Raw genomic sequence first — 57,466 nt, 5'->3', positions numbered from 1 at the left:
CCGCAGGTGAGCGGAAACATGGTGCTGAGAAACGTGTCGGAGCTATCGGGCCAGTCCCCCTTTATTGCGTCGGTCCAACAGGCACTGCTGGGTAAGCCGCAACAGCTGCAACGCCTGGACTACATCAGCAAGTCCGGTGAAGACTTCAGTTTCTTTCTGACACCTATTGCGGGCACACCATGGCTATTAGCCGCGGCACTGCCCACAGCGCAGCTTGAAGCACGAAGCGACGCCATGCTCAAGACCCTCGCTTCGCTACAGATCCCCATGGTAATGATTCTGCTCGCGCTGATGATCTTTGCCCTCAACCAGTTGATGAAGCGACTCGGCGTGCTGCGCTCCAATATCGATGCGTTGTCCGCAGGCGATGCCGACCTGACCAAGCGAATCGATATCAAAGGCGAGGACGAAGTCGATCAGGTTGCGCGTTCGGTAAACGGGTTCATCGTCTATCTGCAAAAGATGATGATCGATGTAAGCGACGCCACTACCCAGATCCATAGCGAAATTGGCCAACTCAAGCAGCTATCGCGCACAACCAATGAAGCCCTCGCCCGACATGCGTCAGAGACCGATCAGGCGGTCACGGCGATCAACGAAATGAGCTCGACCGCCGAGTCCGTGGCACAGAGCGCCAGCGAAACGGCCACATTCACCCAAACCGCCAATCACAACGCCGCATCCTCGAAGCGAGTGGTTGACGACGCCTCCAGCAGTGTTCGGGCACTGGTAGGCGAAGTTGAAAGTGCCACCGCCAAGGTGCAGGCCATGGAGGCCGACGCTCAACGCATCAATGACGTACTAGGCGTAATAGGTGATATCGCCGGCCAGACCAACCTGCTAGCGCTGAACGCGGCGATCGAAGCAGCGCGCGCAGGCGAGCAAGGACGAGGTTTCGCGGTTGTCGCCGACGAGGTCAGAGCCTTGGCAGCACGTACCCAGCAGAGCACCTCGGAAATCAACGAGACACTCCAGCGGCTGCAGCAGGGTGTGGGGCTGGCGGTTCAGGCCATGGAGCAAACCAAAGTCAGCTGCCAGACAACCGCAGACAAAACCGCCCAGGTCACTGTCGGGCTGGACGAGATGGCCAGCTCGGTAGTTCATATCAACGACCTGAGTACGCAGATCGCCACTGCCGCGGAAGAGCAAAGCGCAGTGGCCGAGGAGATCAACCGAAACATGGTTGCCGTGCGGCATGTTGTCGACGAATTGGTGGAAAGCGGAGTGAGCGTGGACCGAAGCACGGAGTCGCTGCTCAACACGAACGGGCGACTTACGGCCGTGGTAAGCCGATTCAAGGTTCGCTGACACTGACATCAGCTCGATGTCGACTGAGCTAGACCTCGCGCTCCGGAACATCACAGCAGCCATGACCGGAACGCGGGTCATGGTACGGGGCCACCTTCCCCAACCGTGATGCGCAAGACGGCGCGCCTGGAACCAGTCCGGTCATTCCGGCTGATCGTTTGGGCCGTTAGGTGTCGGAGCGCTCGGACTTGGCTGTCAGCCAGTGTTCGAACCGCGTGCTTTGTACCTGGCCTTCCTTCGCGGCATAGCAGACCAGACGCAAATCACGGTCGACATCGATCACCAGTGAAGTGTGATCGAACACTACAGCGCCGACTTCCTTGATCTGCAAGTACCGGACACCCTGGCAAGGCCCATGGATATCCTGCTGTTTCCACCACGTTTTGAAATCCGGATCGAGCTTTTCCAGGTCCTTGACCAATGTTCCGATTTCCGGATCCAGGGGCGCCCTGACGAAGTCACGCCGAAAGCTCGACAGGATTTGTGACGCCTGATCGCCCCATGGATCGAGCAACGTCCGGAACGAAGACTCAGTGAACAACAGCCAGAGCAGGTTGCGTCGTTCAATCGGGAAACTCGAAAAACCGAACACCTTATCGGCGGCCGCGTTCCAGGCCAGCACGTCCCATCTCAGGTTCAACACATAGGCTGGGCGCAAATGCAGATCGTCCATCAGGCGATGGACCAAAGGCGGCACCACGCACCAAGTTCTTCCTGGTTCCGGAGGCAGCCGCTGGTGGGCTAACAGGAACAGGTGACGACGTTCGGTTGCATCGAGCTTTAGCGTTCTGGAAAGGTTTTCGAGAAACGCCGCTGAAACCCCGATATCCCGCCCCTGCTCGAGCCACGTGTACCAAGACAGTCCGACTCCTGCCAGCGCTGCAACTTCCTCGCGCCGCAAGCCAGGTGTGCGGCGCCGTCCACCCGATGGAAGCCCGACATCCTCTGGCGCAATGCGCTCGCGGCGGCTACGCAAAAACACCGCAAGTTCTGCCCTGTTTCGTTCATGGCTACGGGGCGCACTCATCCAATCACTCCTAGTAACAGCATAAGCGCTCAAATTGTAACTGTATGAGGCCGGTACTAAGAATAGCCTCTCGCCCGCCGAAGCTACGCTAGAACGAGGGCCAAGCTGATGCGGGTTTTGCTCATCCAGGAGAACATCGATGGTCCACGCATCAATTTGCGAGCTGCTGACGTGGCAGAAATCAGGCTGCCAGACTAACCGCTTCAAGCCGGCTGTCCGGTCATCCCAACACGCGCATATGGATGGAACACAAACTGGCAGAGTCGGCATCTGGCGTAGGTCACGACTCGAGTTGCCACCCCTGCCCCGACAGGATGGGGCCTGGACGGGATCGCGCACCTCCTCGTTGCGCTGGGGTGTCGCCCTATGAGCTCGCCCTCCTCCAACTCTCATCCGGTCTATCTCATAGCTATCGGCGCATTTGCACTTGGGATGGCCTCCTACGTCACGGCCGGGCTGATTCCCATGATCGAGGCTTCGTTCTCAGTCTCCGTTGCGATCGCAGCACAGCTGGTAACGGCCTTCACCCTGGCCTACGGCCTCGGCTCGCCGCTGTTAGTCGCGCTGACGCCACCTGATCGGCAACGCACTGGGCTCCTGGCTGCGCTGGGTCTATTCGTGATTGCTAATGCAGCAAGTGCTCTAGCGCGTGATTTCAATACCTTGATGATCTGGCGCGCGGTCGCCGGGGCTGGCGCAGGCGTCTACCTGGCCATGGGGATCGGAGCATCAGCAGCGTTATCGACTGCAGAGCGGCGAGGCAAGTCTATTGCCATCATTATGGGCGGGATGGCCAGTGGCGTGGTTTTAGGTGTCCCGCTGAGCCTTGTCATCGCGGAACAGATGGGCTGGCAGGCCGCATTGTGGCTGGTCGCACTGTTGGGCCTGCTCGCCTTTGTGGGGTTATCAGTCTTGCTCCCCTCGCTGCCCTGCGCGGCGACCAGTTCGCTTCGCGAAAAGCTCGCCATTCTCTCTGACGGCCACGTGCTAACCATCTTGCTCGTATCGTTGCTCGCGGCGATTGCCAGCCTCGGGATGTACACCTTCATTGCGCCGCTGCTCACCGACACCGATCACGGTTCCGTTCGCTCGATAAAGCCGTATCTCTGGATCTGGGGCATCGGTGGTGTGATGGGCAGCCTTCTGATCGGGCCGGTGGTTGATCGCATACGAGGACCGGTGATAGTCCTTACGATCATGCTGATCCTGAGTGCTTCGCTTTTTCTATTGCCCATTTCTGCTTCGCTCAATGTGTGGTTCGCAGCGCTACCCATCGCGATATGGGGAGCCGCTGGATGGGCATTGCAGGTGCCCCAGAACAATGAACTCATCCTGGCTCGTCAGGTACAGGGCGACGGCAACCTTGCGATTGCCTTGAACGAGTCAGCGCTGTACCTGGGTAGTGCCATCGGCGCAGCAGCTGGAGGCTTTGTCCTGCTTCTGCAGATGCAGACCTGGACACTTTCCGTCAGTGCCGCCACGGTTGCGCTGGCTGGTGCGCTGCTTCAGATCGCCAATCTGCGGCGGCAGACCGGTTGTGCGGGCGCTACCCACGCCAGGCCCTGTCGCTGATCAGAGCCGAGCCTCCCGTCCTTCATATTGGGGTACCCCGTCGTAATTATCGGCGGCGGCACACCGGCGTTCCGACCAAACGCTATATGAAACGTCAGTGGGCCGGAGCCGTTTAGCAAACCTGCCAAAGGCGATCAGCAACGGCTCCGCACTTCGTACACGATCATCCGACAGGTTTGGCTAGGCCCTGATGCAAGTGGCTTGTTCGTTAAAGCGAGCATAGCGCTCGCACCTCAAGCTAAAGCCCGGACCGGCTTGGGGCCCTCCGCTGGCAAAGCTTGGTATCCTGACGCGTCCAACTGTCATCGGGGGTTCCGTGTTCTCACTCAAGCGCAAGGGCGATTTCCGCCTGCAGCTGACCCGTACGCTGAAGCAGCCTGGACGGCACAAGATCGAGCTGTATCTGTTCACCCCGCATGAAAGCAATCTGTCGGCCTGGACCCTGTCGGAGGAGCACTTCTTCTTTACCACCCTGAAGCACAGCTTCGGGTTGCTCGGCATGCCGTCGAAGGATCGCATCAGCAAGGCTGATCAATCCTTCGTGCTGCTCTCACCGCATTACGAAATCATGTACGGCTCCTGGTTCTTCCAATACCAGGCCTCAATGGAGCGGTTGCGTCAGCAAATGCTCGCTTCCGGGGCCGTTGCTGAGCCAATTGCGCGCGGCCTGCGGCTCAGTCAGAACTTTGCGCAGCGCCTGCGCAAATCCAGCCCGAACCAGAGCAATCAGCAGCGCTACTTCCGTCAGATGGACATCTATTTCTCATGGCACGCCGAGCAGTTTCTGCTGGAAGGCATGACCCTCGAGGGTTTTGCCACTCTTGATGATGAGCTCAAGCAGGCCGTAGCCGAATTCCTGCGCCAGGAACACAAATACCGCAAGGAGCGCGAGTACCTGAGCGATTTCCACGGTACGCCGACACGCATATGGAACCGCATGGCGTTGTATCACCGGTTGCTGGAGTACCCAGTGCTGTTGCGTTCGAAGGTCACGGAACTGGGGGCTGGCACCCACAAGCTGGTCAAAGCAGCATCGACGATGCTGATCATGTCGCTATTCACCTACTTCCTGTTCAACGCGCGGGACGCCAGCGAAAAGCTCTCCCTGGCCCTACTGCTGGTGATCGCCCTGGTTTACGCCATCCGTGACTTGCTGCGTGACGACATGATCACCGCTCTCACCCGCAGGCTCCGCAAGGGCAAGCCGCGCTGGAAGATTCGCCTGCTCATGCCTTATACCCGCAAGCTGCTTGCTCAGCAGTGGGTCTGGCTCGACTACCGCAAGCTGCCCAATTTGCCGCCGCTGGTACGTGAACACTCCGGCAAATGGGCCACCAACGAGGAGCGGCAGGTCATTTGCTATCGCGCGCTGCTCAATTTGGACAAGGCTGCGCTGGAACATGACGAAATTCGGGAGAGGCTTACGCTGGACTGCGAACAGCTATGCGCAATGATCCAGGCCAGCCACAACAAGCTGTTCGTTCGCACGGACGACGACTCCTCTGGCGATAACGCCTCTGCCCCGGTCCAGGCCCACGCGATCGAGAAGCAGCACGACTACAACCTGCTGCTGCTGCACACCATGCCCGGTGAGCACTTTCCGTCAGCCCAACGCTGGCGTCTGAGGCTCGGCACCAACGGCATCGTGCAATGCGAGAACAAGAAGGCGCATTGGCCTGAGCAGCCGGAGTCAAGACGTTCCGTGTGGGATCGCCTGATTCGCCCGTGGCGACGAGGATAAAACTTCGCCACATCGCCTGCGGCCTCACGCTAGCGTGTGCATCACTGCAGCTGCAGTTGATGCGGCGCCCAAGCCAGAGCATCACCGGCAACTTTTGGCACGCACAGGGTCGCAACTGCGCCGTGGAACCCAAGCCATAAAGGACGATTGCCGGCTACTCGCTCCGCTCAGAGAAGTGGCAGTGCGCGACGCGCATGCCATCTTTGCGGCTTCGCGAATAGCCAAGACCTGCAATAACAGAGCCTGCTGCAGATCCAGGTGCGCGCGTTCGTACACCGCATAGAAAATCGCAAGGCACAAAAAAGCCCCTATTACGGGGCTTTCAGAGATTTCGATTCTCCATAAGAAGTCTCGAGAATCATGTAATGGTGCGGACGGAGAGACTCGAACTCTCACACCTTGCGGCGCCAGAACCTAAATCTGGTGTGTCTACCAATTTCACCACGTCCGCTAAACAGGGCTTAAACGAAAACGCCAGGCAGCGCCTGGCGTTCTCTGGAATATGGGGTGGACGAAGGGGATCGAACCCTCGACACCAGGAGCCACAATCCTGTGCTCTACCAACTGAGCTACGCCCACCATATTGCATTTGCTTGTGCCAGAGCCCGAAATGGCGCACCCGGCAGGACTCGAACCTGCGACCATCCGCTTAGAAGGCGGATGCTCTATCCAACTGAGCTACGGGCGCTTTATCTGCATTCTGTTCGGAGCGCAGACTTTAAAGCTCCGGCCCTAGAAGAAGCTACCCTCTTCGAAAGCCATCTCACCCAGCAGCAGGCTGTGCTCGACAAGCGGGGCGAATGTTATAGAGGCTCCAAACAGTCGTCAACAGCAAATTCAAAAAAATTTCAGTTAGATAAAGGAGTTACAGGTGCCGGTAGCTGCTTCGCCTTTGCCGCATCGCCATGGCATGCGAGAATACGCACCCTTTCCAAGTCCTCTCCAATGGTTAACCACGCGTCATGACCGCAAAACTGATCGACGGTAAAACGATTGCTGCCAACATTCGCCAACAGATCTCCGGTCGTGTTGCCGAACGGCGCGCCCAAGGGCTCCGAGCGCCCGGCCTCGCCGTGATTCTGGTGGGCAGCGACCCAGCCTCCCAGGTTTACGTGGCGCACAAGCGCAAGGATTGCGAGGAGGTAGGTTTCAACTCCGTGGCCCATGACCTGCCGAGCGATACTCGACAGGAAGATCTGTTGGCTCTGATCGATCAACTTAACAACGACACGTCCATCGACGGCATCCTTGTGCAGCTGCCACTTCCCAAGCACCTCGATGCCTCGCAGCTGCTCGAACGCATCCGCCCTGACAAGGATGTGGATGGCTTCCATCCCTATAACGTCGGTCGTCTCGCTCAACGCATGCCGCTACTGCGACCCTGTACGCCAAAAGGGATCATTACGCTGCTGGAGAGCACCGGTGTCGATCTGCACGGACTGGATGCAGTCGTGGTGGGCGCATCCAACATCGTCGGCCGTCCGATGGCTCTGGAGTTGCTGCTGGCTGGCTGCACCACCACCGTGACTCATCGCTTCACGCGCAACCTTGAAGAGCACGTTCGCCGTGCCGACCTGGTGGTCGTAGCGACTGGCATTACCGGCTTGGTCAAGGGTGATTGGATCAAGCCTGGCGCGATCGTCATCGATGTCGGTATCAACCGCCAGGCAGACGGTCGCCTGCTGGGTGATGTGGAGTTCGGGCCAGCCAGCGAGCGAGCTGCCTGGATTACCCCGGTCCCCGGTGGCGTAGGCCCGATGACTCGCGCGTGCCTACTGGAAAATACGCTGCATGCAGCGGAGCATCTGCATGGGTAACTGCCAGGACTGAAAACAAAAACGGCACCTTTCGGTGCCGTTTTTTTTGCCTTACTCAGCCAGGCGCCAGGTCGTCCCGCCTTTGCCATCCTCAAGCACCACACCCATTGCGGTGAGCTGGTCGCGGATGCGATCGGATTCGCCCCAGTTCTTCTCCGCCCGCGCAGTGAGGCGTGCAGCGATCAACGCTTCGACCTCGGCGGCATCGACCTTTCCAGCCGCACCGGCCTGCAGGAAGGCGTCGGGATCGAGCTGGAGCACACCTAAAACGTCAGCCAACTGCTTGAGGCGTGCTGCCAACGCTGCGGCGGCATTGATATCGGACTCGCGCAGGCGGTTGACCTCGCGGACCATCTCGAACAGTACCGCGCAGGCTTCCGGCGAGTTGAAGTCATCGTCCATCGCGGTACCGAAGCGCGCGGCGAATTCGTCACCACCAGCAGGCGCCGCGTTCGGTAGACCCTTGAGGCCGTTATAGAAGCGCTCCAGGGCGCCCTTTGCCTCGCGCAGACTGTCCTCGGAGTAGTTGATCGGGCTGCGGTAGTGGCTTGAGACCAGCAGGTAACGCACCACCTCGGGCTGGTATTTCTCCAGCACTTCGCGAATGGTGAAGAAGTTGCCCAGGCTTTTGGACATCTTCTCGCCATCGACTCGCACTGCGCCAGCGTGCATCCAGGCATTGGCGTACTGCTTGCCGGTGGCAGCCTCGCTCTGCGCGATCTCGTTCTCGTGGTGCGGGAATACCAGATCCGGTCCACCGCCATGAATGTCGAAGGTCTCACCCAGGCAGCAGGTGGACATTACCGAGCACTCGATATGCCAACCGGGACGCCCAGCGCCCCACGGCGAATCCCAGCTCGGCTCTCCGGGTTTGGCGCCCTTCCACAGCACGAAATCCAGCGGATCTTCCTTGGCCTCATCGACCTCAATGCGCGCGCCGATCTTCAGGTCCTGGATCTTGCGCCGCGACAGCTTGCCGTAACCGACGAACTTGCCGACGCGGTAGTAGACGTCACCGTTGCCTGGTGCATAGGCGAAGCCCTTGTCGATCAGCGTCTGGATCATCTGGTGCATGCCAGCGATGTGATCAGTGGCGCGCGGCTCGATATCAGGACGCAACACGTTGAGGCGCGTCTCGTCCTCGTGCATGGCGGCGATCATGCGCTCGACCAGGGCCTGGAACGGCTCGCCGTTCTCACCGGCACGGCGAATGATCTTGTCGTCGATGTCGGTGATATTGCGCACGTAGGTCACGTCATAACCTCGGTGGCGCAGCCAGCGAGTGACCACATCGAAAGCGACCATCACCCGGGCATGGCCGATGTGGCAGAAGTCATAAACCGTCATGCCGCAGACGTACATGCGCACCTTGTTGCCTTCCAATGGGCGGAAGGCTTCCTTGGTCTTGGTCAGGGTGTTGTAGATTGACAACGCCATCATTGGCCCCAGGAGTCACGCAGTGTGACGGTGCGGTTGAACACAGGTGCGCCCGGCTTGCTGTCCTTCATGTCGGCGCAAAAATATCCTTCGCGCTCGAACTGGAAGCGCTCTTCCGGTTCGGCATTGGCAAGTGAAGGCTCGGCACGGCAGCCCTTGAGCACCACCAGCGACTCGGGGTTGATATTGTCGAGGAAGCTGCCCCCCTCCTCGTCCTTCTCCGGATTAGCCGAACGAAACAGCCGGTCGTACAGACGCACTTCGCACTCGACGCTCTCGGCTGCCGGAACCCAATGGATCACACCCTTGACCTTGCGCCCCTCCGGATTCTTGCCGAGGGTGTTCTCGTCATAGGAACAGCGCAGCTCGACGATATTGCCCTGATCATCCTTCACGGCTTCATCGGCACGGATGACGTAGCTGCCGCGCAGGCGCACTTCGCCGCCCGGAATCAAGCGTTTGAACCCAGCCGGAGGGACTTCCTCGAAGTCGCCGGCGTCGATGTAGAGTTCCCGGCTGAATGGCAGCACCCGCACGCCCATATCCTGCTTGGGATGGCGCGGTAGCTCGAGGTTCTCGACCTGGCCTTCCGGGTAGTTGGTAATCACCACCTTGAGCGGCTTGAGCACGCACATCGCACGGGCTGCATTGGCATCAAGATCTTCGCGGATGGCGAACTCCAGCATGCCGATGTCGACGACGCCACCGGCGCGATTCACACCGATCATGTCGCAGAAATTGCGGATCGACGCCGGGGTGTAACCGCGACGACGAAAGCCAGAAAGCGTCGACATCCTCGGATCGTCCCAGCCGTTCACGTGCTTCTCATCGACCAGCTGCTTGAGCTTGCGCTTGCTGGTGATGGTGTAGTTCAGGTTGAGGCGGGCGAATTCGTACTGACGCGGCTGCGCCGGCACCGGCAAGTTGGCCAGGAACCACTCGTACAGCGGCCGGTGATCCTCGAATTCCAATGTACAGATCGAATGCGTGATGCCCTCGATGGCATCCGACTGACCATGGGTGAAATCGTAGCTGGGGTAGATGCACCACTTGTCGCCGGTCTGGTGATGGTGCGCATGGCGAATGCGATAGAGGATCGGGTCGCGCAGGTTCATGTTGGGCGAAGCCATGTCGATCTTCGCCCGCAGCGCACGGGCGCCATCCGGGAATTCACCGGCTTTCATGCGCGCAAAGAGATCGAGGTTTTCCTCCACCGATCGCTCGCGGAACGGACTGTTCTTGCCGGGCTCGGTCAGGCTGCCGCGATACTCACGCGCTTGCTCAGGCGTCAGATCACAGACATAGGCCTTGCCCGCCTTGATCAGATGGACGGCCCACTCGTGCAGCTGATCGAAATAGTTGGAGGCATAGCGCTCCTCGCCCGCCCACTGAAAGCCCAGCCATTCGACATCACTCTTGATGGCGTCGATGTACTCCTGGTCTTCCTTGGCCGGGTTGGTGTCATCGAAGCGCAGGTTGCACTCGCCACCGAACTCCTTCGCCAGGCCGAAATTCAGGCAGATCGATTTGGCGTGGCCGATATGCAGATAGCCATTGGGCTCAGGCGGGAAGCGGGTGACGATCTTGGCGTGCTTGCCGGAGTCCAGGTCGGCCTGGACGATCGGACGGAGAAAGTTGCTAGCGGCGGGAGTCTCGGGCTTGCTCATGATGTCCTTAACGATCAGCGAGTGCGGCTCAGGGTAGGCCGACCAAATCAAAGCGCTTATCATAGCGGACCCGTCAACCCCCTGACAGAGCAATGCGTCCAGGTGGCACTGCCATCAGCGGTTGACGACACTCGGTAACGACGACCCTTGCAGCGGCCTGTCCCGCACCATCAAAAACGGAACCTCACCCGATGATCAAACTGCACACCAACTACGGCGTCATCACCGTCAATCTATTCGAAGACAAGGCTCCGGAAACCACTGCCAACTTCAAGGAATACGTGAAGAGCGGCCACTACGACGGCACCATCTTCCATCGCGTGATCAGCAACTTCATGATTCAGGGCGGCGGTTTCGAATCCGGCATGAAGCAGAAGCCCACCCGTGCGCCGATCAAGAACGAGGCCAACAATGGCCTTTCCAACAAAATCGGCACCCTGGCAATGGCCCGTACCATGGAGCCGCACTCTGCCTCCGCGCAGTTCTTTATCAACGTGAAGGACAACGACTTCCTCGACCACAGCGCGCCGACCGTACAAGGTTGGGGTTACACCGTGTTCGGCGAAGTGACCGAAGGCATGGACGTGGTCGAGAAGATCAAAGCCGTGGCGACCACCATGAAGTCCGGTCATCAGGACGTTCCGGTGGAAGACGTGGTGATCGAGAAGGCTGAGATCGTCGAGTAAAGCGAGTGATCCTGCTGATCTCGGATCTGCATCTGGAAGAGAAGCGCCCGGACATTACCCGGGCGTTTCTGCATTTCCTCGAAACACGCGCCTGCCAGGCTGAAGCGCTGTACATCCTCGGTGATTTCTTCGAAGTTTGGATTGGCGACGATGCGATGACACCCTTTCAATGCTCGATCGCAGAGGCCTTGCGCGGCCTGAGCGGTCGTGGCGTGCGCATCTACCTGATGCACGGCAATCGTGACTTCATGCTGGGCAAGGGCTTTTGCCGGGCAGCGGGCTGCACGCTGCTGGCCGACCCGAGTGTCGTCGAGCTTAACGGTGAACGCGTCCTGCTGATGCATGGCGACAGCCTGTGCACCCGTGATGAAGGCTACATGCGTCTGCGGCGGGTGCTACGCAATCCGCTCAGCCTATTCATCCTGCGCAATCTACCGCTGCCCACTCGCCGAAAACTGGCGCGCAAGCTGCGTAACGAGAGCCGCACCCAGACGCGCATGAAAGCCACCGACATCATTGATGTCACTCCGGAGCTGATTCCTCGCGTGCTCATCGAGCATGGCGTGCAGACGCTGATTCACGGCCACACCCATCGTCCGGCGATACATGAACTGGAAGTGCACGGCCTTCGGGCACGACGGATCGTACTCGGTGATTGGGACCGTCAAGGCTGGGCGTTGCAGGTCGATCAAAACGGCTTCCACCAGACGCCCTTCGATTTGAATTAAGCCGCCAGCGGCACACCGCTGTGAAAGCGAAACTCGGCGTCCGGGCTTTCGATCAGATCACGCTCACGCTCGCGCACTCGGATGATCGTTGCATCCACATCCGCCGCTTCACCGTATTGGTAAGCCAGCTTCAGGTAGTCCTGAAAGTGCCGTGCTTCGGATTTCAGCAGGCCGTGATAGAACTTGCCCAGCTCTTCATCAAGGTGCGGGACCAGCATGGCGAAGCGCTCGCAGGAACGCGCTTCGATAAAGGCGCCAATCACCAACGTATCGGTCAGGCGATACGGCTCATGGTTACGCACCAGTTCGCGCAGGCCAGCGGCATAGCGAGACGAACCGACGTTACGCAGTGCAATCTCACGTCGGCGGATGATGGCTAGCACCTGCTCAAAATGGCGGAGCTCTTCGCGCGCCAGACGCGACATCTTGTTCTGCAGATCCGGTTTGTCGATGTAGCGAAACATCAACTGAAACGCCGCTCCCGCGGCTTTCTTCTCACAGTTGCCATGGTCGATCAGCATCACATCCTGATTCCGCAATGCTGCCTCCACCCAGGCTGCGGGCGTGGCACAACCGAGAAATTCATTCAGATCAGGAAGCATGTCGAACCTTGCATATTCAGGAACAAAATAAGCCGACGGTTACATGGCACCGCCCGACGCCGGGCGGGCATTATTGCGAATGCCGCGCGGAGCAGCCAGCCTTGCTTGATATACATCACGGCCGGCATCGCAGGCTTGTCTATAGTTGACCAACCTGAATCTGGAAATGGAGCCGATCATGCAAGCCATTCGCTGCATCCTCGTGGTAATTGACCCGAACCAGCCGCAAGCGCTGGCACTGAAACGCGCCCGGCTGATATCTACCGTCAGCCAGTCCCGCCTGCACCTGCTGATCTGTGACACCAAGCGCGATCACAGCGCGCACTTGGCGACATTGCGCGAACAGCTGGAGAGTGGCGGCCACCAGGTCACGACACAACAGGCGTGGCATGAAAGCGTTCACCAAACCATTATCACCGTGCAGCAGGCAGAAGGCTGTGGTCTGGTGGCCAAGCAACACGTGCCGGACAACCCCTTGAAGCGTGCCCTGCTCACCCCTGAGGATTGGAAGCTGCTGCGCTACTGTCCGTGCCCGGTTCTGATGGTGAAAACCGACAATCCTTGGACAGGCGGCAACATTCTTGCGGCAGTAGACGTCGGCAACTCCGATGTTGAGCATCGCACCTTGCATGCAACCATCGTCAATCACGGCTACGAGATTGCCAGTCTGGCTGATGGCAAGCTGCACGTGATCAGCGCGCACCCATCCGCGATGCTCTCCGCAGCCGATCCGGCTTTCCAGCTGAAGGAAACCATCGAGGCGAGATACCGCGACGCATGCAAGCAGTTCCAGGAAGAGTTCCATATCCCGGACGCTCAGCTGCACGTCGAGGAAGGCCCCGCCGATGCGCTCATCCCACGGGTTTGCCATCAGTTGAAAGCAGTCGTGACCGTCATTGGAACCGTGGCACGAACCGGCTTCTCCGGCGCCCTGATGGGCAACACCGCTGAGGTGGTGCTCGACACGCTGGAAAGCGACGTTTTGGTCCTTAAGCCCAACGACATCATCGATCACCTTGAGGATCTGGTTCGTCACTGAGCCCGCTGAGCGAAAGCCTCCCATGAGGCTTTCGTCGTCAAATCCTGACGTCCATTCCCTCCAGCAGAAAGCGTGGCGCGATGTAGCGCTCGTAGTGCGCTTCGGATAACAGGAAGAACTCCCGATCAATGGCGTCGCGTAAATCTGGCAGCGGCCAGTCGCGAAACTCTGGCAGCAACACGACCCCATATGCATCGAGCTGCTGAATGACTCGTGCGCCGCGGGCAATCAAATGATAGGCCCAGCAGTACGGCGACTGCTCCACCACGAAGCGGATTTGCCGCGCCTCCAGCTGTTGGCGCAACAGCTGCGCGTCGAACACTTCGAGCTTGGCCGCCATCACTTGCGCCAAGAGAATCTCGAGACGTCGCCATACCGCCCGCTTCTCCTGCTCGTCATAGGCGTTCCAATTAACGACCTCGTGATGAAAGCGCTTACAGCCACGACAGACGACATCGCCGTATACCGTCGAGCAAAGGCCGATGCAGGGAGTCTTGATGCGCTGACTGGACATGAGCGGAGTGGATTGGTGAGCGGTCGGGCATCTTAGACTTTTGTCCTACCAGGGTCACCTGTGTTTGCCCTCAGAATCGGCGACACCCGACCGCAGCCCGCGGCCTGGCTGCTCTCGGAGCACGCTAACACGCGCCCCGATAAAGCATGCGGCATCAGCCGCCGCAGGCGCTCGACTTAACTTTGCAGCCCATTTCCAGTAGAATCGGCCCGCCGTTTTTGGCGCCACATTCCATAAGAAGCTGTTTTCAAAGCGTCACGAGCACAGTTGAACCGGCTGCATGCCGGATGCGCAGAACTGCCTGTACCCTGCCCATCCGGCTTCGCCCGCCCGGCGTAAAACTTTGAAAACAGCTTCCGGATGCGCGTCCCGAAACACCCGAGGGACCAATGATGAGGGTAAAAACTGTGCTTGAAGCCTATCGCAAACACGTAGAAGAGCGTGCCGCCCAGGGCGTCGTGCCCCAGCCGCTGAACGCCGAGCAAACCGCAGGCCTGGTCGAGCTGCTGAAGAATCCGCCAGCCGGCGAAGAAGAATTCCTCGTTGACCTGATCACCAACCGCGTCCCCGCTGGCGTCGACGAAGCCGCCTACGTCAAGGCCGGCTTCCTGTCCGCCCTGGCCAAGGGTGAAACCTCCTCGCCATTGCTGAGCAAGCAGCGCGCTGTCGAACTGCTGGGCACCATGCAGGGCGGCTACAACATCGCTACTCTGGTCGAGCTGCTGGATAGCGCCGAGCTGGCCGCTGTTGCCGCCGAGCAACTGAAGCACACGCTGCTGATGTTCGACGCTTTCCACGATGTGGCCGAGAAAGCCAAGGCTGGTAACGAACACGCCAAGGGCGTGATGCAATCCTGGGCTGAAGGTGAATGGTTCACCAATCGTCCGGCTGTTGCCGAGAAGGTCTCCCTCTCCGTATTCAAGGTGACCGGCGAAACCAATACTGACGACCTGTCGCCGGCTCCTGATGCCTGGTCGCGCCCTGACATTCCGCTGCACGCGCTGGCTATGCTGAAAATGGCCCGCGACGGTATCAACCCGGACGTACCGGGCTCCGTAGGCCCAATCAAGCAGATGGAAGAGCTGAAAGCCAAGGGCTTTCCGGTTGCTTACGTCGGCGACGTAGTCGGTACAGGTTCCTCGCGGAAGTCCGCTACCAACTCCGTGCTGTGGTTCTTCGGTGACGACATCCCGAACGTACCGAACAAGCGCGCTGGCGGCTTCTGCTTCGGCACCAAGATTGCTCCGATCTTCTACAACACCATGGAAGATGCCGGCGCTCTGCCGATCGAATTCGATTGCAGCAATCTGGGTATGGGCGACGTGATCGACGTCTATCCGTATGCCGGCAAGGTTTGCAAGCACGGTACCGATGAAGTCATCACTACTTTCGAACTGAAGACTGAAGTACTGCTGGATGAAGTCCGTGCTGGCGGCCGAATTCCGCTGATCATCGGCCGCGGCCTGACCGAGAAGGCCCGTGCTGAGCTGGGCTTGGCTCCGTCCACCCTGTTCAAGAAACCGGATGCACCGACCGACAGCGGCAAGGGCTTTACCCTCGCGCAGAAAATGGTCGGTCGTGCCTGCGGCCTGCCGGAAGGCAAAGGCGTCCGCCCGGGCACCTACTGCGAGCCGCAGATGACCACCGTCGGCTCCCAGGACACCACTGGCCCGATGACCCGCGACGAACTGAAAGACCTGGCTTGCCTGGGCTTCTCCGCCGACCTGGTCATGCAGTCGTTCTGCCACACCGCTGCCTATCCGAAGCCAATCGACGTCAACACGCACCACACGCTGCCTGACTTCATCATGAACCGCAGCGGCGTGTCCCTGCGTCCAGGTGACGGCATCATCCACAGCTGGCTGAACCGCATGCTGCTGCCGGACACCGTTGGTACTGGCGGTGACTCGCACACCCGCTTCCCGATCGGCATCTCCTTCCCGGCCGGTTCTGGCCTGGTTGCCTTCGCTGCCGCCACTGGTGTCATGCCGCTGGACATGCCGGAATCCGTACTGGTGCGCTTCAAGGGCCAGATGCAGCCTGGCATCACCCTGCGTGACCTGGTTCATGCCATCCCCTACTACGCCATTCAGCAGGGCCTGCTGACTGTCGAGAAGAAGGGCAAGAAGAACATCTTCTCCGGCCGCATTCTCGAGATCGAAGGACTGAATCAGCTGACCGTCGAGCAAGCGTTCGAGCTGTCCGACGCCTCCGCGGAGCGCTCGGCTGCAGGCTGCACAATCAAGCTGCCGGAAGATTCGATTGCTGAGTACCTGAGATCCAACATCACTATGCTGCGCTGGATGATCAGCGAGGGCTATGGTGATGCCCGCACCCTGGAGCGCCGCGCTCAGGCGATGGAAGCATGGATCGCCGATCCGAAGCTGCTAGAAGCGGACAAGGACGCCGAGTACGCGGCCGTGATCGAGATCGACCTGGCCGAAGTCAAAGAGCCTGTGCTTTGCGCTCCGAACGACCCAGACGATGCGCGCTTGCTGTCCACCGTAGCTGGCGAGAAGATCGATGAAGTGTTCATCGGCTCCTGCATGACCAACATTGGCCACTTCCGCGCTGCCGGCAAGCTGCTCGACAAGGTCAAGGGCGGCATCCCGACCCGCCTGTGGCTGGCTCCGCCAACCAAGATGGATGCTCACCAACTGACCGAAGAAGGCTATTACGGCATCTATGGCAAGGCTGGCGCGCGCATGGAAATGCCGGGCTGCTCCCTGTGCATGGGTAACCAGGCTCGCGTTCAGACCGGATCGACCGTGGTTTCCACCTCGACCCGTAACTTCCCGAACCGCCTGGGCGATGCCACCAACGTCTACCTGGCGTCGGCCGAGCTCGCAGCGGTAGCAGCCATCACCGGAAAACTACCGAGCGTTGAGGAGTACATGGGGTACGCGAAGAACATCGACAGCATGGCTGCCGACATCTATCGCTACCTGTCCTTCGACCAGATCGCTGAGTTCCGTGATGCCGCGGAGAAGGCCAAGATCAAAGTCGTCGAAGTCTGATGACACGGTAAGGCAATGAAAAAACCCCGCTCCGGCGGGGTTTTTTATTCATGGTTTTTTCTTCTATGTTCGCCGATCCCTTATTGCCGAAGTGACAATCAGCGCTATCGGCGTGGTCACTACGAACGCACAACAGCAAGCTGGCTCTCTCGTCGGCAAAGCATTCGGCCATTTACCACGAAGCCGCAAAGGCACCGCTGAAGAACTGCTTTTCTACGGACAAAGAAAAGCCCGGACTAGCCGGGCTTTTCTAGAAGTAGCTAATTCAGATTACTGAACCTGAGCTTCTACTTCGGCCTCAACGCGACGGTTGATCTGACGACCTTCCTCGGTGGAGTTGTCGGCAACCGGACGGGACTCACCGTAACCTACGGAGTTCACGCGACCACCTTCAACACCGTACTCGTTGACCAGAACGTTGCGAACTGCTTCGGCACGACGCTCGGACAGACGCTGGTTGTACTGATCAGTACCAACGGAGTCAGTGTGACCTTCAACGGTGGTGTTGGTCTGCGGGTACTGCTGCATGAAGTCAGCGAGGTTCTTGATATCGCTGTAGCTTTCTTCACGAACGCGCGACTTGTCGAAATCGAACTTGACGTCCAGCTCAACACGTACCAGTTCCGGAGCCGGCTCTGGCTCGGTGTCGACGATCGGAGCCGGGGCCGGCTCTGGGGTCGGCTCGACTGCCGCAACCTGGCGAGCACCGCCACCGAAGTTCAGACCAACACCGACGCCAGCCATCCACTCGCCTTCGTCTGCGTCGATGTTGTACATGCCATCAACGCTGGCTTTAGCAAAGAAGTTCTCGGTGAAGTAGTACTTCAGGCCGGTACCAACGTTTGCAAAGGTGCTGCGATCGCGGCCGCCACGGTCAGCCTGACCGATGCTCTGGTGAGCCATGCCAGCGGACACGTAAGGACGCAGACCGACACCCGGCGCGCCGAAGTGGTAGGCAGCGTCAAGGGAAGTCAGGCTGCCCTTGATGTTCTTGTGGCCGCCACCATCAACCGGATCCTTAGAGGTCAGGTCGTGATATTCGCCATAGGAGAGACCCAACGAAACATCGTCGGTCAGGAAGTAGCTGACGCCAGCGCCGTAGAGCTCGCCGTCACGCTGCACATCACGCGAGCTATCGGTGAAGTAATGCTTACCGAACGCTTCCACCTCTACGGCACCCTGTCCTTGGGCCAGCGCGCTAAAAGAAGTGGCGGCAACCATCGAACCGATAACGACGCCTAAGGTGTTTTTAAGTTTCATCCGTAAATCCCCATCTGGTGGTTAGAATCAGAACAATCTAAGGAAACCGGCTGTCTGTATGCCCAAGCTGTTCGCAAGGTATAAGACAAGTTTCCAGGATTAAGTTTCAGTTTGCTCGGAAAAATTTTCCCGCAGCTTATCTAGTGCCCGCTTGTAGCGCATCTTCGTGGCGCTCAAACCCATGTGCATGATATCTGCGATTTCTTGGAACTCTAGTTCGGCAACAAAACGCAACACCAATATCTCTCGATCAATCGGGTTGACATGTACAAGCCAACGATCCAGCCCCGCCTTTTCTTCGACCTTCGGTGCCTTTTCCTCGGAAGCCTCTTCAAGCGGATCCAGGCTTAGGGCATCGAGCAGGCGTCTTTTGCGGCGCTCTTTGCGATATTGAGTAATGCATTCGTTGTAAGTGATGCTGTATAGCCAGGTTTTGAATTTCGATTTACCTTCAAAGTTCTTTAAGCCATAAAGAACCTTGAGCATTACCTCCTGACATACATCATCGGCGTCCCGCTCGTTTCCCAAATAGCGTGCGCATACGTTGAACAGTGTACGCTGATATCGCCGCATGAGTTCTTCATAAGCACGTGTTATATGAAATAGCTCGACATGGGCGTGCTGCACCAGCTCTTCATCGGTGAGCTGGCGAGGGTCGTACCGCGAAATGGACGATGAGGTTTTAGTCAAGACGGTTCGAGCCGGCAGTCAAAATCACGGCCGCCATTGTTGGAAACCGGAAAAAAGGCGTCGTACTTTACCAGAAACGCAGGCTTAACGGCTGCCAACCCGCTGCTCAAGCAGCACTTTGTTGGCCACCGAGACCAGCTCCCCGTCATCTGTTAGCAGCAACGTCTTGACCGTTCCGATCTCCTCGATCACCCCCTGGACATCGTCCAAACGCACCTGCTGCCCTACATCGTAAAGCTCACGAACGTAGATGCCGGCCAGAATTTGAGTGACAAGTTCGCGACTACCGAGACCAAACGCCAGTGCCACTGCCAGCCCCACGGTGATCAGTACGATGGCGATGACGTAGTTGAGTAACTCGGTCTTGACCTCGAGCTGCCCGATCGCAACGGAAATGCTGATGATGATCACCAGCCCCTGCGCCATGCGCGCAAGGCCGTTGGCGTAGTCCAGTCCAACCCCTTCCGCGGCGCCGCGCACCAATCCGCTCAGCACCTGTGCCAACAGCACGCCTGCTAGCAAAATCAATGCTGCACCAAATACTTTGGGTACGTAGAGCGCCAACATGTCGAGCGTTGCAGAGACCCGCTCAAGCCCCAGCGACTCAGCCGCCGAGACGAGAAAGATCAACAACACAAACCAGTAAACCACTTTACCAATCAGTGCAGAAACTGGGATGCGTATTCCCGCCCTGCTCAGCAGCTTGGTCAGGCCGGTGCCAGCCATCAACCGGTCAAGGCCTACCTTGGCCAGCACCTTTGACAGCAACGTGTCGAGGAGTTTGGCCACGATAAAACCGAGTAGAACGACAACCAACGCGCCGAACAGCCGCGGAATGAAGGCGGCCACGGAAGCCCAGAGCGAGCTCATTGCTGACAGAAGACTTTGGGTCCAGGGATTGAATTCCATTGATCAATCAGCCTTATCGAACGAACGTGTGGGGGCTGCTCGGCGAGAAACCGGGCTGAGGTGTCGCGAGCCGCTATTTGCGGCAATCATCAACGCCTCCAGCCAGTGCCCAATCATGGTAAACAGATCGCCAGCGCCTACCTGGCGGTTGGCCGTCTTGAGAACGCGGCCCAGACAAGCGTCATCGTCATGCACAGAGGGCTTGTTGAGCATGTCTCGCAGGGATTCTTCAAAGGGATCGCTCATGCAAACCTCGCTAAGTATGTCGGCTAGACGGTCTATGACGGGGTAGAAGTCACATTTACAGCCAACGCATGCGGCGCAAAATCCACCACTGCAATAGCGCGATGCCGCCGATGAGCACGCAAGCCACGACAAAACCGTAGGGAAATTCGGCGCCAGGGATGCCGCCAACGTTTATCCCAAGCAGTCCCGTCAGAAAACTCAGCGGGAGGAAAAAGCCAGTGAGAATGGCAATTAGATACATGGTGCGATTCATCCGCTCGCTGAGTCTGCGGTGCTCCGACTCAAGTACCAGGTTTACCCGCTCGCGAACCATGTCGAGTTCTTCCAGGTAGCGGATGAGTCGATTGCTGAGCTCGTTCCAGTACTCAGTGTCGTCGTCGGCGAACCAGCTCAACCGGTTTCGCGTCAGCTGTCCGTATAGCTCGCGCTGAGGCAGCAGAAACCTGCGCAGGCTTGCCGCCTGCCGGCGCAGGGACAGCATTGAGTCATGCTCAGGCGCGTAGCGCTCGCTGGCCTCGAGTCTTTCTTCCTCGACATCTATGCGCTCAGCCAGCTGCGTAACCAGGTCATCGACGCGATCTGTCATCGCCTCGGCCAGGTACAACAAGAGCTCGGAAGCGGATTTCGGCCCCCTCCCCTCCGTCAGCAACCGAATCACTACTTCAGTGGAGCGCAACGGCCTGAGCCGCAGGGAGATGACCCGTTGACGATCGGCGAACACGCGCAGGGACACCATGTCCTCCGGCTCTGCCTCAGGGTTGAGGTTCACTCCGCGAAGAAACAGCAGCAGTTCTTCCTGCGGCAAGGCCAGCATGCGCGGGCGCGTGTTTTCTTCGAGCAGCACGTCGCACGCGAAAGTGCTCAAGCCGCTTTTCACCCGCAGCCAGTCCTGTGCCTGCCGCTGGCTACGATCCCAGTGCAGCCAGACGCTTTCGTTAGCTGCAAGCTGCAGCCCAGCCAAGTCGCCAAAGCTGATCTGCCGAGAACCACCGCTACCGTCGAGGACAAAGGCGTGGATCAGGCCACTCTGCCCGCTATCAGTTTCCTGCATCAATCTGTTCCGTCGGAGCCCATAAAAAGCCCGGCATAGCCGGGCTCAAAAAAATGACGAGTGCATCCGCCTATTGCGACCGGCGTCACTCCGGCATGGAGAGCGACTCTGGGGATACGATAATGCCGTTGTTATCGGCATATACATATTCACCAGGACGGAACGTCACACCACAGAACGTGACTGGAACATTGAGATCGCCGATACCGCGTTTGTCGGTCTTCATCGGATGGCTGGCCAGTGCCTGGACGCCTAGATCGGTTTGAGCGAGAACATCGACGTCACGGACGCAGCCGTAGATAACCAGACCTTCCCATCCATTGCGGGCCGCCTTTTCAGCAAGCATGTCGCCCAGCAGGGCGCGGCGCAGCGAACCGCCACCATCGACCACCAGCACCTTGCCGGTTCCATCGACATCGACCTGGTCCTTGACCAGCGAATTATCTTCGAAACACTTGATGGTCACGATTTCTCCACCGAAGGAGTCGCGGCCACCGAAGTTGCTGAACAGCGGTTCGACAACCTGCACCAAGTCCGGGTAGGCGTCGCACAGATCAGGCGTGACGTATTGCATGGGAAGCTCCTTCTGCTTGGAAATTACGGGCGAATGTCCAGTCGTAAAGCCATTGGCGCGACATCTTAGCCGCTACGCGTGCCTCACGAAACGGGATTGCTGAGCCGACGATTATTGGGCACCAACGAAAACGGGGCTTACGCCCCGTTTCGCTACAGCCTGGAGCCGTCAGATCTCGCGGTCGGCCAGGAAGAACCAGGTATCGAGAACCGAGTCCGGGTTCAGCGACACGCTTTCAATGCCCTGCTCCATCAGCCACTTCGCCAGATCCGGGTGATCCGACGGGCCCTGCCCGCAGATGCCGATGTATTTGCCAGCCTTGTTGCACGCCTGGATAGCATTGGCCAACAGCTTCTTCACCGCCGGATTACGCTCGTCGAACAGATGGGCAATGATGCCGGAATCACGGTCCAGGCCCAACGTCAGCTGAGTCATATCATTTGAGCCGATGGAGAAACCGTCGAAGAACTCCAGGAACTCATCGGCAAGCAGAGCGTTGGACGGCAGCTCGCACATCATGATGATGCGCAGGCCATTCTCGCCGCGCTTGAGACCGAATTGACCAAGAATGTCGATGACCTGCGACGCCTCGCCCAGGGTGCGGACGAATGGCACCATAAGTTCGACGTTCGTAAGGCCCATCACATCGCGTACCTTGCGCATCGCACGGCACTCGAGCTCGAAGCAGTCACGGAAGGAATCGCTGATGTAGCGCGATGCACCGCGGAAGCCCAGCATCGGGTTTTCTTCTTCAGGCTCATACAGCTTGCCGCCAATCAGGTTGGCGTATTCATTGGACTTGAAGTCCGACAGGCGCACGATCACCTTCTTCGGCCAGAAGGCAGCGGCCAGGGTGCTGACACCCTCGACTAGCTTCTCGACATAGAAGTTGACCGGGTCATCGTAACCGGCAATGCGCTTCTCTACGCTGTTCTTCACGTCGGCAGGCAAGCCATCGAAGTTCAACAGCGCCTTGGGGTGCACACCGATCATGCGGTTGATGATGAACTCGAGGCGAGCCAGACCAACACCTTCGTTCGGCAGATGCGCGAAGTCGAAAGCGCGATCAGGGTTGCCGACGTTCATCATGATTTTGAATGGCAGCTCCGGCATGGCATCGATGGAGTTCTGACGGATGTCGAAGCCCAGCTCTCCATCGAAGATCAGGCCGGTATCGCCCTCGGCGCAGGAGACGGTCACGCGCTGACCGTCTTTCAACAGATCAGTAGCGTTACCACAGCCAACGACTGCTGGAATCCCTAGTTCGCGCGCGATGATCGCCGCGTGGCAGGTACGTCCACCACGGTTGGTGACGATAGCGCTGGCGCGCTTCATGACCGGTTCCCAATCTGGATCGGTCATGTCGGAAACCAACACGTCACCCGGCTGAACCTTGTCCATCTCGCTGACGTCGTGGATGACTTTGACCGGACCGGCGCCGATACGCTGGCCAATGGCACGTCCCTCAACGAGAACGGTACCCTTTTCCTTCAGCAGGTAACGCTCCATCACGTTGGCGCTGCTGCGACTCTTCACGGTTTCTGGGCGCGCCTGAACGATATACAGCTTATTGTCATCGCCATCTTTGGCCCACTCGATGTCCATCGGACGGCCGTAGTGCTTCTCGATGGTCATGGCTTGCCTGGCCAGATTGCTCACTTCTTCATCGCTCAGGCAGAAACGCACGCGGTCCGCTTGGTCGACGTCGACGGTCTTGACCGACTTACCGGCGCTTGCTTCTGCGCCGTAGATCATCTTGATCGCCTTGCTGCCCAGATTGCGACGCAGGATGGCGGGACGACCGGCCTCAAGCGTTTGCTTGTGGACATAGAACTCGTCCGGGTTGACCGCACCCTGCACAACGGTTTCACCCAGGCCGTAGGCGCCAGTGATGAATACCACGTCGCGGAAGCCGGATTCCGTATCCAGAGTGAACATGACACCGGCAGTGCCTGTTTCGGAGCGGACCATACGCTGCACGCCGGCAGACAGGGCGACCAGCTTGTGATCAAAGCCCTGGTGCACGCGATAGGCGATGGCGCGATCGTTGAATAGCGACGCGAACACTTCCTTGGTGGCACGGATTACATTGTCCACACCACGAATGTTCAGGAAGGTTTCCTGCTGGCCAGCAAAGGAAGCATCCGGCAGGTCTTCGGCGGTGGCCGAGGAGCGAACCGCGACCGCCATGTTGTCGTTACCGTCAGACATTTCTGCGAATGCAGTGCGAATGTCGGCATCCAGCTTAGGCGGGAACTGCGCCTCCATGACCCAGCCGCGAATCTGCGAGCCGGCTTTGGCGAGCGCATTGACGTCATCCACGTCCAACGCATCGAGAAGCGCATGGATCTGCTCGTTGAGACCGCTGAGCTCCATGAAATCACGATAGGCCTGGGCCGTAGTGGCGAAACCGCCAGGCACCGATACACCCGCGCCTGCGAGGTTGCTGATCATCTCGCCGAGGGAGGCGTTCTTGCCCCCTACGCGCTCAACGTCATGATTGCCGAGCTTATCGAGGGAAACTACGTACTCTACCAAGGTGATCTCTCCACATTAGTGTTGGAAACTCAACCGGGGCCTGGCCGCACGACTGTGGCCCGACCCTGCAAAATAAGTAACAATGCCCGCCAACCGGGCTCGGCGAAGGGCCTACTATAGCTGGGAACCGTTCTCGACTTAAGGCCCAAGGCACATGAAACGAACTGCTTTCTTCATTTCTGACGGCACCGGTATCACCGCGGAAACTCTGGGCCATAGTCTTCTGGCACAGTTCGAGAACATAACCTTCACGAAGCTAACCCGCCCGTACATAGACACTGCGGAAAAAGCGCGGGCCATGGTACAGCAAATCAATAATGCCGCGGAGAAGGACGGTGGGCGGCCGATCATCTTCGACACTCTGGTAAACCAGGAAATCCGTGACATTCTGGCCGAATCCAATGGCTTCATGATCGACATCTTTTCTTCCTTCCTTGCTCCACTGGAACATGAGCTGATGTCACGTTCCTCGTATTCCGTTGGAAAGTCTCACTCCATCAGCCACAACTCCAACTACATGGAGCGTATCGAGGCCGTCAACTTCGCCCTCGATAATGATGATGGAGCCCGCACCCGCTATTACGACAAGGCCGACCTGATTCTCGTCGGCGTTTCCCGGTGTGGCAAAACACCAACCTGCCTGTATATGGCGATGCAGTACGGTATTCGCGCCGCCAATTATCCGCTGACTGAAGATGATATGGAGCGTCTGCAGCTTCCCAGCGTTCTCAAGGAGTACAAGGACAAGCTGTTCGGTCTCACCATCGACCCCGACCGCCTGTCCGCTATTCGTCACGAGCGCAAGCCCAACAGCCGTTACGCCAGCTTCGCACAGTGCGAATTCGAAGTCCGCGAGGTGGAAAGCCTGTTCCGCCGCGAGAACATCAACTACATCAACTCCACGCATTTCTCCGTCGAGGAGATATCCGCCAAGATCCTTGTGGAAAAAGGCGTCGAGCGTCGACTCAAATAAGTACCGCTTCGCTAGACAACAAAAAGTCCGCTTGGTGCGGACTTTTTGTTATTTACGCGCAAGAAAAAGCAGTCTGATCGACCCTGATCTTGCCCTCAGGCGGAAAGTACATCGCCCGGCACACGCACCCAACCTTCCATCAGCACCCGAGCGCTGCGACTCATGATGGCCTTGGTTACCGTCCACTCCCCATTGATCTGCTTGGCCTCGGCACCGACCCGCAGCGTGCCAGAGGGATGGCCGAAACGTACGGCCTCACGCTCACTACCTCCCGCAGCCAGATTGACCAAGGTGCCAGGCACTGCAGCCGCGGTACCAATGGCCACTGCACAAGTACCCATCATTGCGTGGTGCAGCTTGCCCATGGACAACGCCCGTACAAGCAGGTCGACCTCGCCTGCTTCGATGGTCTTGCCGGAGGACGCCCGATAGATTTTCGGCTCGGAAACGAATGCAATCTTTGGCGTGTGCTGACGCGTCAACGCTTCTTCAGCAGTCTTGATCAGCCCCATGCGCAGCGCGCCGGCCACACGAATCGATTCCAGGCGAGCTAGCGCGTCCGGATCGCCATTGATTTCCTCACGCAGTTCGGTGCCTTGATAGCCGATGTCCTGGGCATTGACGAACACCGTTGGGATTCCGGCGCTGATCATGGTCGCCTTGAGCGTGCCGATGCCGGGTACTTCTAGTTCGTCGACTAGGTTACCGGTAGGAAACATCGAGCCGCCCTCCTCGCCATCGTCGGACGGATCGAGAAATTCGAGTACGATCTCAGCAGCCGGGAAGGTCACGCCGTCCAACTCAAAATCGCCTGTCTCCTGCACCTGTCCATCAGTGACCGGTACGTGGGCGATGATGGTCTTGCCGATGTTTGCCTGCCAGATACGCACTACACAGGTACCGTTCTGAGGAATGCGCTCGGCGTCCACCAGTCCGGCATGCAGGGCGAACGCACCCGCGCCTGTGGAGAGGTTGCCGCAGTTGCCGCTCCAATCGACGAAGGGCTTGTCGATCGACACCTGACCATAGAGGTACTCGACATCATGATCAGGTCGAGCGCTCTTAGAGAGGATCACGCATTTACTGGTGCTGGACGTGGCGCCACCCATGCCATCGATGTGTGCCGAATAAGGATCAGGGCTACCGATCACCCGCATGAACAGTTTGTCACGCGCAGCGCCGGGCACTTGGCAGCTTTCCGGCAGGTCTTGCAGGCGAAAGAAAACGCCCTTGCTGGTGCCGCCACGCATGTAGGTGGCGGGAATCTTGATCTGGGATTGATGAGCCATGAGTGAGTCCTGGCTGGAAGATAAGTGGATCGCAGGGTGGATCACGCTTTGCCGACCCATCGCTGGACCGGCCTGCGGATAAAAAACGCCATCCACCCCGCAAAGTCAGGCAGCGGACGACGCGAGGAAGTCCTGAGCAAAGCGCTGCAGCACGCCGCCAGCCTGATAAACGCCAACCTCAGCCGCGGTATCGAGGCGGCAGGTGACTGGTACACGCGTTATTTCGCCGCCCTTCTGGTGAATGACCAGGGTCAGATCGCCACGCGGCGATAGCTCGCCTTCAATGTCGTAGGTTTCGGTGCCATCCAGACCTAGCGTCAGGCGAGTAGTGCCAGGCTTGAACTCGACTGGCAGCACACCCATACCCACCAGATTGGTGCGGTGAATACGCTCGAAACCTTCGGCGACGATCACCTCCACACCGGCCAGGCGCACGCCTTTGGCAGCCCAGTCACGCGATGATCCCTGACCGTAATCGGCACCGGCGACGATGATCAGGTTCTGCTTGCGAGTCATGTAGGTTTCGATCGCTTCCCACATGCGCATCACCTTGCCTTCCGGCTCGACACGGGCCAGCGAACCTTTCTGCACCTTGCCGTCGACTATCGCCATCTCGTTGACCAGCTGTGGATTGGCAAAGGTCGCGCGCTGGGCCGTCAGATGGTCACCGCGATGGGTGGCGTAGGAATTGAAGTCCTCTTCCGGCAGGCCCATCTTGGCCAGATACTCGCCAGCGGCCGAGTCCAGCAGAATAGCGTTGGATGGCGACAGGTGATCGGTGGTGATGTTGTCCGGCAGAATCGCCAACGGACGCATGCCCTTGAGCGTTCGCTCGCCGGCCAGCGCACCTTCCCAGTAAGGCGGGCGGCGAATGTAAGTGGACATCGGCCGCCAGTCGTACAGCGGGCTTTCGGCTTCCTCGATAGTGCCCAGGTCGAACATCGGAATGTAGATCTGCCGGAACTGCTCAGGCTTCACCGACGCGGCGACGATGGCGTCGATTTCCTCGTCTGAAGGCCATAGGTCCTTCAGGGTGACAGGGTTGCCACTCTGGTCGGTGCCAAGGACGTCCTGTTCGATGTCGAAGCGCACGGTACCGGCGATTGCATAGGCGACCACCAGCGGCGGCGAGGCCAAGAATGCCTGTTTGGCGTACGGATGGATCCGCCCATCAAAGTTACGATTGCCGGACAACACTGCCGTGGCGTACAGGTCTCGCTCGATGATTTCTTTCTGGATCACCGGGTCCAGCGCACCGGACATGCCATTGCAGGTGGTGCAAGCGTAGGCGACGATGCCGAAGCCGAGCTTTTCCAGCTCACTCAGCAGTCCGGCCTCTTCCAGATACAGTTTGGCGACCTTGGAGCCCGGCGCGAAAGACGTTTTGACCCAGGGCTTGCGCACCAGACCAAGATCATTGGCCTTCTTCGCCAGCAAGCCGGCGGCAACCACGTTGCGCGGGTTCGAGGTGTTGGTGCAGCTGGTGATGGCGGCAATGATGACTGCGCCGTCCGGCAGCAGCCCCTCAGCCTCCTCGACACGTCCGGCCGCCAACTTGCCTTCGTCGGCGATGCCACGCTCGTGCAGAGCGGACGTCGGCAGGCGCTTGTGCGGATTGGACGGGCCGGCCATGTTGCGCACCACGCTGGATAGGTCGAATTCGAGCACGCGTTCGTATTCGGCGCCTTCCAGAGCCGTCGCCCAAAGGCCCGTTTCCTTGGCGTACAGCTCGACGAGCGCAACCTGCTCCGGCTCGCGACCGGTCAGCTTGAGGTAGTCGATGGTCTGCTGGTCGATGTAGAACATCGATGCAGTTGCGCCGTATTCCGGACACATGTTGGAAATGGTCGCGCGATCACCGATGGTCAGGCTATCGGCGCCTTCGCCAAAGAACTCTACCCAGGCTCCGACCACACGCTCCTTGCGCAGGAACTCGGTCAGCGCCAGCACGATATCGGTGGCGGTGATGCCAGGCTGACGCTTGCCGGTCAGGCGTACACCGACGATGTCGGGCAGGCGCATCATCGACGGCAGACCGAGCATCACGGTCTCGGCTTCCAGGCCGCCAACACCGATGGCGATCACACCCAGGGCGTCGACGTGCGGCGTATGCGAGTCGGTGCCAACGCAGGTATCCGGGAACGCGACGCCACCACGCGCCTGGATAACCGGCGACATCTTCTCCAGATTGATCTGGTGCATGATGCCGTTGCCGGCCGGGATCACATCGACATTCTTGAACGCGGTCTTGGTCCACTCGATGAAGTGGAATCGATCCTCGTTACGGCGCTCCTCGACGGCGCGATTCTTCTCGAAAGCATCTGGATCGAAACCAGCGAATTCCACCGCCAGCGAGTGGTCGACGATCAGCTGGGTCGGCACCACCGGGTTGACCTTGGCAGGATCGCCACCCTGCTCGGCAATTGCATCACGCAGACCGGCCAGGTCGACCAACGCCGTCTGGCCGAGAATGTCGTGGCAGACCACGCGCGCCGGATACCAGGGAAAGTCGAGGTCACGCTTGCGCTCGATGATCTGCTTCAGCGAATCGGTCAGCGCTTCGGGCTCACAGCGACGAACCAGCTGTTCGGCCAGCACGCGAGAGGTATAGGGCAGCTTATTGTAAGCACCGGGCTCGATCGCTTCGATGGCCTCGCGGGTATCGAAGTAGTCAAGCTGAGTGCCTGGCAAAGGTTTGCGGTGTTGTGTATTCATGCCGGAAGGACTCAATCCAGTAATGATTCGAGGGGCAAGGTGTGAGGGGGCTCGTTAGACGAGCCCCCTTTTCACGATCAGCGTTGGGCGATCGGGACGACCTTGCGCTGCTCCGGACCGATGTACTCGGCGCTCGGCCGAATGATCCGGTTGTTGCTGCGTTGTTCGAACACATGGGACGCCCAGCCGGTAACGCGCGAGCAAACGAAGATCGGCGTGAACAGCTTGGTCGGGATGCCCATGAAGTGATAAGCCGAGGCGTGATAGAAGTCGGCATTAGGGAACAACTTCTTCTGTTCCCACATGGTTTCGTCGACGGCCACTGAAACCGGGTAAAGCACGGTGTCGCCCACTTCGTCGGCGAGCTTCTTGGCCCAGACTTTGATCACCTCGTTGCGCGGGTCGGATTCGCTGTAGATCGCATGCCCGAAGCCCATGATTTTGTCCTTGCGCTCGAGCATGCCGAGGATCGCTTCGCGAGCCTCCTCTGCACTCTTCCACTGCTCGATCATGTCCATCGCCGCTTCGTTGGCGCCGCCATGCAGCGGCCCGCGCAGCGAACCGATGGCGCCGGTCACGCAGGAATAGAGGTCGGAAAGCGTCGAGGCGCAGACACGCGCGGTGAAAGTCGAAGCGTTGAACTCGTGCTCGGCATAGAGAATCAGCGAGACGTTCATCACCTTGACGTGCAAATCGCTTGGCTTCTTGTCGTGCAGCAGCGCGAGGAAATGACCGCCGAGGGTGTCTTCGTCGCTGGTGCAGCTGATGCGAACGCCGTCATGGGTGAAGCGATACCAGTAGCACATGATCGCCGGAAACGCGGCCATCAGCCGCTCGGCCACGTCGCGCTGCTGCTCGAAGCCTAGTTCCGGCTCCAGAGTGCCAAGCACCGACGAACCGGTGCGCATGACATCCATCGGATGGGCGCTTGCCGGGATACGCTCCAGCACTTCCTTCAGGGCCTGCGGAAGGTCGCGCATGGACTTCAAGCGATTCTTGTAATCGGCCAGTTGCTGAGCGTTCGGCAACTCACCATAGAAAAGCAGGTAGGCAACTTCCTCGAAATCGCATTCGGCAGCCAGATCGCGCACGTCGTAGCCGCGGTAGGTCAGCCCAGCACCGGTCTTGCCAACGGTACATAGGGCGGTTTGCCCGGCGATCTGTCCACGCAGGCCCGCGCCGCTCAGTACTTTTGCTTCAGCCATTGCTATCTCCTTCTTGGATTTGTTCTGGATACTGCAAATCACGTCGAAAAATGGATCACTCGGGCGCTGCGCGTAAACCGGCAGCGCCCGCGTGCTTAGCTCTTCTTCTGAGCGAACAGCGCGTCGAGGTGCTGCTCGAACGTGTGATAGTTGATGCGATCGTAAAGCTCCATGCGGGTCTGCATGGTGTCGATCACATTCTTCTGCGTGCCATCACGACGCAGCGCGGTGTAAACGTTTTCCGCCGCCTTGTTCATGGCGCGAAAGGCCGACAGCGGGTACAGCACAAGGGAAACGTCGACGCTGGCCAACTCTTCGGTGGTGTACAGCGGCGTCGCACCGAACTCGGTGATATTGGCCAGGATCGGCGCCTTCACTCGGTCGGCGAAGGTCTTGTACATCGCCAGCTCGGTGATGGCCTCGGGGAAGATCATGTCAGCACCCGCTTCTATGCAGGCGGCGGCACGATCCAGCGCGGAGTTCAGACCTTCCACGGCCAGTGCATCGGTCCGCGCCATGATCACGAAACTGTCATCGGTACGAGCGTCGACTGCAGCCTTGATGCGATCGACCATTTCCTGCTGGGAAACGATCTCCTTGTTCGGGCGATGGCCGCAGCGCTTGGCACCAACCTGGTCCTCGATGTGGATCGCCGCCGCGCCGAACTTGATCATCGACTTGACGGTACGCGCCACATTGAAGGCCGAGGAGCCGAATCCGGTGTCTACATCCACCAGCAACGGCAGATCGCAAACGTCGGTGATACGACGTACGTCGGTCAGTACGTCGTCGAGCCCAGTGATACCCAGGTCAGGTAACCCCAGCGAACCGGCTGCAACGCCGCCACCAGACAGATAAATGGCCTTGAAACCGGCACGTTTGGCCAGCAGCGCATGGTTGGCGTTGATCGCACCAACCACTTGCAGCGGATGCTCACTGGCCACGGCGTCACGGAAACGCTGACCGGCAGAAGGAAGAGTCATGCATTACCCCTTTTATGTGGTGTTTGCTCTAGAACGTCCTTGAAGTGACGTTCGACATTGCGCTTGGAAGCAGCGATATGGCGGCGCATTAGCAGCTCTGCCAACTCACCATCACGTTCAGCGATGGCGTCGAGAATTCGATGGTGTTCGGCGAACGCCTGGTGTGGTCGGTTTGGCGTGGTCGAAAACTGGATGCGGTACATGCGCACCAGCTGATAAAGCTCGTCGCACAGCAGCTTGGCCAGCGTGCGATTGCCGCTGCCCTGAATGATCCGGTAGTGGAAGTCGAAATCACCTTCCTGCTGGTAGTAGCCGACGCCCGCCTGAAAGGCCTCGTCGCGCTCATGGGTGCTCAGTACTCGGCGCAAATCATCGATTTCACCATCGCTCATGCGCTCGGCAGCCAGCCGGCAGGCCATGCCTTCCAGTGATTCGCGAATTTCGTAGAGCTCGATTAGCTCGGCATGACTGAGCGAAACAACCCGCGCGCCAACATGCGGCACCCGAACCAGCAGCTTCTGGCCTTCCAGGCGGTGAATGGCCTCACGCAGTGGCCCGCGACTGATTCCGTAGGTGCGCGCCAATTCGGGCTCGGAAATCTTGCTGCCCGGCGCGATTTCGCCCTTGACGATAGCCGCCTGGATCAGACGAAACACATGCTCGGCCAGCGTGCCGCTGTCGAGCTGTTGCGCAGAAGTGTGAAGCTCAATCGTATCCAGCATGATTGTCGACAATTCAAGTTTCTATGCCGCGAAAGTACGCCCGCCGCGCCTAACCGTCAACATCATGCCGAATAGATTGTCGACACATTTACTAAAGTCGTACGAAGCAACGCCTGTAACGATTCATCCTGCGGCAGCGCAAGAGCACGCTGTAGCGTCCTGAAAGCAGCATGCTAGAATGCCAGCCTTTCGCCCCATGGGCGTTCGTCTGCAAGCCGTGCAGCCCACATGTCCAGCCATTTTCCCCCTTCCCTCAAGACCATAGGTTCCATGAGAGTTAAAGCCCACTTCCTGCTGCTCTGCGTATTGCTCCTGCCCACGATTGGCGCGGCTTCCAACAAAACGATCTACGGACTTAACGAGAACGTCGGGCTGCCCGACTTCAATCTTGAGGTGGAGGCGAAGCTGGACACGGGCGCGCAGACCGCGTCGCTAAGCGCCCGAGACATCACTCGCTTCAAGCGCAAGGGCGAGTCGTGGGTGCGCTTCTATCTGGCAGTGGACAGCGCGCACGAGCACCCCATCGAGCGGCCGCTTGCACGCATCAGCAAAATCAAGCGCAGGGCCGGTGATTTCGATCCGGAAGAGGAAAAAACCTATACAGCACGCCCGGTTATCGAGCTGGATCTATGCATGGGCAAGGCTAAACGCACAATCGAAGTGAACCTCACAGACCGTACTGCATTCCAATACCCACTTTTGATAGGTTCCGACGCGCTCACCCGCTTCGGCGCCCTGGTCGACCCAAGTCGCACCTTTATTGCCGGCAAGCCCGGCTGCCTCAACGAATCTGACGCTGACGAGTAATACCCATGCGCGCTCTCACTTTGCATCTGAAAGTCCTGATCTTCCTGCTCGTCGCTTTGGGAATTTCGATCACTGCCTACCAAATTTTCATACTGGGCATTCCTGTTACCGAAGACGAAACCGATGACCTCTGGAACATCGACGCCAAGGTCGAATTCCAGGCCAGCCCGCGTGAGCCGGTCAAGCTGCAGATGTACGTACCACCGCTGAACCAGGAATTCGTCAGCCTCAACGAGAGCTTCATTTCCAACAACTACGGCGTCAGCATCAACCGTGCCGATGGCAATCGTCGTGTTACCTGGTCCGCGCGCCGCGCCAGTGGCAATCAGACGCTTTATTACCGTCTGGTACTGACCAAACGCTACAGCGGCGAACAGACCAAGGCAACCGGGCCGATCTTCCGCGACAGCATCCCGGTGGAAGGACCAGAGAAAATCGCAGCCGAAGCGCTACTATCGCCGATTCGCCAGCACTCGGCCGACGTCGAGACCTTCATCAGCGAAGCGATCAAGCGGGTCAACAACCCCAACGACGACAACGTCAAATTACTGCTGGGCGGCGACACCTCAATCCCGAACAAGGCGCGTGTCATCGAGCTGCTGCTGTCTATTGCTCATGTGCCGATGGAGCGCGTACACACTATCCGCCTGGCTGCCGATCAGCCACAGACACCGGAGCTCTGGCTGCGCAGCTTCAACGGAGACAAGTGGCTGTTCTTCAACCCCGGCACCGGTGAGCAGGGGCTGCCGAATGATCGCCTGATCTGGTGGACTGGCGACGAGCCGCTGATCAGCCTGGAAGGTGGACGCAATCCGCAGGTCACCTTCACGCTCAACAACAGCGAGATGAATGCCATTCGCCTGGCCAAGTTGACCGACGAAAACACCGAGGCGGGCTTCCTGGAATATTCGCTGTACGGCCTACCGTTGCAGACCCAGCAGACCTACCAGATCATGATCATGATCCCGATTGGTGTGCTGGTGATTCTGATCCTGCGCAATCTCGGTGGCCTGCAGACCCTCGGCACCTTCACCCCGGTGCTGATTGCCCTGGCATTCCGCGAAACTCAGATCGGCTTCGGCATCATTCTGTTCACGCTGATCACGGCGCTGGGCCTGTCGCTGCGTTCCTATCTGGAACACCTCAAATTGCAAATGCTGCCGCGGCTGTCAGTGGTTTTGACATTCGTCGTGGTGCTGATTGCCGTGATCAGCCTGCTCAGTCACAAGCTCGGCCTGGAGCGAGGGCTGTCGGTATCGCTGTTCCCGATGGTGATTCTGACCATGACCATCGAGCGCCTGTCGATCACCTGGGAAGAGCGCGGTGGCGGCCATGCCTTCAAGGTTGCGGTCGGCACGCTGATCGCCGCAAGCCTGGCATTCATGCTGATGAACATTCGGGAGTTGACCTACTTCATCTTCACCTTCCCGGCGGTACTGATGATCATGGTGGGCTTCATGCTGGCGATGGGTCGCTACCGCGGCTACCGCCTGACCGAGCTGTTCCGCTTCAAAGCCTTTCTGAAGGATTGAGCCATGTTTGGTCTGATCAAGACGTGGAAGGCCCTGGAAGCCAAGGGAATCATGGGCATCAACCGCCGTAACGCGGACTACGTGCTCAAGTACAACAAGCGCAACCTGTATCCGATCGTCGATGACAAAATCATCACCAAGGAACGGGCCATTGCAGCCGGTATTCATGTGCCGGAGATGTACGGCGTCATCGAGACCGAAAAGGACATCGATAAGCTCAAGGACATCGTCAGGGATCACACCGATTTTGTCGTGAAACCAGCTCAAGGCGCTGGGGGCGACGGCATCCTGGTGATCGCCGACCGCTTCGAGGGCCGTTACAGAACCGTGTCCGGCAAGATCCTGACGCACGAGGAAATCGAGCACCAGATATCCAACATCCTCACCGGCCTTTACTCCCTGGGCGGTCACCGTGACCGCGCCTTGATCGAATACCGCGTGACACCTGACCCGATCTTCAAGAGCATCAGCTATGAAGGCGTGCCGGACATCCGAATCATCGTGCTCATGGGCTACCCAGTCATGGCCATGCTGCGCCTGCCCACCCGGCAATCCGGCGGCAAGGCGAACCTGCACCAGGGCGCCATCGGCGTCGGTGTGGACCTGGCCACCGGTATCACGCTACGCGGCACCTGGCTGAACAACAAGATCAGCAAGCATCCAGACACCACTAACGCGGTGGACGGCGTGCAGCTGCCCAACTGGGACGGTTTCATGAAGCTCGGCGCTGCCTGCTACGAGCTTTGCGGGCTGGGCTATATCGGCGTGGACATGGTGCTCGATCAGGACAAAGGGCCGCTCATTCTCGAGCTGAATGCGCGCCCGGGCCTGAATATCCAGATCGCCAACGACTGCGGCCTGACGCACCGCGCGCATGCCGTTGAGAATCGGTTGGCGGAACTCAAGGAGAAAGGCATTCAGGAAACGCCGGAGGAACGAGTAAAGTTCTCCCAGGAGCTGTTCGGGCATGTCCCGCCCCACGTCTGAATGACGCAAACCGGATGGCCCGCGTATCCTCGCGGGCTGCCCTCTCATCGACCTGACCCATGCCCATCTGCACGCTGCACGCCCTGCCCTATCAGGCGGACCCCTCTCACTGGTTCGAACGCATCCGCCACGCGCCGAGCGCGGTCCTGCTCGATTCCGGCAGGCCAAAAGCCGAACGCGGACGCTTCGACATTCTCAGCGCCTGGCCGCTGGCTGTGCACGAGCCACGCGACGATGAATCAGGACGTGATTTCTTCCAGCGCTTGCGCCAGGCATTGCGCGGACTGGGCTCCGCAGAGCTGCCCGAGGACTGCGAGCTGCCGTTTGCCGGTGGGCTGATCGGCCTTTTGAGCTACGACTTCGGTACACGCCTCGAGACCCTTCCCCAGCGCGCCATCGACGACAACGGTCTGCCACTGGCGCGTTTTGGCCTTTATGGCTGGGCGCTGATCAGCGATCACCAAAGGCGGACCAGTCAGTTAATGTTTCACCCAGCGACGACTGCCGCCGAACAGATGCGGCTGATCACGCTGTTCGATTCGGGCACCACCGTCGAAAATGCTCCATTCACGCTGCACAGCCGTTTCGCTGCCGATCTGAGTGTCGACACGTACCGGAACGGCATTGAGCGCATTCAGGCCTACATCCAGGCCGGCGACTGCTACCAGGTCAACTTCACTCAGCGTTTCCGCGCCGGCTGTTCGGGCGACTCCTGGGCCGCCTATCGGGCACTGCGCGAGGCCTGCCCAACACCTTATGCCGGATTCCTAACGCTGGACGAAGGCGTGATAGCCAGTCTGTCGCCGGAGCGCTTCCTGCGTTTGCACCAGGGCCATGTGGAAACTCGTCCGATCAAGGGCACCCGGCCACGCGGTGCGGACGAGCGCAGCGACGCCGCACAAGCGCAAGCGCTGCTCGCCAGCGAAAAGGATCGAGCCGAGAATCTGATGATCGTCGACCTCCTGCGCAACGACCTTGGCCGCAGCTGTCGGATCGGCAGCGTGCGTGTTCCGCAGCTGTTCGCCTTGGAAAGCTACCCCAACGTCCATCATCTGGTGAGCTGCGTGACCGGTGAATTGGCCGACAACCACGATGCATTCGATCTCCTGGCTGGCAGCTTTCCCGGCGGCTCGATCACAGGGGCGCCGAAGATCCGCGCGATGCAGATCATCGACGAGCTGGAGCCCACTCGCCGCTCTATCTATTGCGGATCGCTGCTGTACATCGATATCAGAGGAGAAATGGACAGTTCCATCGCCATTCGCACACTGCTCATCCGGGATGGGCAAGCCAGCTGCTGGGGCGGCGGCGGTATCGTCGCCGATTCCGATTGGCAAGCGGAGTACCAGGAATCGATCGACAAGGTGAGCGTTCTGATGAGAACGCTGGAAGGGCTCTAAGCTGCAAGCCAATCAGTGGCACGCACAAGCATCTGCCAAGCTTTTTAAAACCTGCCGCCTCCTATATTGCGCAGTGTCACCGGACAACGTGCGACAGGCCTGGATTTGGTGGGCCGAAGCCCACCCTGCCTGTTTCCTGCCGCTTTTGCCTGCACCTTGTCGCTGTATCAGAGCGCCAGTTTGCGGTTCGACGCCTTGAGGAATTCCTGCTTCAGCTCATCGAAGGTATGCACCGCAGGGAACTGCGGGAACTCAGCGATGACGTTATCCGGCGCATGGAACAGGATGCCGGCATGGGCTTCGCTGAGCATGGTGGTGTCGTTGTAGGAGTCGCCAGCGGCAATCACGCGGTAGTAGAGGCTTTTCAGCGCGATGACCGACTGACGCTTGGGGTCCTTCTGGCGCAGCTGATAATCCACGACACGATCGGTTTCGTCGGTGATCAGGCGGTGGCAAAGCAGCGTCGGAAAACCCAGCTGACGCATCAGCGGCTGCGAGAACTCGTAGAAAGTGTCCGAGAGGATCACCACCTGAAAGCGCTCGCGCAGCCAGTCGACGAACTCCGGTGCGCCTTCCAGTGGCTTCAGAGTTGCAATCACCTTCTGGATATCGGCGAGCTTCAGGCCGTGTTCATCGAGAATGCGAAGACGCTGCTTCATCAGCACGTCGTAATCGGGAATGTCCCGCGTGGTCGCCCGGAGCGATTCGATTCCGGTGGCCTCGGCAAAGGCGATCCAGATTTCCGGAACCAGCACACCTTCCAGGTCGAGACAGGCTATTTCCACGGGCCACTCCTCAATGCAGAAAATTGAAGGCGGCACTCTAACGGCAGCACGCAACCGAAGCAACGCAAGGCTTATACCCGAAGCAGCTGATCAGCGTATCTAAACGTTATTTAGCGGCATAACCGCCGTTTGCTACCATCCGCCGCCTCAGAGCGCCAAAGCGCCGTTATCTATAAGGAAGCCGCCTGATGAGCCCATCTATCGACGTTGCTGCGTTGGCCGCCGCCTACGCCGAGAAGTCCCCGCAAGACGTTTTAAAACTCGCCTTCGACCTGTTCGGTGATGACCTGTGGATTTCCTTCAGCGGCGCCGAGGACGTGGTGTTGCTCGACATGGCCTGGAAACTCAACAAAAACGTCAAAGTATTCACCCTTGATACCGGCCGCCTCCACAGTGAGACCTACCGGTTCATCGAGCAGGTACGCGAGCACTACGGCATCGCTATCGAGATCATGACGCCGGACCCGGCACTTCTGCAGCCCCTGGTGAACGAGAAAGGCCTGTTCAGCTTCTACCGCGACGGTCACGGCGAATGCTGCGGGATTCGCAAGATCGAGCCGTTGCGGCGCAAGCTGACGACCGTCCGCGCCTGGGCCACCGGCCAGCGTCGCGATCAGAGCCCGGGCACACGCAGCCAAGTACCGGTGCTGGAACTCGACTCAGCGTTTTCGACGCCGGAAAACGCGCTGTACAAGTTCAATCCGTTGGCGCAGATGACCAGCGAGGAAGTCTGGGGTTACATCCGCATGCTCGAACTCCCCTTCAACAGCCTGCACGAGCGCGGGTTCATCAGCATTGGCTGCGAACCCTGCACCCGTCCGGTCCTGCCCAACCAGCACGAGCGCGAGGGCCGCTGGTGGTGGGAAGAAGCGACTCATAAAGAATGTGGCTTGCACGCCGGCAATCTGATCGCTAAGAACTGATATGAAGATCAGCCTGGCCCAGCGGCGCTAGCCATCGGATCGGAAAAAACGAGTGCAGCAGGTTGGGTACCAGGACCGACCTGCCGTCACCGATCAGTAGGTCGGCAACTCCATCCCGTCGAACAGTTCATCCAATTCCACTTTGTTACGACATTGCACGGCCCTTTCCAACATGTCCCGATCCAGATGTGGGGCGAACTGCTGTATGAAGTCGCACATGAAGCCGCGCAGGAACGTGCCGCGACGAAAACCGATCTTTGTCACGCTCGACTCGAACAACTCGCTGGCGTCCAGCACCACCAGATCCGAATCCAGCTTGGCATCGACCGCCATGCGCGCCACGATCCCGACCCCCAGCCCAAGGCGCACGTAGGTCTTGATCACGTCGGCGTCGGCGGCCGTGAACACCACCTTGGGCGAAAGCCCCCGGTGTCCGAACGCCTCGTCGAGCTTGGAGCGACCGGTAAAGCCGAATACATAGGTCACGATGGGATGCTCGGCGAGCGCTTCCAGGGTGAGCTTTTCGAGCTTGGCCAATGGATGCCCCTGAGGCACGATCACGCAACGGTTCCAGCGGTAGCAAGGCATCATCACCAGGTCGCCGAACAGCTCCAACCCCTCAGTAGCGATAGCAAAATCGACAGTTCCATCGGCAGCCATTTCCGCTATCTGCATCGGCGTGCCCTGATGCATGTGCAGGGAGACGTCGGGATACTGCTTGATAAAGCTACTGATCACCTGGGGCAGCGCATAGCGCGCCTGGGTGTGGGTGGTGGCGATGCTCAGAGTGCCCTTCTTCTCGTTGGAGAACTCCTGGGCAATCTGCTTGATGCTTTCGCATTTGCGCAGGATCTCTCCTGCCGTGGTGATGATGCGTTCCCCTGCTGGTGTCACCCGAGTCAGGTGCTTACCGCTACGAGCGAAGACCTCTACGCCGAGTTCGTCTTCGAGCAAGCGAATCTGCTTGCTAATGCCTGGCTGGGAGGTGAACAGACTCTGGGCAGTTGCCGATACATTGAGGTCATGATGCGCCACTTCCCAGATGTAACGCAGTTGTTGAAGCTTCATAGAAATCCCTCAAGGCAAAGGCGCCATCGCGCTCGCCGCAACACTTATAACCAGATGAAAGGTTCACCGGCGAATGATAGATCTTCCGCAAACTTTTTGCTGTGCGACCTTTGGTCAGGGTGGTCACCGCTGCTGGATGAGCTTAGCAGCGCGGCGAAATCGAGCCCAATCTTTGCGTCAGCCCTGACCATTAGCCTCTAGAAAGCGCAACATGTGGTACAGCATTTCCGTCCGAGGCATCGAAACGCCCGCCTGCGCCGCGGCAGCAAGCGGTGCCTCGTAGATGGCCTCGAGCTCCATCGGCCGGCACTGGATTCGGTCGTGATACATGCTTGGCAGGTAATCGGGCATACGTGCTGTGCCCATCAACAGCTTTTCAGGAAAATCCTCGGGCAATGAACAGCCCAGCGCCCGCGCAGCCGCACACACTTCCTGCATGATGGCCTTGATCTGCACACGGGCGTGACTATCGCCAAGCAGCGCTTCAGTGCCCGCATTCAGCAGCGCGGATAGGCCATTGAACGGTACGTTCCACACCAGCTTCATCCAGCGTGCCTGCGCCAAGCTGGGCATCGGAGCGGAGTCCACCCCAGCCTGTCGGAACATCTCGGCCATCTCGTTCAGCACAGCGAGCTGCGCCTGCTCTTCTGCACCCGCAGGCCCGGAGTGATAGCCGAGATTAACCCCGCCAAGTGCCTGATGCTCGACCACACCGGGTGCAGAGCGATGAGCGCAGATCGCGCACAGCCCGCCCAACAGATGCACGCTTTCAGGCAGCAACGGCCTGAGGGCATCCTCCACACCCAAGCCGTTCTGCAACACCACGACCTTGCAATCAGGAGCAGCCAGCTGCGCGATGATCGGCGCCAGCGCCGCATTGCTCGTGCTTTTCGCTCCCACCAGCAACCAGTTGCATCGCGGCATTTGCGAGACATCGCGGTAGACCTGCGGCTGCTCCAATGCCAACGGTCCGTGAACGGCACTGTTGACTCGCAGCCCGCGCTCACGAACGGTGGCGTATTCGCTGCGTAGCAGAAAGTGCACATCGTAGCCGGCGCGCGCCAGCATAAGACCGTAGAAACCACCGATGGCACCAGTGCCGACGATGCCGATACGTGGGCTCGCTGCAGACATAAGCACTCCAGATAGAAGGATGGTCGCGTCACCGCGCCAACCAGTTGAAAAACCAAACGATAGCAGCACGACGCCTAGCGTCCCAGCAGCGCACCCTGCAGGCCAACGGCTGTCCGCGCGGAACGCCGCAATAGGCCATCAATCTCGTTGTCGATTTCGCCCTTTAGCGCTAAGGTTCCGTTTCCCCGCTGCGCCCTCACGCTATGTTCCGCCGCACCGGGATGGCTGGCGGACGGCTCCCGTGATCTCTGACGAGTAACAAATGGCTGATTTACCAATCGACGATCTTAACGTTGCCTCCAATGTGACCCTGATCACGCCGGAGCAACTGAAGCGTGAAATCCCGCTGACCGCCTCCGCGCTGCAGACCGTATCCCACGGGCGCCAGGTCGTACGCGACATTCTCGACGGCAAGGATCACCGCCTGTTCATAGTGATCGGGCCTTGCTCCATTCACGACCTGAAGGCCGCCCACGAGTACGCCGAGCGGCTAAAGGTGTTGGCGGAAAAGGTTTCGGACAGTCTGTTCCTCGTCATGCGGGTGTATTTCGAGAAGCCACGCACCACCGTCGGCTGGAAAGGTCTGATCAACGATCCTTACATGGACGACTCGTTCAAGATCCAGGACGGCCTGCACATCGGCCGCAAGTTGCTGCTCGATCTCGCCGAGATGGGCCTACCCACTGCGACCGAAGCGCTTGATCCAATTTCCCCGCAGTATCTGCAGGATCTGATCAGCTGGTCGGCCATTGGCGCCCGGACCACCGAATCCCAGACGCACCGTGAGATGGCGTCGGGCCTGTCCTCGGCGGTCGGCTTCAAGAATGGCACCGACGGCAGCCTGACCGTGGCTATCAACGCCCTGCAGTCGGTTTCCAGCCCACACCGCTTCCTCGGTATCAACCAGTCCGGCGGAGTGTCCATCGTCACCACCAAGGGCAACAATTATGGCCACGTTGTGCTTCGCGGCGGTAATGGCAAGCCCAACTACGACTCGGTCAGCGTCGCAGTGTGCGAGCAGGAGCTGAACAAGGCCGGCATCCGCCCCAACGTCATGATCGACTGCAGTCACGCCAACTCCAACAAGGACCCTGCCTTGCAACCGCTGGTGATGGACAACGTCGCCAACCAGATCCTGGAAGGCAACAATTCCATCGTCGGCCTTATGGTGGAAAGCCACCTCGGCTGGGGCAACCAGTCGATCCCGAAGGATCTTTGCGATCTCAAGTACGGTGTATCGATCACCGATGCCTGTATCGATTGGGAAACCACCGAGAAAGCGGTGATGAGCATGCACGACAAGCTCAAGGATGTGTTGCCCAGACGGCAGCGCGACTGAAACGAAAAACGCCGGTCTCCCGGCGTTTTTTTTATGGGTTTGACTCAACCTGGTCCGACGCTGGTCGATTGCGTTCGATATACCGCTCGACATATGAACACGACGGGATCACCTGATAACCCTCTCGCTCGGCATATTCGAGCGCGTGTTGCGCAAGCACCGCCGCAATGCCACGCCCGCGCAGAGCATCCGGCACGAAGGTGCGATATATGTCCAAGGTCTGCTTGCCCAGATCCATATACGCCAGGTAGGCGCAATGGCCTTCGATCTGAGCCTCGAAGCGATGACCAGCCAGGTCGTGGTGAACCTGCACCATATCGCTCATTTCAACTCCTTAGCAGGGTTGTCCTGTCTTCTTGTTCTCGGTTGGCTGCGGTGATGACACTCAGCTGCCGCCAAAGATGCTTTGGATTGTCTTTCTACCCGTTTCCATCCGATTCGACCAGCCTCCCGTTGAGCAGTATTTGCGCACCGAAGATCAGGAACTTTCGGTCAATCGGAGAATCTGGCAACTACGAAGCCTATGTAAATGACTTGCGCTGGATGTTTTTCATCCAACTTGCCGGCATGAGTGCTTAACTGAAGGCGGTTCCGGAAAAAAAAGCCGAAGCGCTACCATCGCCTCCGTTTACTTAAGCTAAGTTATAGGTAGTATGTGCGCGCAAACTTTCCATAACGGAAGTTGCTTTATGGATTTCCACCTTGAGGGGAACAAGATGAACAACGTTCTGAAATTCTCTGCTCTGGCTCTGGCCGCAGTTCTGGCTACCGGTTGCAGCAACAGCATGACTAAAGAAAGCGAAGCTCGCCTGACCGCGACTGAAGACGCCGCTGCCCGCGCCCAAGCTCGCGCTGACGAAGCGTACAGCAAGGCCGACGAAGCTATGGCCGCCGCTCAGAAGGCTCAGCAGACTGCTGACGAAGCCAACGAGCGTGCTCTGCGTATGCTGGAACGCGCTAGCCGCAAGTAAGCTTGTAGAAATAAAAAAAGCCGACCTTTCAGGTCGGCTTTTTTTATACCCTCAGCTTGGCCATCAGAACAACTGTTCCTCATGGGCAACTACTTCGCTCCGCTGTTCGGCGATCTGAATCGGCAAGCCGTCCTCGCCGGCGATTATCTCGCGCACCATTTCCCAGTCCAGATGCAGCTTGCCAGCGGCCTCGTCGCGTTTGAGCAGCGTATTGATGACAACGGCATGCTTATCCATAAGCGTGAGCGTCTTCTGATCGCCATCTTCCAGCGGCGCATGGGCCTCGAGATAAACCTTGCCGTCACTGATACCGAACTTGTAAGGCTCGTCGACGATCCGTACCGGCGTGCCAACCTTGACCATCTTCGACAGCTCGAGCACGTTGTGATTGAGCATGCGGAAACAGCCGTGGCTGACGCGCATGCCAATACCGAACTTCTTGTTCGAACCATGGATCAGGTATCCCGGCAGCGCCAGGGTCATCTTGTAAGGTCCGAGCGGGTTATCCGGGCCCGGCGGTACCACCCTGGGTAACGGGTCACCGTCAGCTGCGTGCTCATCACGAATCGACTGAGGCGGATACCAGGCGGGGTTACTGGTCATGGCAGAAATACGGGTATTGCCAACGGGTGATCCCCAGCCCTCACGGCCGATGCCAAGCGGGAAGGTATGCACGACGTTCTTGCCTTCCGGGTAGTAGTACAGACGGTACTCGGCAATATTGATCACGATCCCTTCACGAGGACCTGGCGGCAGGATGAAACGGGTCGGCAGAATGATGTCGGTGCCCTCACCGGGCAGCCAGGGGTCGACGCCCGGGTTGGCAGCCACCAGCTCAAGGTAACCTAGGTCATAGGTCTCACCAATGGCGGCGAAGGTGTCTTCATATTTGGCCTTGATGACCTGAATCTGACCGACGATATCGTCACCCTCGGGCGGCAGCGGCAGCTCGAGCGCCGCACTGGTGCCTGCCGAAAGCAAAGCAGCGAATGACAAACAGGAGGCGACTGCAAACGCGCGCGAGAGCATTCAGAAATCCTTGAAGATTTGGATTATGGAAATGGAGCGATTGTACTTGAACCGAGCGAAACTTGAGCTACCAGGCAGCAGTGGCGGACGGAAGGCCCTTGCGTCGTGCTTCCAGCAGTTGCCGGCAGTTGGGGCACAGCTGCCGATCCTTGAGCATCGCGCGCTCCAGTTCCCTCCAGCGAGGCTGCGCCGGCAGCAAACCACCGCATAGCGTACGGTCGGCATTGCCGCTCAGCTCAAGCTGCCGTGACGCCAGATGCAGTCGATTTTCGCGGCAGGCGAACATGTCGTACTGTTCGTCCGGCACGATGATTCGATAAGCGTAAAGGGTCCTGGCTGAGCGCGACATCTGAGGCTCCAATCGAGGGCGCGACAGTAGCTGCGCGCACGCCTCAAAGCAAGGGTTTGAGCACCGGCCAGACTGTCTTGAGCAGTAGATCCTGCGCCTCGGCAGTCGGGTGAATACCATCGGCCTGCATCATGCCCGCGACACCGCCAACACCCTCGAGCAGGAATGGCACATAGGCGACAGTTTTCTCGGCAGCGAGCGAGTCGAACGCGTCAGCGAAAGCGCGGGTGTAACGCTGCCCGAGATTGGGTGGCATGCGCATGCCCAGTAACAACACTTGCGCACCTGCATCACGGCTGCGATCAATCATTTCGGCAAGATTCTGTTTCAATTGCCCTGGAGCCTGGCCGCGCAAGCCATCGTTGCCACCGAGCTCCAAAATGACCACCTCAGGCGTGTGCTCAGCAAGCAGTGGATCGAGCCGCGCGAGCCCGCCAGCCGTGGTGTCGCCGCTGATCGAGGCATTCACTACCCGCCATGATTCATCCTCTTCGACCAGACGCTCCTGTAGCAGATGCACCCAGCCCTGGCTTGTTTCCAGCCCGAAAGCGGCGCTGATACTATCCCCGACCACCAGAACGGTTCCGGCCAGGGCTCCCTGAGTCCAGCACAGCAGCGCCAGAGCCCCGCATTTCAGCCAACTTCGCATCGGATCCCCTCATGAGCGGCAACATTCTCGACGCCCGGAACCTTAACAAAGTGGTACCCAGCGCGGAAGGCGAGCTGAGCATCCTGGCCGACCTCTCCCTGCAACTGGCCAAGGGCGACAGCCTTGCCATCGTTGGCACCTCGGGCTCTGGAAAGTCAACGCTGCTCGGCCTGCTGGCCGGGCTCGATCTGCCGAGCTCGGGCGAAGTACACCTGGCCGGCCATGCGCTGGCTGCACTCGACGAAGATCAGCGGGCACGGGTGCGCGCCGAGCACGTCGGCTTCGTTTTCCAGTCCTTCCAGCTGCTGGACAGCCTGAACGCATTGGAGAACGTCATGCTGCCGTTGGAGCTGGACGGCCGCCGCGACGCCCGTGAACGGGCCACCGAACTGCTCGGACGCGTTGGCCTGGCGGAGCGCCTGCATCACTATCCTCGCCAGCTCTCCGGTGGTGAGCAGCAACGTGTCGCCCTCGCCCGCGCGTTCGCCGCCGAACCTGACGTGCTGTTTGCCGATGAACCCACCGGCAATCTCGACACTCACACCGGCGCCCATGTCACGGAACTGCTTTTCGAGCTCAATCGTGAACGCGGAACCACCCTGGTGCTGGTAACCCACGATGAGCGCCTGGCCAAACGGTGCCATCGCATGATTCGCCTCGAAGCTGGTCGACAGATCGCTGCCGAGTCAGCCGAATGATGCGCATGCCCAAGGCTCGGCTACTTGCCCTGGCTTTCCGACAATTAATGCGTGACGCCCGCGCTGGCGAGCTGCGTGTGCTGTTTTTCGCGCTGGTGGTGGCTGTGGCTGCCAGCACTGCGATCGGCTACTTCGGCGCCCGGTTGAACGACGCAATGCTGCTACGAGCCAGTGAGTTTCTGGGTGCTGACATGGTCCTGAGCGGTAGCGCGCCGGCAGTGCCAGAGCAGATCGAAGCGGGCATGGCACAAGGTCTCGATCATGCACGGGTAGTCGAATTCTCAAGTGTGATTGCAACCGATCAGAACCTGCAACTTGCCAGCGTGAAGGCTGCGAGCAGCGCCTATCCGCTACGTGGCACCCTGCGCAGTGCAGCGCAGCCCTATGAGGCCGAACAACCAGGAGGGGGCCCGGCACCCGGCGAAGCCTGGGCCGAAGCACGACTGTTCGCAGCACTCGACCTGGCGATCGGAGACAGCATCGAAGTCGGCAATAAACCGCTGCGCCTGACCCGTGTACTCACCTACGAACCGGACCGAGTCGGCGATTTCTACAGCCTGACTCCACGCGTCCTGATGCACCTCGATGACCTGGACGCAACTGGCGTCGTGCAACCCGGCAGCCGCGTCCGCTACCGCGAGCTTTGGCGCGGCGAGAGCGCGGCACTCGCGACCTATCAGCAGTCACTGCAAGCAGGGCTGCAAGCGCATCAGCGTATTGAAACGGCCAACGACAGCAATCGACAGATCGGTGGTGCACTTGGTCGCGCTGAGCGCTATCTGAACCTCGCCAGCCTGGCCGCGATTCTACTGGCCGGAGTGGCCGTGGCGCTCTCCGCAGCCCGCTTCGCCACGCGCCGCTTCGACGCCAGCGCCCTGCTGCGCTGCCTGGGTCTTTCACGCATTGATGCGCTGCTGCTCTACACCCTGCAACTGGGCATGCTCGGCCTGCTTGCCAGTTTTACGGGGGCGCTGCTCGGCTGGGCTGCACAGCACGGGCTGTTCTTCCTTTTGCGCGATCTACTTGCCCAGGAGATACCGCCGGGCGGCATCTGGCCCGCAACTGCCGGCATAGCAACCGGTCTGGTAGCGCTGGCAGGCTTTGCCCTGCCCCCGCTGGCAGCATTGGGTCGTGTACCACCGTTGCGGGTGCTGCGCCGCGACATGCTGCCCATCCCGCCCAGTGCATGGTTGGTCTACGGCACGGCCATCTTCGCGCTCGGGCTGATCATGTGGCGCCTAAGCCTCGATCTGAAAATCACCCTGGCATTGCTTGGCGGCGGCCTGCTTGCCACGCTGCTCCTTGGCGGCCTGCTTCTGCTCGGCCTCAAGGCCATGCGTCGCTTGCTTGCTGGCGCATCGCTGAGCTGGCGCCTTGGCCTGGGCCAGTTGCTGCGCCATCCACTGGCAGCCGCAGGGCAAGCACTCGCTTTCGGCCTGATCCTGCTGGCCATGGCTCTGATCGCGTTGTTGCGCGGCGAGTTGCTCGATACCTGGCAGGAACAGCTGCCGGATAACGCACCCAACCACTTCGTTCTGAATGTCCTACCAGCGGAAAAGGATGCCTTTGCCGAGCGCATCGCCGCCCTTTCCAGCCATGCCGCCCCACTGTATCCGGTCGTACCGGGCCGCCTGATTTCGATCAACGGCGAGCCGGTGCGCCAGTTGGTCAGCAAGGAATCCCAGGGTGAGCGCGCCATACGCCGCGATCTCAGCCTGACCTGGGCGTCCGACCTTCCCAAGGACAACCATCTGGTTGCCGGGCAATGGTGGACAGATAAGAAGGCAACGGACACCCCAGGGGTATCCGTAGAGGCCGAGCTAGCTGAAAGCCTGCAACTGAAGCTGGGCGACCGCTTGTCCTTCACCATCGGCGGGTTGGCCCGCGAGGCCAGCGTCACCAGCCTGCGTGAGGTCAACTGGGATAGCTTCCAGCCCAATTTCTACATGATCTTCGAACCGGACACGCTGCAGGGTATGCCAGCGACCTATATGACCAGCTTCCACCTGCCACCCGGCAAGGAGCGTGAGCTTGTAGAGCTGGCTCGTGCGTTCCCCTCGGTCACCCTACTTCAGGTGGAGGCGTTGCTGGCTCAGCTGCGCAGCATTCTTGCCCAGGTGTCGCTGGCAGTGGAGTACGTGCTGCTGTTCGTGCTTGCCGCCGGACTGGCGGTTTTGTTCGCCGGGTTGCAGGCCACGCTGGACGAGCGCATTCGCCAGGGCGCATTGCTGCGGGCACTTGGTGCGGAGCGGCGATTGCTGCTTCGTGCACGTCGCGCAGAGTTCGGCCTGCTCGGTGCAGCCAGTGGCCTGCTGGCCGCGCTCGGTTGCGAACTGGTCAGCGCCCTGCTCTATCACTACGCGTTCGATCTGCGCTGGCAGCCGCATCCCTGGTTGCTGGTATTGCCACTGATTGGTGCGCTGCTGGTTGGTGGCGCCGGGCTGATCGGCACGCGCCGAGCGCTCAACGCCAGCCCGCTTACCGTACTGCGCGAGAATTGAAGCGGTACAATCAGCGCTTTTCAGCAAGACCGGAAATCCATGAGCCGCTACCGCCCACCCCGCCCGGCTGGCACGCCCTTGATCACCCCCGAGGGCGAAGCCCGGCTGCGCGCCGAGCTTCACGAACTCTGGCATGTCAAGCGCCCACAGGTAACCCAATCGGTGAGCGAGGCAGCGGCACAAGGTGACCGTTCGGAGAATGCCGAGTACACCTATGGCAAGAAGATGCTTCGGGAAATCGACAGCCGTGTGCGCTTCCTGACCAAGCGATTGGAAAAGCTCAAGGTGGTCGGCGAACGCCCTAGCGATCCGAACAAAGTGTATTTCGGCGCATGGGTAACCCTGGAGGATGAGGACGGTGAGGAAGCGCGCTACCGAATCGTAGGCCCCGACGAGCTGGATCTCCGCCAAGGGCTGATCAGCATCGACTCACCATTGGCGCGTGCCTTGCTGGGTAAGACGCTGGATGCCGAAGTTCAGGTGCAGACGCCCACCGGCATGAAGCTCTGGTACGTGGTGGCAATCGAATACCCGTGACCATAAGGTCACAATGAGAACAATCGGTCATCATCTTCGTCGATAATGCGCCTTTGCGTCACTCATCTTCGGCGAAACAGTACCTTCTCACTCAATTGCCGTTTCGCTCGGTAACAGTTACGCCGAACCGTCCCGATAGCACGGCAATATCATTTCTCGCACGAGAGCCCAGCTAGAGCTTATGCGTCTCATCTCGCAAGTTCTGGCACGAATGCTGCGCTTATCCTTGCGCAGTACGCGCGATGCGCGGTGAACGGCAAGGGAGTGCCCACAGCCCGATTCACATTCGAAGAGTGCGTCCATGAACAAGAAAAAAACCTTGCTCGCCCTCTGTCTGGGTAGCGCCTTGGCGCTCACCGGTCAGGCTTACGCTGCTTCCGGCAGTGGCTACACCGCTACGAAATATCCGATTGTGCTGGCCCACGGTATGCTCGGCTTCGACAGTTTGCTCGGCATCGATTACTGGTATGGCATCCCCAAGGCACTGCGTCGCGACGGCGCTCAGGTTTATGTCACGGAGGTCAGCCAACTCAACACCTCCGAACTCCGCGGTGAGGAGTTGCTGGCACAGGTGGAGGAGATCGTCGCGATCAGCGGCAAGCCCAAGGTCAATCTGGTCGGGCACAGTCATGGCGGACCCACCGTGCGCTACGTGGCCGGGATTCGACCGGATCTGATTGCATCGGTGACGAGCGTCGGAGCACCGCACAAAGGCTCGGACGTCGCCGATCTGATACGCAATATCCCTGAAGGCTCCTCTGGCGAAGCCATCGTCGCTGGGCTGGTGAATGCCATGGGCACCTTCATCAACTTCCTGTCGGGCAGTTCCAGCACCGCCCCGCAGGACTCATTGGGTACCCTGGAGTCGCTCAACAGCGAAGGCGCTGCGCGCTTCAACGCCAAGTTCCCGCAGGGGATTCCCACCAGTGAATGCGGCGAAGGCGCCTACAAGGTCAACGGCGTGCACTACTACTCCTGGAGTGGCACCAGCCCCCTGACCAATCCGTTAGATGTTAGCGACGCCATGATGGGGGCCGGGTCCCTGGCGTTCAGCGGCCCCAACGATGGCTTGGTCGGGCGCTGCAGTTCGCATCTGGGCATGGTCATCCGCGACAACTACCGCATGAATCACCTTGACGAGGTCAATCAGTTCATGGGGCTGACCAGCCTGTTCGAAACCGACCCCGTCAGCGTTTATCGCCAGCACGCCAACCGACTGAAGAACGCCGGCCTCTAGCGAACTGGATGAGCCAAAGTTTACAGCCCCCATGAACTTGGTCGGGATCACCATCCCGACCGCCTTCGTAAGGCATTTCCATGAGTCGATACCTCGTTCTGCTGACCCTGGTCGCCGCGCTAAGCCTGACCATCATGTTGGGCCGATCAGCTTCCAGCCCGACCTCGGCTGCCACGCCACCCGCCTCTGTCTCGCCAGCCCCGGCTTCAACACCACCAGTCATGCAACCGCGCGAAACAAATGCAGCGCCACAGACTGCTATGAAACTCCCGGACTCGTTCAAGGGCACGCACATCGACGGTCAATTCCGCCTGGACCAAGCCGGCAACCTCATCGTCGGAGCCGAGATTCGACAGATCTTTGATTACTTTCTCGCGGCTATCGGTGAGGAGTCACTCAAAGGCAGCATCGAACGATTGCACCATCATATTGCTGCCGAGCTACCGGAACCTGCCCAAGGCCAGGCGATTGCAATACTCAACCAGTACCTGAGTTACAAGCGCCAACTGCTTGAATTAGAAGCCTCTTACACGCGCGCGCCAGATCTGGGTGCGTTGCGCCAGCGTCTGAGCGCGGTACAAGCGCTGCGGGCACAGGTACTTGACCCCGCTGTTCACCAGGCCTTCTTTGCGCTGGACGAAGCTTACGACCGCTTCAGCCTGGAGCGCCTTGCCATACGCTCCGACCCTGCGCTGGATAGCGCTGCCAAGGGTCGAGCCATTGATCAGCTGCGCGCATCGCTGCCCGGCGAACTGCAGGATCTGCTTGTGCCACAGTTGCAAACCGAGCTTCGCGAGCAAAGCGCCGCACTGTTGGCAAACGGTGGAAGTGCACAGCAGATCCGCCAGCTACGTCAGCAATTGGTGGGCTCGGCGGCAGCTGAGCGTCTGGAGGCGCTGGACCAACAACGCCATCAATGGCAACAGCGAGTCGCGGCCTATCGACAGGAACGGCAGCGCATTGAGACCACCCGCGGCCTGGACGACATCGAGCGCCTTAGAGCTATCGAACGCCTGGAGACGGAGCATTTCGACGAGAGCGAACGTTTGCGCCTTGTTGCTGCATACCAGCAGCAGGCTGCGCGCACCGCAACCCGCTGAACGTGATCAGTTGGCCGCCGTCTTGCGGTCTGCTTCCAGTAAGTAACGCTCGCGCTGATAGGCGAGGTAGTACTTGTTGATACTGTTGACGTAGGCCACCACACCCATCCCGACGGTCTCCATGGCAATACGTTCGACCTGGAAGAACCACTGGTCCGGATTGAGGCCGCGTCGGCGGGCCTCGGCACGCATGCTCTGCACTCGCTGCGGGCCGAGATTGTAAGCGGCGAGAATGAACGCCATGCGCTCACGCTCGTTCAGGCGCGGGCTGGCGAAGTAGTTACGGCGGATGTTCGCCAAATACTTCGCACTGGCCTGCACGTTATTGTCCAGCTGCTGGATATTGCTCACGCCCATCGCGCGGGCGGTGGCCGGCGTAACCTGCATCAAGCCTGTCGCGCCGCCAGCCCCCCGGGCCGCCGGATTCAACGTGGATTCCTTGAACGCCAGTGCGGCAAGGTTCAGCCAATCCAGTTCGATCTGTTCGGCATAGCGCTGCAGCGTCGGACGAACCTTTTCCAGGCGCTGGCGACCGACTCTGTCGAGCGGGTATTGCACTTTGTACAGGCGCCGGTAAACACGCTCGAAAGCTACATCCTGGTTATCCGGCAGATCGAAGTCCTTGAGAAAGCGATCGGCACTTGCGCGCAGCATGCTGGCATCCTTGCGCACGAACCAGTGCATGCTGCCTTTGTCCTCCAGACTCAGGTGCTGGTCGATACGCAGTTTCGGCATGACCTTGGCCCAACGCTTGGCGATGGTGTGCTCGACGACGGTGGCCGGATAGACGCCGGCCTGCACCATTTCCAGCACGTCTTCGACGGCCATCGTGGGGTCGACCCACTCCGCGACGATCGGCGCCTGATTGCGTTCCATCAACTGTTTGTTCAGGCGCGCCAGCGCCGGCCCTGCGGCACTGCCAGGCGGCAAGGCAACGCTACGCCCGGAAAGCTGCTCCAGACGCTGATAGCGTGGACCGCCCTGCCGTCCAATCAGCACCAGCGATACGTCGCTTACTACTGGCCGGCTGCGGCTGATGCCCTTCATGCCCGCCAACGGCAGCAATTCGCCAGGCGCTACCAGATCACCTTCACCGCGCTGCAGCGCGCCGAGCAATTGGTCTTTGGCTTTGGGAATGATTTTGAGGGTAATTGAGCGCCCGGGTGCGGCGTCGCGGTTCAGGTGTTGTTCAAAGGCGCGCAGCCGCGCGTACTCCACGCCTATTGCCTCGCCCTTCACTTCTCCGGAACTGTTACGGCTCTGGTTGACCAGTACGCGCAATACGCCACTGCGGCGAATCTCGGCAAGATCACGTACCGTATCGCTCGATTGCCAGGCCTCAGGTCCGGCCACGCGAGCGCTCGCTATCACCGGCGTTAAAACCAGCAGCAAGCAGATCAGAAGTGGCAGCAATCGTGACATCGAGGATGCACCGGTCTGAAGACGCAGAGAGCGCTAAACGCGGTGTCCCTGCCCGCAATAAGGTGGCAAAGGTTCTCACAGGTCGGGTGATTCTGCTAGCTGATGCTCTAAAAGTGGTTTAGGTTAATAACCTATCTTGTTGATTTACATTGAATTTAAGTTTTGGGGTCGCTATGCAGCTTATCGATATTGGCGTCAATTTGACCCATCCGACATTCGCCTCGGACCCATCGGCAGTCGTCGAGCGTGCCAAAGCCGCGGGCGTTGCTCAGATGGTGCTCACCGGAACCAGTCTTGCAGAAAGTGAAGCTGCGATCAGACTCTGTCGCGAGATCGACGAATCTCGCCAACACCTATTCAGCACCGCAGGCGTCCATCCGCACGACGCCAGCCAGTGGACCGCCGATAGCGTTAGCCAGCTGCGCAGTCTGCTGGGTGAGCCCGAAGTGCGCGCTGTCGGTGAGTGCGGGCTGGATTTCAACCGCGATTTCTCGCCACGACCACAACAAGAACGTGCACTGGAAGAACAGCTGCAGCTCGCTGTCGACCTATGCCTACCGGTCTTCCTCCACGAGCGCGACGCCAGCGAACGGCTGGTAGCGATCCTGCGGCCGTTTCGCGACCAGTTGAGCGCCGCGGTGGTGCACTGCTTCACTGGCGAGAAACGTGCGCTGTACACCTATCTCGACCTCGATCTGCACATCGGCATCACCGGTTGGATTTGCGACGAGCGTCGTGGCACCCATCTGCATCCGCTGGTCGGTGAAATACCCGAAGGACGCCTGATGCTGGAAAGCGATGCGCCCTATCTGTTACCACGCAGCCTGCGACCCAAGCCGAAAAGCGGGCAAAATCAACCAGCCTATCTACCGGAAGTGCTGCGCGAGGTGGCTATTCACCGTGGCGAAAGCGAAGCGCGACTCGCCGAGCACACCACCCGCTGCGCCCGCACTTTCTTCGGGCTGCCTGACCTCGACTGATTCACAATTTCTTCTCAAGCTCTGCCCCCAGCGGCCGTTAATTGTTGAGTCGCGCCGCATGCGTTCAACCGCTACGGCCACCTCCTAAATATGAAGAAGAGCAGTCATGGCCGTTTGGATTCGCGATCTGTCGCTCAAGTACAAATTCTGGGCGCTCAACATGGTGACCTTCGTCATCGCGTTGCTGTTGGTGCTCTATGCCGTACAGCTGGAGCAGAGTGCGCGCAGCGCCGATGCCCACTTAGCTGCCCAGGCGCGTGCTTCACTACTGGCAGCATGGCCCGAGTCCGCGGCGCTGCCGCAGGGCCCGGACCTAGCTGTGTTTCAGGCAGATCAGCGCGCCCAAGTCGAGGGCCAGGTCGTTGCCGATAACGGGTGGACCGCCCTCTCCTATGACCGATTGTTCGCCAGTAACCCGGTAGTGGGTGCGCAGACGATTGCCCGACCCGATGGCCAGAAGCTGGCTGTACTGGCCCGCGCGCCCAGCGTCATTCAAGTGCTGAGTGAGCATTTCTTCAGCTATGCCATGGCGGTTGCAGTGCTGATGCTCGGTCTGCTCGCCGCCTCGCAGCTACTCATCCGCTTTCTGCTCAGCCATCTCAATACACTCAAGGACGTCATGCTGCACGTCGAGCGCAGCGGCGATTTGCAGGCCCGCGTACCGCTGGAAAGCCGTGACGAAGTCGGCCAGATGGCCAGCGCATTCAATGCGATGCAAAACGGCTACCAACGTGTGGTCAGCACTGTCGCCCAAGCGGCCGCCCGCCTCGACGAAGGTGCAAGCCGCCTCGCCACGAGCATGAATGATGTGCACAAGGGCATGCGCGGCCAACAGGGCGAAACCGATCAGGCCGCAACGGCGATCAATGAAATGAGCGCCACGGTTCATCAGATCGCCGAACATGCACGCGAAACACGGGACCAATCGCAGAATGCCGATCGCCTCGCTGGCGACGGTCATCGGGTCGTAGGGCGGGTCCAGAAGTCCATCTCCAGCCTTTCCTTGGGCGTTCAGCAGACCGGTGAGATGATCGGCCAGCTCGCCGCAGACAGCCAGAAGATCAACAGCGTCGTCAACGTGATCCACAGCATCGCCGAACAGACCAACCTGCTGGCGCTCAACGCCGCCATCGAGGCTGCTCGTGCCGGTGAGCAGGGTCGCGGTTTCGCAGTGGTCGCCGACGAGGTGCGTAACCTTGCCAAGCGCGTACAGGACTCCACCGACGAAATCACCCAGATGATCTCCGGCCTGCAGGCCATGACCCGCGATGCCGTGGAGTTCATGCAGGAGAGTTCGCTCAAGGCCGACGACTGTGTGCGTGAAGCGCATGAGGCGGCCCAGGCGCTTGAAGCCATCGCCGGCGCCGTGGCGCAGATGCGCGAAAGCAACACGCAGATCGCCGTTGCTGCAGAACAGCAGAGCCAGGTCGCCGAAGAGCTCAATCGATCGGTTACCGGCATCCGCGATGTCACTGAACGAACCGTCGAACAAACCGTAAGCTCGGCCAGCACCAGCGCAGAACTGGCCGCGCTATCCAACGATTTGAGTCGGGCTATCGGCCAGCTCAAGCTCTAAGCCTTCATGCCCTATCGGCGTTGCGATCCAGCTTCGCCGTAGCGCGCTCGAAAAGCATGCACCGCTTCGAGCGCAGCCCCAAAACAGGGCAGCCACCGATTAGCAATCCTTTCGCGACGCCTATGGCGCGCGATTTCCGTGCATTGGCACCGCTCTTGCTTTGCATCTTGGCGTGCAAGAAAGCTGCTGCATCTGCAAAACAATTTGAAATAGCCGACTAGGGTTCCGACTCGTCAACACGAGTGGCTGGTCCGAGAGTTGGCGACCTCCAGTGAGGTTACACGGCGGGATAAAAGCCCGGGAGACAGCGTCATTGCCACGCAGCTCCTGCGCTATTCCCAACACTGGAGGGTTTGCCATGCTCCCGTTCGAACCGGCCCCGCCGTTCTGCGCCCTGTATACCGGGCTGTGCGCCACGCCTGAACCTCACGCCTATCGGTCTGTTACAGCCACCGTCATACGAGGTGCCTGTCCATGCGCCTGATAAACCGCACGCCTGGCCGCAGCGGCTGGTGGGCATTGGCGATCCTGCCGTTTGCCCTGCTCTTGGCGCTGTACCTGACCAACTCGGCCCAGCGCCTGGAGCTCAACCCGAACGACAAGCTGCTGCCCAGCTTCAGCCAGATGAGTGCAGCGATAGAGCGCCTCGCCTTCACCCCCGATAAACGCTCCGGCGATTACCTGTTCTGGCAGGACACCGCCTCCAGCCTAAAGCGCCTCGGCATCGGCCTCGCTATTGCGGCGGTAGCCGGACTATGCCTGGGCATCGCCGCCGGCACGCTGCCCCTGTTTAGCGCGCCGCTTTCGCCCTTGCTCACGGTGCTTTCGATGGTGCCGCCACTGGCGATTCTGCCAATCCTGTTCATTGTGTTCGGGCTGGGCGAGCTGTCCAAGGTGATGCTCATCGTCATCGGTATCACACCGATCCTGGCTCGTGACCTTGAACACCGAGCGCGAGAAATCCCCCGCGAACTGCTGATCAAGGCGCAAACCTTGGGTGCCAACACCTGGACGTTGATCCTGCGCCTGGTGCTGCCGCAGTTGATGCCGCGCCTGCTGATCAGCCTGCGGCTGGTGCTCGGTTCGGCCTGGCTGTTCCTCATTGCCGCTGAAGCCATCGCCTCCACCGATGGCCTGGGCTATCGCATCTTTCTCGTGCGTCGCTACATGGCGATGGACGTGATCCTGCCTTACGTCGCCTGGATTACCGCGCTGGCGTGGGCCATGGACTACCTGCTGCGGCGTCTGACACAGCTGCTGTTCCCCTGGTACGAAGGAGCCAAGGCATGAGCGATATAGACGCGAACACGCCCGTACCCGCGCGTCCGGAGCAGCGCGCCGCAGGCGAATCCAACACGTTTATCCAGGTAAAGAACGTCTGGCAGGAATACGGCGACCAGGTGGTACTGGAGCGTCTGAACCTGAACATCGTCGAAGGTGAATTTTGCACTCTGGTCGGTGCGTCCGGCTGTGGCAAGTCCACCTTTTTACGGCTGTTGCTTGGCCAGGAAACCCCCAGCCGTGGCGAGATTCTGCTGGACGGTCAGCCACTGGCTGACGAGCCGGACGCCAGCCGAGGCGTGGTTTTTCAGCGTTACTCGGTATTCCCACATCTGTCCGTGCTGAACAACGTCGCCCTTGGTCTCGAGCTGCCACACGCTCCGCTGCTGGGCCGCCTGCTCGGGCGCAACAAGCGCGATGCCCGCGAGCAGGCTGCACAGATGTTGCACAAGGTTGGCCTCGACCATGCCCTGGACAAGTATCCGGCGCAGCTCTCCGGCGGCATGCAGCAACGCCTCGCCATCGCCCAGGCACTGATCATGAAGCCACGCGTGCTACTGCTCGACGAGCCCTTCGGCGCGCTCGACCCAGGCATTCGCAAGGACATGCACGCGCTGCTGCTCGAGCTTTGGAGGGAAACCCGGCTGACGGTGTTCATGGTCACCCATGACCTCTCTGAGGGCTTCACCCTCGGCAGTCGGCTGCTGGTGTTCGACAAGCCACGCATCGATCCGCACGCCCCGGGTGCTTATGGCGCACGGGTGACCTACGACATTCCACTGCACGACAACCGCCACCTGCCCGACGGTGTCGCCAGTCTGCCGGCCGATCTCTGCGGCCCTTTCCGAACT

General features: G+C 59.5%; 50 protein-coding genes, 3 tRNA genes and 1 riboswitch (2 of these 54 only partly in view). Of the genes, 25 read left to right on the top strand and 28 right to left on the bottom strand.

Annotated elements, in window-relative coordinates; genetic code table 11:
* Positions 1–1,308, top strand: partial view of a methyl-accepting chemotaxis protein gene (locus tag CXK91_RS02025; protein WP_103454728.1) — the 3' portion only. The gene continues 690 nt to the left of window position 1, outside the view; only the last 1,308 of its 1,998 coding nucleotides appear in the window; its start codon lies off the left edge, out of view; it ends in the stop codon at positions 1,306–1,308.
* 166 nt (positions 1,309–1,474) lie between these two features.
* Here CXK91_RS02025 and CXK91_RS02020 read toward each other — a convergent pair whose 3' ends face one another.
* A complete protein-coding gene (locus CXK91_RS02020) occupies positions 1,475–2,335 on the bottom strand; it encodes a helix-turn-helix transcriptional regulator (protein ID WP_103454727.1) in 861 nt (286 codons plus the stop codon).
* A 366-nt stretch (positions 2,336–2,701) separates the two neighbouring features.
* On the opposite strand from CXK91_RS02020, the gene CXK91_RS02015 reads away from it, so the two are divergent.
* On the top strand, positions 2,702–3,907 hold the full coding sequence (locus CXK91_RS02015; protein WP_103454726.1) for an MFS transporter: 1,206 nt from the start codon (positions 2,702–2,704) through the stop codon (positions 3,905–3,907).
* A 316-nt stretch (positions 3,908–4,223) separates the two neighbouring features.
* Positions 4,224–5,648, top strand: a complete 1,425-nt coding sequence (locus tag CXK91_RS02010) for a hypothetical protein (RefSeq protein WP_103454725.1) — start codon at positions 4,224–4,226, stop codon at positions 5,646–5,648.
* 366 nt (positions 5,649–6,014) lie between these two features.
* On the opposite strand, the gene CXK91_RS02005 is transcribed toward CXK91_RS02010, so the two are convergent.
* From CXK91_RS02005 to CXK91_RS01995, 3 genes are all read right to left on the bottom strand, one after another.
* Positions 6,015–6,099 (bottom strand) — tRNA-Leu (locus CXK91_RS02005).
* 52 nt (positions 6,100–6,151) lie between these two features.
* Positions 6,152–6,227 (bottom strand) — tRNA-His (locus CXK91_RS02000).
* A gap of 32 nt (positions 6,228–6,259) precedes the next feature.
* Positions 6,260–6,336 (bottom strand) — tRNA-Arg (locus CXK91_RS01995).
* 274 nt (positions 6,337–6,610) lie between these two features.
* Between CXK91_RS01995 and folD the strand changes: the two genes are divergently transcribed.
* Positions 6,611–7,465 carry a bifunctional methylenetetrahydrofolate dehydrogenase/methenyltetrahydrofolate cyclohydrolase FolD gene (gene folD, locus CXK91_RS01990; RefSeq protein ID WP_103454724.1) on the top strand — a complete coding sequence of 285 codons (855 nt, stop codon included), beginning with the start codon at positions 6,611–6,613 and terminating at the stop codon, positions 7,463–7,465.
* 51 nt (positions 7,466–7,516) lie between these two features.
* Here the strand turns inward: folD and cysS are convergent, their stop codons facing one another.
* Positions 7,517–8,902, bottom strand: a complete 1,386-nt coding sequence (gene cysS, locus CXK91_RS01985; RefSeq protein WP_103454723.1) for a cysteine--tRNA ligase — start codon at positions 8,900–8,902, stop codon at positions 7,517–7,519.
* Positions 8,902–10,569, bottom strand: a complete 1,668-nt coding sequence (locus CXK91_RS01980; protein ID WP_103454996.1) for a glutamine--tRNA ligase/YqeY domain fusion protein — start codon at positions 10,567–10,569, stop codon at positions 8,902–8,904. Before CXK91_RS01980 ends, cysS begins: the two co-directional genes overlap by 1 nt.
* 191 nt (positions 10,570–10,760) lie before the next feature.
* On the opposite strand from CXK91_RS01980, the gene CXK91_RS01975 reads away from it, so the two are divergent.
* Together CXK91_RS01975 and lpxH are read left to right on the top strand one after the other, a co-directional pair.
* Positions 10,761–11,255, top strand: a complete 495-nt coding sequence (locus CXK91_RS01975) for a peptidylprolyl isomerase (RefSeq protein WP_003284277.1) — start codon at positions 10,761–10,763, stop codon at positions 11,253–11,255.
* A gap of 5 nt (positions 11,256–11,260) precedes the next feature.
* Positions 11,261–11,983, top strand: a complete 723-nt coding sequence (lpxH, locus tag CXK91_RS01970; RefSeq protein WP_103454722.1) for a UDP-2,3-diacylglucosamine diphosphatase — start codon at positions 11,261–11,263, stop codon at positions 11,981–11,983.
* Here the strand turns inward: lpxH and CXK91_RS01965 are convergent.
* Positions 11,980–12,585, bottom strand: a complete 606-nt coding sequence (locus CXK91_RS01965) for a tRNA-(ms[2]io[6]A)-hydroxylase (protein WP_103454721.1) — start codon at positions 12,583–12,585, stop codon at positions 11,980–11,982. The genes lpxH and CXK91_RS01965 overlap by 4 nt on opposite strands.
* A 178-nt stretch (positions 12,586–12,763) precedes the next feature.
* On the opposite strand from CXK91_RS01965, the gene CXK91_RS01960 reads away from it, so the two are divergent.
* A complete protein-coding gene (locus CXK91_RS01960) occupies positions 12,764–13,624 on the top strand; it encodes a universal stress protein (protein WP_103454995.1) in 861 nt (286 codons plus the stop codon).
* Between the two features lie 37 nt (positions 13,625–13,661).
* Here CXK91_RS01960 and CXK91_RS01955 read toward each other — a convergent pair whose 3' ends face one another.
* A complete protein-coding gene (locus CXK91_RS01955) occupies positions 13,662–14,138 on the bottom strand; it encodes a DUF1289 domain-containing protein (protein WP_103454720.1) in 477 nt (158 codons plus the stop codon).
* A 407-nt stretch (positions 14,139–14,545) separates the two neighbouring features.
* Between CXK91_RS01955 and acnB the strand changes: the two genes are divergently transcribed.
* Entirely contained in the window at positions 14,546–17,155 is a 2,610-nt protein-coding gene (gene acnB, locus CXK91_RS01950; RefSeq protein ID WP_103454994.1) for a bifunctional aconitate hydratase 2/2-methylisocitrate dehydratase, read from the top strand.
* A 270-nt stretch (positions 17,156–17,425) separates the two neighbouring features.
* Here acnB and CXK91_RS01945 read toward each other — a convergent pair whose 3' ends face one another.
* The 7 genes from CXK91_RS01945 to ppsA form a co-directional block, all read right to left on the bottom strand.
* The gene (locus tag CXK91_RS01945; protein ID WP_103454719.1) at positions 17,426–18,415 is read right to left on the bottom strand and encodes an OmpA family protein; all 990 of its coding nucleotides are present in this window, start codon (positions 18,413–18,415) and stop codon (positions 17,426–17,428) included.
* 99 nt (positions 18,416–18,514) lie between these two features.
* Positions 18,515–19,105: an RNA polymerase sigma factor SigX gene (sigX, locus tag CXK91_RS01940; protein ID WP_103454718.1), complete on the bottom strand. Its 591-nt coding sequence runs from the start codon at positions 19,103–19,105 to the stop codon at positions 18,515–18,517.
* An 84-nt stretch (positions 19,106–19,189) separates the two neighbouring features.
* Positions 19,190–20,014: a mechanosensitive ion channel family protein gene (locus CXK91_RS01935; RefSeq protein WP_103454717.1), complete on the bottom strand. Its 825-nt coding sequence runs from the start codon at positions 20,012–20,014 to the stop codon at positions 19,190–19,192.
* Positions 20,015–20,017: 3 nt separating this feature from the next.
* Positions 20,018–20,260: a CrfX protein gene (locus CXK91_RS01930; protein ID WP_103454716.1), complete on the bottom strand. Its 243-nt coding sequence runs from the start codon at positions 20,258–20,260 to the stop codon at positions 20,018–20,020.
* Positions 20,261–20,315: 55 nt separating this feature from the next.
* Positions 20,316–21,311, bottom strand: coding sequence for a zinc transporter ZntB (locus CXK91_RS01925; protein WP_103454715.1), 996 nt, complete (start codon positions 21,309–21,311; stop codon positions 20,316–20,318).
* Between the two features lie 85 nt (positions 21,312–21,396).
* Positions 21,397–21,885, bottom strand: a complete 489-nt coding sequence (rraA, locus tag CXK91_RS01920; RefSeq protein ID WP_103454714.1) for a ribonuclease E activity regulator RraA — start codon at positions 21,883–21,885, stop codon at positions 21,397–21,399.
* A gap of 168 nt (positions 21,886–22,053) precedes the next feature.
* Positions 22,054–24,423 carry a phosphoenolpyruvate synthase gene (ppsA, locus tag CXK91_RS01915; protein ID WP_103454713.1) on the bottom strand — a complete coding sequence of 790 codons (2,370 nt, stop codon included), beginning with the start codon at positions 24,421–24,423 and terminating at the stop codon, positions 22,054–22,056.
* 154 nt (positions 24,424–24,577) lie between these two features.
* On the opposite strand from ppsA, the gene ppsR reads away from it, so the two are divergent.
* Complete coding sequence (gene ppsR, locus CXK91_RS01905) at positions 24,578–25,396, top strand: posphoenolpyruvate synthetase regulatory kinase/phosphorylase PpsR (protein ID WP_103454712.1); 819 nt, start codon at positions 24,578–24,580, stop codon at positions 25,394–25,396.
* A gap of 95 nt (positions 25,397–25,491) precedes the next feature.
* On the opposite strand, the gene prpF is transcribed toward ppsR, so the two are convergent.
* The 5 genes from prpF to CXK91_RS01880 all read right to left on the bottom strand — a co-directional run bounded on the left by prpF (position 25,492) and on the right by CXK91_RS01880 (position 32,310).
* Positions 25,492–26,685, bottom strand: coding sequence for a 2-methylaconitate cis-trans isomerase PrpF (gene prpF / locus CXK91_RS01900; RefSeq protein ID WP_103454711.1), 1,194 nt, complete (start codon positions 26,683–26,685; stop codon positions 25,492–25,494).
* A gap of 105 nt (positions 26,686–26,790) precedes the next feature.
* Positions 26,791–29,400, bottom strand: coding sequence for a Fe/S-dependent 2-methylisocitrate dehydratase AcnD (acnD, locus tag CXK91_RS01895; RefSeq protein WP_103454710.1), 2,610 nt, complete (start codon positions 29,398–29,400; stop codon positions 26,791–26,793).
* 77 nt (positions 29,401–29,477) lie between these two features.
* A complete protein-coding gene (gene prpC / locus CXK91_RS01890; RefSeq protein ID WP_103454709.1) occupies positions 29,478–30,605 on the bottom strand; it encodes a bifunctional 2-methylcitrate synthase/citrate synthase in 1,128 nt (375 codons plus the stop codon).
* Positions 30,606–30,700: 95 nt separating this feature from the next.
* Positions 30,701–31,588 carry a methylisocitrate lyase gene (gene prpB / locus CXK91_RS01885; protein WP_003284581.1) on the bottom strand — a complete coding sequence of 296 codons (888 nt, stop codon included), beginning with the start codon at positions 31,586–31,588 and terminating at the stop codon, positions 30,701–30,703.
* On the bottom strand, positions 31,585–32,310 hold the full coding sequence (locus CXK91_RS01880; RefSeq protein ID WP_103454708.1) for a GntR family transcriptional regulator: 726 nt from the start codon (positions 32,308–32,310) through the stop codon (positions 31,585–31,587). Before CXK91_RS01880 ends, prpB begins: the two co-directional genes overlap by 4 nt.
* Before the next feature lie 270 nt (positions 32,311–32,580).
* Here CXK91_RS01880 and CXK91_RS01875 point away from each other — a divergent pair, with 270 nt between their 5' ends.
* Genes CXK91_RS01875 through pabB form a run of 4 tightly spaced genes read left to right on the top strand, consistent with a single transcriptional unit; the run spans position 32,581 to position 37,036 of the window.
* Positions 32,581–33,117 carry an ATP-dependent zinc protease gene (locus tag CXK91_RS01875; RefSeq protein ID WP_103454707.1) on the top strand — a complete coding sequence of 179 codons (537 nt, stop codon included), beginning with the start codon at positions 32,581–32,583 and terminating at the stop codon, positions 33,115–33,117.
* 5 nt (positions 33,118–33,122) lie between these two features.
* On the top strand, positions 33,123–34,649 hold the full coding sequence (locus tag CXK91_RS01870; protein WP_103454706.1) for an inactive transglutaminase family protein: 1,527 nt from the start codon (positions 33,123–33,125) through the stop codon (positions 34,647–34,649).
* A gap of 3 nt (positions 34,650–34,652) precedes the next feature.
* Positions 34,653–35,636, top strand: coding sequence for an alpha-L-glutamate ligase-like protein (locus tag CXK91_RS01865; protein WP_103454705.1), 984 nt, complete (start codon positions 34,653–34,655; stop codon positions 35,634–35,636).
* Positions 35,637–35,695: 59 nt separating this feature from the next.
* Positions 35,696–37,036, top strand: coding sequence for an aminodeoxychorismate synthase component I (gene pabB / locus CXK91_RS01860; protein ID WP_103454704.1), 1,341 nt, complete (start codon positions 35,696–35,698; stop codon positions 37,034–37,036).
* Between the two features lie 167 nt (positions 37,037–37,203).
* Here pabB and thrH read toward each other — a convergent pair whose 3' ends face one another.
* Positions 37,204–37,821, bottom strand: a complete 618-nt coding sequence (gene thrH, locus CXK91_RS01855) for a bifunctional phosphoserine phosphatase/homoserine phosphotransferase ThrH (RefSeq protein ID WP_003284573.1) — start codon at positions 37,819–37,821, stop codon at positions 37,204–37,206.
* A 188-nt stretch (positions 37,822–38,009) separates the two neighbouring features.
* On the opposite strand from thrH, the gene CXK91_RS01850 reads away from it, so the two are divergent.
* Complete coding sequence (locus CXK91_RS01850) at positions 38,010–38,744, top strand: phosphoadenylyl-sulfate reductase (RefSeq protein WP_103454703.1); 735 nt, start codon at positions 38,010–38,012, stop codon at positions 38,742–38,744.
* Positions 38,745–38,837: 93 nt separating this feature from the next.
* On the opposite strand, the gene cysB is transcribed toward CXK91_RS01850, so the two are convergent.
* Both cysB and CXK91_RS01840 read right to left on the bottom strand, forming a co-directional pair.
* Positions 38,838–39,812 (bottom strand): HTH-type transcriptional regulator CysB, encoded by a 975-nt coding sequence (gene cysB, locus CXK91_RS01845; protein ID WP_103454702.1) that lies wholly within the window; start codon positions 39,810–39,812, stop codon positions 38,838–38,840.
* Positions 39,813–39,989: 177 nt separating this feature from the next.
* Positions 39,990–40,946, bottom strand: coding sequence for a putative 2-dehydropantoate 2-reductase (locus tag CXK91_RS01840; protein ID WP_103454701.1), 957 nt, complete (start codon positions 40,944–40,946; stop codon positions 39,990–39,992).
* Positions 40,947–41,208: 262 nt separating this feature from the next.
* On the opposite strand from CXK91_RS01840, the gene CXK91_RS01835 reads away from it, so the two are divergent.
* Positions 41,209–42,285, top strand: coding sequence for a 3-deoxy-7-phosphoheptulonate synthase (locus CXK91_RS01835; RefSeq protein WP_103454700.1), 1,077 nt, complete (start codon positions 41,209–41,211; stop codon positions 42,283–42,285).
* Between the two features lie 31 nt (positions 42,286–42,316).
* Here CXK91_RS01835 and CXK91_RS01830 read toward each other — a convergent pair whose 3' ends face one another.
* Positions 42,317–42,610 carry a GNAT family N-acetyltransferase gene (locus tag CXK91_RS01830; protein ID WP_103454699.1) on the bottom strand — a complete coding sequence of 98 codons (294 nt, stop codon included), beginning with the start codon at positions 42,608–42,610 and terminating at the stop codon, positions 42,317–42,319.
* Between the two features lie 391 nt (positions 42,611–43,001).
* On the opposite strand from CXK91_RS01830, the gene CXK91_RS01825 reads away from it, so the two are divergent.
* Positions 43,002–43,256, top strand: a complete 255-nt coding sequence (locus tag CXK91_RS01825) for an Lpp/OprI family alanine-zipper lipoprotein (RefSeq protein WP_003284566.1) — start codon at positions 43,002–43,004, stop codon at positions 43,254–43,256.
* 63 nt (positions 43,257–43,319) lie between these two features.
* On the opposite strand, the gene CXK91_RS01820 is transcribed toward CXK91_RS01825, so the two are convergent.
* The 3 genes from CXK91_RS01820 to CXK91_RS01810 all read right to left on the bottom strand — a co-directional run bounded on the left by CXK91_RS01820 (position 43,320) and on the right by CXK91_RS01810 (position 45,283).
* Positions 43,320–44,285, bottom strand: a complete 966-nt coding sequence (locus CXK91_RS01820) for a L,D-transpeptidase family protein (RefSeq protein WP_103454698.1) — start codon at positions 44,283–44,285, stop codon at positions 43,320–43,322.
* A 67-nt stretch (positions 44,286–44,352) separates the two neighbouring features.
* Complete coding sequence (locus CXK91_RS01815) at positions 44,353–44,634, bottom strand: hypothetical protein (protein WP_003284563.1); 282 nt, start codon at positions 44,632–44,634, stop codon at positions 44,353–44,355.
* A 43-nt stretch (positions 44,635–44,677) separates the two neighbouring features.
* A complete protein-coding gene (locus CXK91_RS01810) occupies positions 44,678–45,283 on the bottom strand; it encodes an arylesterase (protein ID WP_103454697.1) in 606 nt (201 codons plus the stop codon).
* A gap of 11 nt (positions 45,284–45,294) precedes the next feature.
* Here CXK91_RS01810 and CXK91_RS01805 point away from each other — a divergent pair, with 11 nt between their 5' ends.
* The 5 genes from CXK91_RS01805 (at position 45,295) to CXK91_RS01785 (ending at position 51,356) form a co-directional block, all read left to right on the top strand.
* Positions 45,295–45,981, top strand: a complete 687-nt coding sequence (locus CXK91_RS01805; protein WP_103454696.1) for an ABC transporter ATP-binding protein — start codon at positions 45,295–45,297, stop codon at positions 45,979–45,981.
* On the top strand, positions 45,978–48,482 hold the full coding sequence (locus CXK91_RS01800; protein ID WP_103454695.1) for an ABC transporter permease: 2,505 nt from the start codon (positions 45,978–45,980) through the stop codon (positions 48,480–48,482). Before CXK91_RS01805 ends, CXK91_RS01800 begins: the two co-directional genes overlap by 4 nt.
* A gap of 39 nt (positions 48,483–48,521) precedes the next feature.
* Positions 48,522–49,019 carry a transcription elongation factor GreB gene (gene greB / locus CXK91_RS01795; protein ID WP_103454694.1) on the top strand — a complete coding sequence of 166 codons (498 nt, stop codon included), beginning with the start codon at positions 48,522–48,524 and terminating at the stop codon, positions 49,017–49,019.
* A 301-nt stretch (positions 49,020–49,320) separates the two neighbouring features.
* Positions 49,321–50,256 carry a triacylglycerol lipase gene (locus CXK91_RS01790; RefSeq protein WP_103454693.1) on the top strand — a complete coding sequence of 312 codons (936 nt, stop codon included), beginning with the start codon at positions 49,321–49,323 and terminating at the stop codon, positions 50,254–50,256.
* Between the two features lie 80 nt (positions 50,257–50,336).
* On the top strand, positions 50,337–51,356 hold the full coding sequence (locus CXK91_RS01785) for a lipase secretion chaperone (protein WP_103454692.1): 1,020 nt from the start codon (positions 50,337–50,339) through the stop codon (positions 51,354–51,356).
* Between the two features lie 6 nt (positions 51,357–51,362).
* Here the strand turns inward: CXK91_RS01785 and CXK91_RS01780 are convergent, their stop codons facing one another.
* Positions 51,363–52,778, bottom strand: a complete 1,416-nt coding sequence (locus CXK91_RS01780; RefSeq protein ID WP_103454691.1) for a transglycosylase SLT domain-containing protein — start codon at positions 52,776–52,778, stop codon at positions 51,363–51,365.
* Between the two features lie 173 nt (positions 52,779–52,951).
* On the opposite strand from CXK91_RS01780, the gene CXK91_RS01775 reads away from it, so the two are divergent.
* From CXK91_RS01775 to CXK91_RS01760, 4 genes are all read left to right on the top strand, one after another.
* A complete protein-coding gene (locus CXK91_RS01775) occupies positions 52,952–53,758 on the top strand; it encodes a TatD family hydrolase (protein WP_103454690.1) in 807 nt (268 codons plus the stop codon).
* A gap of 106 nt (positions 53,759–53,864) precedes the next feature.
* The gene (locus tag CXK91_RS01770) at positions 53,865–55,334 is read left to right on the top strand and encodes a methyl-accepting chemotaxis protein (protein ID WP_103454689.1); all 1,470 of its coding nucleotides are present in this window, start codon (positions 53,865–53,867) and stop codon (positions 55,332–55,334) included.
* A 206-nt stretch (positions 55,335–55,540) separates the two neighbouring features.
* Positions 55,541–55,640, top strand: a riboswitch (guanidine-I (ykkC/yxkD leader).
* 168 nt (positions 55,641–55,808) lie between these two features.
* The gene (locus CXK91_RS01765; RefSeq protein ID WP_103454688.1) at positions 55,809–56,624 is read left to right on the top strand and encodes an ABC transporter permease; all 816 of its coding nucleotides are present in this window, start codon (positions 55,809–55,811) and stop codon (positions 56,622–56,624) included.
* A protein-coding gene (locus CXK91_RS01760) for an ABC transporter ATP-binding protein (RefSeq protein WP_256055613.1) crosses the window boundary here: on the top strand, positions 56,621–57,466 show its 5' portion. It continues 18 nt past the right edge of the window; only the first 846 of its 864 coding nucleotides appear in the window; the start codon lies at positions 56,621–56,623; its stop codon lies off the right edge, out of view. The genes CXK91_RS01765 and CXK91_RS01760 overlap by 4 nt, the downstream gene beginning before the upstream one ends.

The sequence above is a fragment of the Stutzerimonas stutzeri genome (assembly GCF_002909485.1).
Lineage (GTDB): Bacteria > Pseudomonadota > Gammaproteobacteria > Pseudomonadales > Pseudomonadaceae > Stutzerimonas > Stutzerimonas stutzeri_AH.
The sequence above is the reverse complement of the archived record's forward strand: the minus strand, read 5'-3'. Positions and strand labels throughout refer to the sequence as shown.

Excerpts from the sequence above, each read along its gene's own strand:
- CXK91_RS01935 (WP_103454717.1), bottom strand. The coding sequence starts at position 20,014 with ATGGAATTCAATCCCTGGACCCAAAGTCTTCTGTCAGCAATGAGCTCG.
- cysB (WP_103454702.1), bottom strand. The coding sequence starts at position 39,812 with ATGAAGCTTCAACAACTGCGTTACATCTGGGAAGTGGCGCATCATGAC.
- CXK91_RS01835 (WP_103454700.1), top strand. The coding sequence starts at position 41,209 with ATGGCTGATTTACCAATCGACGATCTTAACGTTGCCTCCAATGTGACC.
- rraA (WP_103454714.1), bottom strand. The coding sequence starts at position 21,885 with ATGCAATACGTCACGCCTGATCTGTGCGACGCCTACCCGGACTTGGTG.
- CXK91_RS01825 (WP_003284566.1), top strand. The coding sequence starts at position 43,002 with ATGAACAACGTTCTGAAATTCTCTGCTCTGGCTCTGGCCGCAGTTCTG.
- CXK91_RS01775 (WP_103454690.1), top strand. The coding sequence starts at position 52,952 with ATGCAGCTTATCGATATTGGCGTCAATTTGACCCATCCGACATTCGCC.
- pabB (WP_103454704.1), top strand. The coding sequence starts at position 35,696 with ATGCCCATCTGCACGCTGCACGCCCTGCCCTATCAGGCGGACCCCTCT.
- CXK91_RS01945 (WP_103454719.1), bottom strand. The coding sequence starts at position 18,415 with ATGAAACTTAAAAACACCTTAGGCGTCGTTATCGGTTCGATGGTTGCC.
- CXK91_RS01975 (WP_003284277.1), top strand. The coding sequence starts at position 10,761 with ATGATCAAACTGCACACCAACTACGGCGTCATCACCGTCAATCTATTC.
- CXK91_RS01870 (WP_103454706.1), top strand. The coding sequence starts at position 33,123 with ATGCGCGCTCTCACTTTGCATCTGAAAGTCCTGATCTTCCTGCTCGTC.
- CXK91_RS01790 (WP_103454693.1), top strand. The coding sequence starts at position 49,321 with ATGAACAAGAAAAAAACCTTGCTCGCCCTCTGTCTGGGTAGCGCCTTG.
- CXK91_RS01765 (WP_103454688.1), top strand. The coding sequence starts at position 55,809 with ATGCGCCTGATAAACCGCACGCCTGGCCGCAGCGGCTGGTGGGCATTG.
- CXK91_RS01865 (WP_103454705.1), top strand. The coding sequence starts at position 34,653 with ATGTTTGGTCTGATCAAGACGTGGAAGGCCCTGGAAGCCAAGGGAATC.
- CXK91_RS01880 (WP_103454708.1), bottom strand. The coding sequence starts at position 32,310 with ATGCTGGATACGATTGAGCTTCACACTTCTGCGCAACAGCTCGACAGC.
- ppsR (WP_103454712.1), top strand. The coding sequence starts at position 24,578 with ATGAAACGAACTGCTTTCTTCATTTCTGACGGCACCGGTATCACCGCG.
- CXK91_RS01800 (WP_103454695.1), top strand. The coding sequence starts at position 45,978 with ATGATGCGCATGCCCAAGGCTCGGCTACTTGCCCTGGCTTTCCGACAA.
- CXK91_RS01780 (WP_103454691.1), bottom strand. The coding sequence starts at position 52,778 with ATGTCACGATTGCTGCCACTTCTGATCTGCTTGCTGCTGGTTTTAACG.
- CXK91_RS01830 (WP_103454699.1), bottom strand. The coding sequence starts at position 42,610 with ATGAGCGATATGGTGCAGGTTCACCACGACCTGGCTGGTCATCGCTTC.
- CXK91_RS01965 (WP_103454721.1), bottom strand. The coding sequence starts at position 12,585 with ATGCTTCCTGATCTGAATGAATTTCTCGGTTGTGCCACGCCCGCAGCC.
- CXK91_RS01850 (WP_103454703.1), top strand. The coding sequence starts at position 38,010 with ATGAGCCCATCTATCGACGTTGCTGCGTTGGCCGCCGCCTACGCCGAG.
- CXK91_RS01785 (WP_103454692.1), top strand. The coding sequence starts at position 50,337 with ATGAGTCGATACCTCGTTCTGCTGACCCTGGTCGCCGCGCTAAGCCTG.
- CXK91_RS01955 (WP_103454720.1), bottom strand. The coding sequence starts at position 14,138 with ATGTCCAGTCAGCGCATCAAGACTCCCTGCATCGGCCTTTGCTCGACG.
- prpF (WP_103454711.1), bottom strand. The coding sequence starts at position 26,685 with ATGGCTCATCAATCCCAGATCAAGATTCCCGCCACCTACATGCGTGGC.
- acnD (WP_103454710.1), bottom strand. The coding sequence starts at position 29,400 with ATGAATACACAACACCGCAAACCTTTGCCAGGCACTCAGCTTGACTAC.
- CXK91_RS01875 (WP_103454707.1), top strand. The coding sequence starts at position 32,581 with ATGAGAGTTAAAGCCCACTTCCTGCTGCTCTGCGTATTGCTCCTGCCC.
- CXK91_RS01815 (WP_003284563.1), bottom strand. The coding sequence starts at position 44,634 with ATGTCGCGCTCAGCCAGGACCCTTTACGCTTATCGAATCATCGTGCCG.
- CXK91_RS01840 (WP_103454701.1), bottom strand. The coding sequence starts at position 40,946 with ATGTCTGCAGCGAGCCCACGTATCGGCATCGTCGGCACTGGTGCCATC.
- CXK91_RS01810 (WP_103454697.1), bottom strand. The coding sequence starts at position 45,283 with ATGCGAAGTTGGCTGAAATGCGGGGCTCTGGCGCTGCTGTGCTGGACT.
- CXK91_RS01980 (WP_103454996.1), bottom strand. The coding sequence starts at position 10,569 with ATGAGCAAGCCCGAGACTCCCGCCGCTAGCAACTTTCTCCGTCCGATC.
- CXK91_RS02015 (WP_103454726.1), top strand. The coding sequence starts at position 2,702 with ATGAGCTCGCCCTCCTCCAACTCTCATCCGGTCTATCTCATAGCTATC.
- CXK91_RS01930 (WP_103454716.1), bottom strand. The coding sequence starts at position 20,260 with ATGAGCGATCCCTTTGAAGAATCCCTGCGAGACATGCTCAACAAGCCC.
- prpB (WP_003284581.1), bottom strand. The coding sequence starts at position 31,588 with ATGACTCTTCCTTCTGCCGGTCAGCGTTTCCGTGACGCCGTGGCCAGT.
- CXK91_RS01805 (WP_103454696.1), top strand. The coding sequence starts at position 45,295 with ATGAGCGGCAACATTCTCGACGCCCGGAACCTTAACAAAGTGGTACCC.
- CXK91_RS01770 (WP_103454689.1), top strand. The coding sequence starts at position 53,865 with ATGGCCGTTTGGATTCGCGATCTGTCGCTCAAGTACAAATTCTGGGCG.
- prpC (WP_103454709.1), bottom strand. The coding sequence starts at position 30,605 with ATGGCTGAAGCAAAAGTACTGAGCGGCGCGGGCCTGCGTGGACAGATC.
- CXK91_RS01820 (WP_103454698.1), bottom strand. The coding sequence starts at position 44,285 with ATGCTCTCGCGCGCGTTTGCAGTCGCCTCCTGTTTGTCATTCGCTGCT.
- folD (WP_103454724.1), top strand. The coding sequence starts at position 6,611 with ATGACCGCAAAACTGATCGACGGTAAAACGATTGCTGCCAACATTCGC.
- CXK91_RS02020 (WP_103454727.1), bottom strand. The coding sequence starts at position 2,335 with ATGAGTGCGCCCCGTAGCCATGAACGAAACAGGGCAGAACTTGCGGTG.
- greB (WP_103454694.1), top strand. The coding sequence starts at position 48,522 with ATGAGCCGCTACCGCCCACCCCGCCCGGCTGGCACGCCCTTGATCACC.
- cysS (WP_103454723.1), bottom strand. The coding sequence starts at position 8,902 with ATGGCGTTGTCAATCTACAACACCCTGACCAAGACCAAGGAAGCCTTC.
- CXK91_RS01925 (WP_103454715.1), bottom strand. The coding sequence starts at position 21,311 with ATGCAGGAAACTGATAGCGGGCAGAGTGGCCTGATCCACGCCTTTGTC.
- CXK91_RS01960 (WP_103454995.1), top strand. The coding sequence starts at position 12,764 with ATGCAAGCCATTCGCTGCATCCTCGTGGTAATTGACCCGAACCAGCCG.